62 protein-coding genes (1 of these 62 running past the window's edge) are annotated in these 57,671 nt (G+C 28.3%); 55 read left to right on the top strand and 7 right to left on the bottom strand.

All coding sequences use genetic code 11. From position 1 onward, the window contains the following. The 4 genes from I4V51_RS04340 to I4V51_RS04325 form a co-directional block, all read left to right on the top strand. Positions 1-154, top strand: the 3' portion of a protein-coding gene (locus I4V51_RS04340) for a FeoB-associated Cys-rich membrane protein (protein ID WP_195987089.1). 20 nt of this gene lie to the left of the window's left edge; only the last 154 of its 174 coding nucleotides appear in the window; its start codon lies beyond the left edge, outside the window; its stop codon occupies positions 152-154. A 325-nt stretch (positions 155-479) separates the two neighbouring features. Continuing rightward, complete coding sequence (locus tag I4V51_RS04335; RefSeq protein ID WP_195987088.1) at positions 480-896, top strand: flavodoxin; 417 nt, start codon at positions 480-482, stop codon at positions 894-896. Between the two features lie 7 nt (positions 897-903). After that, on the top strand, positions 904-1,542 hold the full coding sequence (locus I4V51_RS04330) for a DUF3793 family protein (RefSeq protein WP_195987087.1): 639 nt from the start codon (positions 904-906) through the stop codon (positions 1,540-1,542). Between the two features lie 52 nt (positions 1,543-1,594). Next, entirely contained in the window at positions 1,595-1,879 is a 285-nt protein-coding gene (locus I4V51_RS04325; protein ID WP_195987086.1) for a DUF2325 domain-containing protein, read from the top strand. 78 nt (positions 1,880-1,957) lie between these two features. Here I4V51_RS04325 and I4V51_RS04320 read toward each other — a convergent pair whose 3' ends face one another. After that, positions 1,958-2,767 carry an EcsC family protein gene (locus I4V51_RS04320; RefSeq protein ID WP_195987085.1) on the bottom strand — a complete coding sequence of 270 codons (810 nt, stop codon included), beginning with the start codon at positions 2,765-2,767 and terminating at the stop codon, positions 1,958-1,960. Positions 2,768-2,940: 173 nt separating this feature from the next. Between I4V51_RS04320 and I4V51_RS04315 the strand changes: the two genes are divergently transcribed. From I4V51_RS04315 to holA, 8 genes are all read left to right on the top strand, one after another. After that, positions 2,941-4,740: an ABC transporter ATP-binding protein/permease gene (locus I4V51_RS04315; protein ID WP_195987084.1), complete on the top strand. Its 1,800-nt coding sequence runs from the start codon at positions 2,941-2,943 to the stop codon at positions 4,738-4,740. Position 4,741: 1 nt separating this feature from the next. Then, positions 4,742-6,412 (top strand): ABC transporter ATP-binding protein, encoded by a 1,671-nt coding sequence (locus I4V51_RS04310; RefSeq protein WP_195987083.1) that lies wholly within the window; start codon positions 4,742-4,744, stop codon positions 6,410-6,412. A 101-nt stretch (positions 6,413-6,513) separates the two neighbouring features. After that, positions 6,514-6,813, top strand: a complete 300-nt coding sequence (locus tag I4V51_RS04305; protein ID WP_195987082.1) for a nitrous oxide-stimulated promoter family protein — start codon at positions 6,514-6,516, stop codon at positions 6,811-6,813. A 53-nt stretch (positions 6,814-6,866) separates the two neighbouring features. Further along, on the top strand, positions 6,867-7,295 hold the full coding sequence (locus tag I4V51_RS04300; protein ID WP_195987081.1) for a YbaN family protein: 429 nt from the start codon (positions 6,867-6,869) through the stop codon (positions 7,293-7,295). A 40-nt stretch (positions 7,296-7,335) separates the two neighbouring features. Further along, positions 7,336-7,656, top strand: a complete 321-nt coding sequence (locus I4V51_RS04295; protein ID WP_195987080.1) for a hypothetical protein — start codon at positions 7,336-7,338, stop codon at positions 7,654-7,656. Between the two features lie 31 nt (positions 7,657-7,687). Further along, the gene (locus I4V51_RS04290) at positions 7,688-9,757 is read left to right on the top strand and encodes an NEAT domain-containing protein (protein ID WP_195987079.1); all 2,070 of its coding nucleotides are present in this window, start codon (positions 7,688-7,690) and stop codon (positions 9,755-9,757) included. Positions 9,758-10,099: 342 nt separating this feature from the next. Continuing rightward, positions 10,100-11,527 carry a ComEC/Rec2 family competence protein gene (locus I4V51_RS04285; RefSeq protein ID WP_195987078.1) on the top strand — a complete coding sequence of 476 codons (1,428 nt, stop codon included), beginning with the start codon at positions 10,100-10,102 and terminating at the stop codon, positions 11,525-11,527. Positions 11,528-11,545: 18 nt separating this feature from the next. Further along, positions 11,546-12,577, top strand: coding sequence for a DNA polymerase III subunit delta (gene holA, locus I4V51_RS04280; RefSeq protein ID WP_195987077.1), 1,032 nt, complete (start codon positions 11,546-11,548; stop codon positions 12,575-12,577). A gap of 112 nt (positions 12,578-12,689) precedes the next feature. Here holA and rpsT read toward each other — a convergent pair whose 3' ends face one another. Then, entirely contained in the window at positions 12,690-12,953 is a 264-nt protein-coding gene (gene rpsT, locus I4V51_RS04275) for a 30S ribosomal protein S20 (protein WP_195987076.1), read from the bottom strand. Positions 12,954-13,128: 175 nt separating this feature from the next. Here rpsT and gpr point away from each other — a divergent pair, with 175 nt between their 5' ends. From gpr to dnaJ, 9 genes are all read left to right on the top strand, one after another. After that, the gene (gene gpr / locus I4V51_RS04270; protein WP_195987075.1) at positions 13,129-14,103 is read left to right on the top strand and encodes a GPR endopeptidase; all 975 of its coding nucleotides are present in this window, start codon (positions 13,129-13,131) and stop codon (positions 14,101-14,103) included. A gap of 71 nt (positions 14,104-14,174) precedes the next feature. Beyond that, positions 14,175-15,287: a stage II sporulation protein P gene (locus tag I4V51_RS04265; RefSeq protein WP_195987074.1), complete on the top strand. Its 1,113-nt coding sequence runs from the start codon at positions 14,175-14,177 to the stop codon at positions 15,285-15,287. A 102-nt stretch (positions 15,288-15,389) separates the two neighbouring features. Beyond that, entirely contained in the window at positions 15,390-15,851 is a 462-nt protein-coding gene (locus I4V51_RS04260) for a hypothetical protein (RefSeq protein WP_195987073.1), read from the top strand. A gap of 131 nt (positions 15,852-15,982) precedes the next feature. Beyond that, the gene (gene lepA / locus I4V51_RS04255; RefSeq protein WP_195987072.1) at positions 15,983-17,788 is read left to right on the top strand and encodes a translation elongation factor 4; all 1,806 of its coding nucleotides are present in this window, start codon (positions 15,983-15,985) and stop codon (positions 17,786-17,788) included. Positions 17,789-17,875: 87 nt separating this feature from the next. After that, the gene (hemW, locus tag I4V51_RS04250; protein ID WP_195987071.1) at positions 17,876-19,006 is read left to right on the top strand and encodes a radical SAM family heme chaperone HemW; all 1,131 of its coding nucleotides are present in this window, start codon (positions 17,876-17,878) and stop codon (positions 19,004-19,006) included. 194 nt (positions 19,007-19,200) lie between these two features. Then, positions 19,201-20,229, top strand: a complete 1,029-nt coding sequence (hrcA, locus tag I4V51_RS04245) for a heat-inducible transcriptional repressor HrcA (protein WP_195987070.1) — start codon at positions 19,201-19,203, stop codon at positions 20,227-20,229. 23 nt (positions 20,230-20,252) lie between these two features. Further along, positions 20,253-20,840 carry a nucleotide exchange factor GrpE gene (gene grpE, locus I4V51_RS04240; protein ID WP_195987069.1) on the top strand — a complete coding sequence of 196 codons (588 nt, stop codon included), beginning with the start codon at positions 20,253-20,255 and terminating at the stop codon, positions 20,838-20,840. A 52-nt stretch (positions 20,841-20,892) separates the two neighbouring features. After that, complete coding sequence (dnaK, locus tag I4V51_RS04235; protein ID WP_195987068.1) at positions 20,893-22,752, top strand: molecular chaperone DnaK; 1,860 nt, start codon at positions 20,893-20,895, stop codon at positions 22,750-22,752. Between the two features lie 132 nt (positions 22,753-22,884). Further along, positions 22,885-24,021 (top strand): molecular chaperone DnaJ, encoded by a 1,137-nt coding sequence (gene dnaJ, locus I4V51_RS04230; protein ID WP_195987067.1) that lies wholly within the window; start codon positions 22,885-22,887, stop codon positions 24,019-24,021. Positions 24,022-24,050: 29 nt separating this feature from the next. Here dnaJ and I4V51_RS04225 read toward each other — a convergent pair whose 3' ends face one another. Then, entirely contained in the window at positions 24,051-24,728 is a 678-nt protein-coding gene (locus I4V51_RS04225; protein ID WP_195987066.1) for a hypothetical protein, read from the bottom strand. A gap of 237 nt (positions 24,729-24,965) precedes the next feature. Here I4V51_RS04225 and I4V51_RS04220 point away from each other — a divergent pair, with 237 nt between their 5' ends. From I4V51_RS04220 to ppdK, 20 genes are all read left to right on the top strand, one after another. After that, positions 24,966-26,516: a nitrite/sulfite reductase gene (locus tag I4V51_RS04220; RefSeq protein ID WP_195987065.1), complete on the top strand. Its 1,551-nt coding sequence runs from the start codon at positions 24,966-24,968 to the stop codon at positions 26,514-26,516. Between the two features lie 180 nt (positions 26,517-26,696). Next, positions 26,697-27,353: a tRNA (guanosine(46)-N7)-methyltransferase TrmB gene (gene trmB, locus I4V51_RS04215; RefSeq protein ID WP_195987064.1), complete on the top strand. Its 657-nt coding sequence runs from the start codon at positions 26,697-26,699 to the stop codon at positions 27,351-27,353. Positions 27,354-27,679: 326 nt separating this feature from the next. Continuing rightward, the gene (locus I4V51_RS04210) at positions 27,680-28,867 is read left to right on the top strand and encodes an O-antigen ligase family protein (RefSeq protein WP_195987063.1); all 1,188 of its coding nucleotides are present in this window, start codon (positions 27,680-27,682) and stop codon (positions 28,865-28,867) included. Between the two features lie 136 nt (positions 28,868-29,003). Then, on the top strand, positions 29,004-29,945 hold the full coding sequence (prmA, locus tag I4V51_RS04205) for a 50S ribosomal protein L11 methyltransferase (RefSeq protein WP_195987062.1): 942 nt from the start codon (positions 29,004-29,006) through the stop codon (positions 29,943-29,945). Positions 29,946-29,966: 21 nt separating this feature from the next. Next, the gene (locus tag I4V51_RS04200) at positions 29,967-30,728 is read left to right on the top strand and encodes an RsmE family RNA methyltransferase (RefSeq protein WP_195987061.1); all 762 of its coding nucleotides are present in this window, start codon (positions 29,967-29,969) and stop codon (positions 30,726-30,728) included. Then, positions 30,728-32,032, top strand: coding sequence for a tRNA (N(6)-L-threonylcarbamoyladenosine(37)-C(2))-methylthiotransferase MtaB (mtaB, locus tag I4V51_RS04195; protein ID WP_195987060.1), 1,305 nt, complete (start codon positions 30,728-30,730; stop codon positions 32,030-32,032). The genes I4V51_RS04200 and mtaB overlap by 1 nt, the downstream gene beginning before the upstream one ends. 69 nt (positions 32,033-32,101) lie before the next feature. Beyond that, a complete protein-coding gene (locus tag I4V51_RS04190) occupies positions 32,102-32,446 on the top strand; it encodes a histidine triad nucleotide-binding protein (RefSeq protein WP_195987059.1) in 345 nt (114 codons plus the stop codon). 123 nt (positions 32,447-32,569) lie between these two features. Next, positions 32,570-32,746: a 30S ribosomal protein S21 gene (rpsU, locus tag I4V51_RS04185; RefSeq protein ID WP_003441547.1), complete on the top strand. Its 177-nt coding sequence runs from the start codon at positions 32,570-32,572 to the stop codon at positions 32,744-32,746. A gap of 30 nt (positions 32,747-32,776) precedes the next feature. Next, positions 32,777-33,229 (top strand): GatB/YqeY domain-containing protein, encoded by a 453-nt coding sequence (locus tag I4V51_RS04180; RefSeq protein WP_195987058.1) that lies wholly within the window; start codon positions 32,777-32,779, stop codon positions 33,227-33,229. A 105-nt stretch (positions 33,230-33,334) separates the two neighbouring features. Further along, complete coding sequence (gene yqfC, locus I4V51_RS04175) at positions 33,335-33,613, top strand: sporulation protein YqfC (RefSeq protein ID WP_195987057.1); 279 nt, start codon at positions 33,335-33,337, stop codon at positions 33,611-33,613. Positions 33,614-33,620: 7 nt separating this feature from the next. Then, positions 33,621-34,760 carry a sporulation protein YqfD gene (yqfD, locus tag I4V51_RS04170; RefSeq protein ID WP_195987056.1) on the top strand — a complete coding sequence of 380 codons (1,140 nt, stop codon included), beginning with the start codon at positions 33,621-33,623 and terminating at the stop codon, positions 34,758-34,760. Positions 34,761-34,790: 30 nt separating this feature from the next. After that, positions 34,791-36,854 carry an HDIG domain-containing metalloprotein gene (locus tag I4V51_RS04165; RefSeq protein WP_195987055.1) on the top strand — a complete coding sequence of 688 codons (2,064 nt, stop codon included), beginning with the start codon at positions 34,791-34,793 and terminating at the stop codon, positions 36,852-36,854. A gap of 198 nt (positions 36,855-37,052) precedes the next feature. Continuing rightward, entirely contained in the window at positions 37,053-37,553 is a 501-nt protein-coding gene (gene ybeY / locus I4V51_RS04160) for an rRNA maturation RNase YbeY (RefSeq protein WP_195987054.1), read from the top strand. A gap of 23 nt (positions 37,554-37,576) precedes the next feature. Beyond that, a complete protein-coding gene (locus I4V51_RS04155; protein WP_195987053.1) occupies positions 37,577-38,278 on the top strand; it encodes a diacylglycerol kinase in 702 nt (233 codons plus the stop codon). A gap of 74 nt (positions 38,279-38,352) precedes the next feature. Further along, positions 38,353-38,754: a cytidine deaminase gene (locus I4V51_RS04150; protein ID WP_195987052.1), complete on the top strand. Its 402-nt coding sequence runs from the start codon at positions 38,353-38,355 to the stop codon at positions 38,752-38,754. Positions 38,755-38,763: 9 nt separating this feature from the next. Then, positions 38,764-39,654, top strand: a complete 891-nt coding sequence (gene era / locus I4V51_RS04145; protein WP_195987051.1) for a GTPase Era — start codon at positions 38,764-38,766, stop codon at positions 39,652-39,654. Positions 39,655-39,661: 7 nt separating this feature from the next. Next, a complete protein-coding gene (gene recO / locus I4V51_RS04140) occupies positions 39,662-40,411 on the top strand; it encodes a DNA repair protein RecO (protein ID WP_195987050.1) in 750 nt (249 codons plus the stop codon). Positions 40,412-40,418: 7 nt separating this feature from the next. Next, positions 40,419-41,036 (top strand): DUF4342 domain-containing protein, encoded by a 618-nt coding sequence (locus I4V51_RS04135; RefSeq protein ID WP_195987049.1) that lies wholly within the window; start codon positions 40,419-40,421, stop codon positions 41,034-41,036. Positions 41,037-41,223: 187 nt separating this feature from the next. Beyond that, positions 41,224-41,862 carry a helix-turn-helix transcriptional regulator gene (locus I4V51_RS04130; RefSeq protein ID WP_195987048.1) on the top strand — a complete coding sequence of 213 codons (639 nt, stop codon included), beginning with the start codon at positions 41,224-41,226 and terminating at the stop codon, positions 41,860-41,862. 83 nt (positions 41,863-41,945) lie between these two features. Beyond that, positions 41,946-44,576, top strand: a complete 2,631-nt coding sequence (ppdK, locus tag I4V51_RS04125; RefSeq protein WP_195987047.1) for a pyruvate, phosphate dikinase — start codon at positions 41,946-41,948, stop codon at positions 44,574-44,576. 43 nt (positions 44,577-44,619) lie between these two features. Here the strand turns inward: ppdK and I4V51_RS04120 are convergent, their stop codons facing one another. Continuing rightward, complete coding sequence (locus I4V51_RS04120) at positions 44,620-45,666, bottom strand: CotS family spore coat protein (protein WP_195987046.1); 1,047 nt, start codon at positions 45,664-45,666, stop codon at positions 44,620-44,622. 161 nt (positions 45,667-45,827) lie between these two features. Here I4V51_RS04120 and I4V51_RS04115 point away from each other — a divergent pair, with 161 nt between their 5' ends. The 6 genes from I4V51_RS04115 to I4V51_RS04090 all read left to right on the top strand — a co-directional run bounded on the left by I4V51_RS04115 (position 45,828) and on the right by I4V51_RS04090 (position 52,489). Further along, a complete protein-coding gene (locus I4V51_RS04115; RefSeq protein WP_195987045.1) occupies positions 45,828-46,856 on the top strand; it encodes a deoxyguanosinetriphosphate triphosphohydrolase in 1,029 nt (342 codons plus the stop codon). A 226-nt stretch (positions 46,857-47,082) separates the two neighbouring features. Next, complete coding sequence (gene dnaG, locus I4V51_RS04110; RefSeq protein WP_195987044.1) at positions 47,083-48,867, top strand: DNA primase; 1,785 nt, start codon at positions 47,083-47,085, stop codon at positions 48,865-48,867. Between the two features lie 8 nt (positions 48,868-48,875). Further along, positions 48,876-50,006 carry an RNA polymerase sigma factor RpoD gene (rpoD, locus tag I4V51_RS04105; protein WP_195987231.1) on the top strand — a complete coding sequence of 377 codons (1,131 nt, stop codon included), beginning with the start codon at positions 48,876-48,878 and terminating at the stop codon, positions 50,004-50,006. 182 nt (positions 50,007-50,188) lie between these two features. After that, complete coding sequence (locus I4V51_RS04100) at positions 50,189-50,881, top strand: class I SAM-dependent methyltransferase (RefSeq protein WP_195987043.1); 693 nt, start codon at positions 50,189-50,191, stop codon at positions 50,879-50,881. 12 nt (positions 50,882-50,893) lie between these two features. Next, positions 50,894-51,676 (top strand): Nif3-like dinuclear metal center hexameric protein, encoded by a 783-nt coding sequence (locus tag I4V51_RS04095; RefSeq protein ID WP_195987230.1) that lies wholly within the window; start codon positions 50,894-50,896, stop codon positions 51,674-51,676. 144 nt (positions 51,677-51,820) lie between these two features. Further along, positions 51,821-52,489, top strand: coding sequence for a 2'-5' RNA ligase family protein (locus I4V51_RS04090; RefSeq protein ID WP_195987042.1), 669 nt, complete (start codon positions 51,821-51,823; stop codon positions 52,487-52,489). 328 nt (positions 52,490-52,817) lie between these two features. Here the strand turns inward: I4V51_RS04090 and I4V51_RS04085 are convergent, their stop codons facing one another. The 3 genes from I4V51_RS04085 to I4V51_RS04075 all read right to left on the bottom strand — a co-directional run bounded on the left by I4V51_RS04085 (position 52,818) and on the right by I4V51_RS04075 (position 54,656). Next, on the bottom strand, positions 52,818-53,984 hold the full coding sequence (locus I4V51_RS04085) for a tyrosine-type recombinase/integrase (protein ID WP_195987041.1): 1,167 nt from the start codon (positions 53,982-53,984) through the stop codon (positions 52,818-52,820). Then, entirely contained in the window at positions 53,969-54,127 is a 159-nt protein-coding gene (locus I4V51_RS04080) for a hypothetical protein (protein WP_195987040.1), read from the bottom strand. Before I4V51_RS04080 ends, I4V51_RS04085 begins: the two co-directional genes overlap by 16 nt. A 190-nt stretch (positions 54,128-54,317) precedes the next feature. Next, positions 54,318-54,656 (bottom strand): helix-turn-helix transcriptional regulator, encoded by a 339-nt coding sequence (locus I4V51_RS04075; RefSeq protein WP_195987039.1) that lies wholly within the window; start codon positions 54,654-54,656, stop codon positions 54,318-54,320. A gap of 189 nt (positions 54,657-54,845) precedes the next feature. On the opposite strand from I4V51_RS04075, the gene I4V51_RS04070 reads away from it, so the two are divergent. From I4V51_RS04070 to I4V51_RS04040, 8 genes are all read left to right on the top strand, one after another. Next, positions 54,846-55,070 (top strand): helix-turn-helix transcriptional regulator, encoded by a 225-nt coding sequence (locus I4V51_RS04070; protein ID WP_195987038.1) that lies wholly within the window; start codon positions 54,846-54,848, stop codon positions 55,068-55,070. Positions 55,071-55,112: 42 nt separating this feature from the next. After that, positions 55,113-55,319: a helix-turn-helix transcriptional regulator gene (locus I4V51_RS04065; protein WP_195987037.1), complete on the top strand. Its 207-nt coding sequence runs from the start codon at positions 55,113-55,115 to the stop codon at positions 55,317-55,319. Positions 55,320-55,338: 19 nt separating this feature from the next. Continuing rightward, positions 55,339-55,542, top strand: coding sequence for a helix-turn-helix domain-containing protein (locus tag I4V51_RS04060; RefSeq protein WP_195987036.1), 204 nt, complete (start codon positions 55,339-55,341; stop codon positions 55,540-55,542). 86 nt (positions 55,543-55,628) lie between these two features. Beyond that, complete coding sequence (locus I4V51_RS04055; RefSeq protein ID WP_195987035.1) at positions 55,629-55,784, top strand: hypothetical protein; 156 nt, start codon at positions 55,629-55,631, stop codon at positions 55,782-55,784. Then, positions 55,769-55,903 (top strand): hypothetical protein, encoded by a 135-nt coding sequence (locus I4V51_RS21345; protein WP_279325440.1) that lies wholly within the window; start codon positions 55,769-55,771, stop codon positions 55,901-55,903. The genes I4V51_RS04055 and I4V51_RS21345 overlap by 16 nt, the downstream gene beginning before the upstream one ends. Positions 55,904-56,117: 214 nt before the next feature. Further along, positions 56,118-56,867: a hypothetical protein gene (locus I4V51_RS04050; RefSeq protein WP_195987034.1), complete on the top strand. Its 750-nt coding sequence runs from the start codon at positions 56,118-56,120 to the stop codon at positions 56,865-56,867. Positions 56,868-56,882: 15 nt separating this feature from the next. Then, positions 56,883-57,272, top strand: a complete 390-nt coding sequence (locus I4V51_RS04045; protein WP_195987033.1) for a VRR-NUC domain-containing protein — start codon at positions 56,883-56,885, stop codon at positions 57,270-57,272. Positions 57,273-57,285: 13 nt separating this feature from the next. Further along, positions 57,286-57,513 (top strand): hypothetical protein, encoded by a 228-nt coding sequence (locus tag I4V51_RS04040; RefSeq protein WP_195987032.1) that lies wholly within the window; start codon positions 57,286-57,288, stop codon positions 57,511-57,513. Positions 57,514-57,671 lie beyond the last annotated feature (158 nt).

Below are 57,671 nucleotides of genomic sequence, written 5' to 3'. Positions count from 1 at the left end.
AGCAATAGTATTTACTTTATTATTTTTAGCTATAAGAAGTATGGTGAAAAAAAGTAAAAGTAATGGCGGTGGATGTGGATGCAATTGTCCAGGTTGCTCAAGTAAAGAATCATGCAACAGTGGAATAAAATTTAAGAATAAATTGAATTCTTAGCTATAGATAGAGTTTTAACTCAATCTATAGCTAGGAAATAGTTAATCTAGGAATGTGCATGTTTTTGAATTGCAAAATAAAAATAGGTGGAAGTATTACAACATATACCTATAGGATAAATAATTACTCTATGTTTAAAAGATACTAAAGAAATATTTTTAGTATCTTTTATTGTTGTGTCTGTATTTTTTTATAATGTGTGAAATCATCTATGTCATAAAATGATTTCAAATTTTTTGAAATTATATATTGACACTATATAGATAATGCTATATTATAATAAGTAATTGAGAATGAATATCAATATTGTTTAGGAGGAGAGAATATGAAGATAGTTTATTATTCAGCATCAGGTAATACTGAAAAAATGGCTAATTTAATTGCAGAGGGAATATCTAAAGAAGGTAAAAAGGTAGAGTTAGTAAATGTATCAAATGCTAATTCTAATATCTTTGATGATGAGGATATAGTTATACTAGGATGCCCAGCTATGGGAGATGAAGTTTTAGAAGAAAATGAGTTTGAACCATTCTTAGAGGAAATATCATCTAAGGTTTCAGGGAAAAAGGTTGCTTTATTTGGATCATACGGATGGGGAGATGGTCAATGGATGAGAGATTGGCAAGAAAGAATGGAATCATTAGGTTGCACTTTAATTGATGATGGATTAATAATTCAATATGAACCAGAAGATAATTCTTTAGAGTGTATTGAGTTAGGAAAAACTATAGCAAGGATATAAATAAAAATTGAAACAAATTGAATTTTATAAAAGTCTTTCTAAAATGGAAGAAAGAGAGTGCATTGAGAAATTCTTAATTTACAATGCCTCTCTGGTTATTTCAGGAGTAAAACCATCAGCAACCATAACAATAAAAAAAGGCAATGAAAATCTATATGATAAATGGATAAAATACGGAATTAATTTTTTAAGAGCAATTGATATTCAATATATAAATTTAAGAGAATGTAGTAATGCATTAATTATATTAATATACAATGAAGAAAAATTATCAAATTATATATTTAATGAAGAAAATAAAAGATTTTTAAGACAATTAGGATATTCAGAAGAAAATGACATAAAAAAGTATTTAGATACATTGAAAAGAAGATATAAGGAGTTTAATTGTCCACATGAACTAGGAATATTTTTAGGGTTTCCTTTAAATGATGTTAAAGATTTTATGAATTGTAAAAATAAAAAATGTTTAAGTTGTGGATATTGGCTTGTATATAATAATTTACAGGAAGCTCAAGAAATCTTTAACAAATATGATAAGGTTAAAGCACATACGGTAAATTATATTTTAAGTGGTGATTCATCACAGGAGGTAGCATATTCTATAAAAAGTTTATTTGAAAATTATAAAAGTGTTACTGCATAATAAGTAAATTATTTATAAATATATTAGTAATTAATTAAAGGAGAGAGAGAAAATGAGTGTAGTTATAGTAGGTGGACATGATAAAATGAGTAAGGATTATATTAAAGTATGTAAGAAGTATAATTGTAAGGCAAAGGTGTTTACCCAAATGGAAACTGGATTAAAGGATAAAATAGGAATGCCAGATGCAGTTATATTATTAACAGATATAGTATCTCACAAACTTGTGTTAACAGCTAAGAGAGAAGCTGATAAGAAAAATATTAGAGTTATAAGAAATCATAAAAGTACATTAAATGCAGTTGAATCACTTATTAGGGAAATTGTATTAAATTAAAAGAGTGGGTATATGAAGAAATTATATTTTAAAAAGCGGTTAGTTATAAATTGAGTTTATATCTAGCCGCTTTTGTTATTAAAGTAAAATGTTTTTTAAATATCGTTTCTTATATTTAAGTTTAGCTATAGTACTTATATCTTGTAATGTTTTAAAGTTAGTAATACCACCAATTACACCCACAATAGGAAGACCTTGTATAAATTTTGAAGTTAACATATAAGTAGAAATTTTATCACAAGTTTCTTTTAAGGTGGTATCAATATCGTAATTAGTATATTTGTTATTATCTATTTCATTAGCAATAATATCTAATTTATTAAAATAAATTTTTTTTTCATTGCCAGAAGTAACTGAAGCACAAATTATATTTAAGATATATATCCTTTCTTCAGGCAAACTATAATCAAATCCATAACTTAAGCTTATTTCATAGATAGATTTTAAAACTACACCAATATAAATAGGGATATCTGGAAGTCCTATTCCTAATAAACCTAAAGTGCTTCCTTCAATAATACTAACAGATTTATTGAATAAAATTTTTCTCGAAGCGGATTTATCAATTTTTTTAAGATTATTTTTGTTAGGATATTTATTAATAGCATAGGTATTTATATCAAACTCCATATTTATATCTTCTTTGTTATAAGTTTTTTCAATTATACCTATACCTTTATCAAAGATTGTTTTAAACCCTTTTTCAAAAGCTATATTTAAGGTAGATTTAAGCTTTTCGGGAATTTTATCTTCAAGTTTTGTTTTCAAAGGATCTAATTTAGTTTTTATAGTCCCTGGTTTCTTTTCTAGTGTTAATTTTTCTTCTTTTTTAGAAAGTTGTTTTAACTGTTTTTCAATTAACGTATTTTTATTTGAAACTTTACTCATTTTATTGCTCCTAAAATATGTACTATAAGTTAATTATAATACAAAAAATGAAAAAATATTAATTAAAGTATTGAAAATAATTATCAACTAGGTTATATTATATTAAGTAATAATTAATATCATTTGAAAGTGCATTTCAAATGATTGAATTAATCAAAGGAGGGTTTTATATTATGATGATAAATAAAAGGTTAATAAACCTATGTAAAGATTCAAAAAAATATATAGCATTAACTATATTGGTTAATTGGATTGCAGTTTTATGTAATATAGTTACTATAATACTAATTGGCCAATTTATTAATAGAATTTATATTGGTGAAAGATTAAACCTTGATGGAAATAATGTAATAGAAGCTATGATGAATTTTAAGGTTTGGGGTAGTGTTTCATTATTATCAGGAATTATAATTATAGCAATTTTATTAGCTATGAGATATTCATGTAATATTTTATATGCTAAATTTTCAAATTCAGCATCAGCAAATGCAAGAGTAACATTAAGGGAACTTATTTATAAGAAATTATTAAAATTAGGAACAGGCTATACTAATGTTGAAAGCACATCTGCAGTAGTTCAGGTATCAGTAGAAGGAATAGAACAGTTAGAAATTTATTTTGGTAAATACTTATCTCAATTTTTCTATGCACTTTTAGTTCCAGTAACATTATTTATATTTATGAGCTTTATATCATTTAAAGCAGCTTTAGTATTTATACTATGTGTGCCGCTTATACCGATATCAATAATTGCAATAATGAAAATTGCAAAAAGAATATTAAAGGATTATTGGAGTTCTTATGCAGATTTAGGTGGAACATTCTTAGAAAATCTTCAAGGGTTAACTACTTTAAAAGTGTTTAATATCGATGAAGAAAGACATGAGAAAATGAATGTTGAAGCTGAAAAGTTTAGAAAAATAACAATGAAGGTTTTAAGCATGCAGCTTAACTCTATAACAATAATGGATTTAGTAGCTTTTGGTGGAGCAGCAGCAGGAACAATAGTTGCATTAATTCAATTTAAAAATGGACAGATTCCAGTAGGAAGCTTACTTATAATAATATTACTTTCATCTGAATTCTTTATACCACTAAGACTTTTAGGATCTTACTTCCATATTGCTATGAATGGTATGGCTGCAAGTGATAGAATGTTTAGTATTTTAGATGCAGAAGAAAAGAAAAAGGATGTTATAACTAAGGAAGAAGTTAAATTTGATGATGTAAGAGTTAGATTAAAAAATGTAGATTTTAGTTATGATGGAGAAAGACAAGTATTAAAGAATATAAATATGGATATTACTCCAGGTGGATTAGTTGCAATAGTAGGGGAAAGTGGTTCAGGTAAGAGTACAGTTGCATCACTTATATTAAACAACCATGAAGTGACTAATGGAGAAATAAAAGTTAATGATGTAAATATAGAAAATATATCATTGGAAAATATATATGGGAATATAGCTTTAGTTTCTACTAACAGTTATATATTTAATGGAACAATTTTAGATAATTTATTAATGGCTAAAAAGAATGCTAATGAAGAAGAAATAAATAGTGCTTTAAAGACAGCAAGATTATATGACTTTGTTAAAGGATTAAAAGATGGATTATTAACAGATGTTGGTCAAGCAGGTAGTGCATTATCAGGTGGACAAAAACAAAGGTTAGCCCTAGCTAGGGTTATTTTAGCTGATAGACCAATGATAATATTTGATGAAGCTACTTCTAATATAGATGTAGAAAGTGAAGAAAGCATTTGGGAAGCTATTTATGAGCTTTCAAAAGATAAGACTATATTAGTAATATCTCATAGATTAGCTAATGTAAAAGATGCTAAAAATATTTATGTTATGAATAAAGGGCTTTTAGTTGAAAGTGGAACTCATGAAGAGTTAATGAATAAAGAAAGTCATTATTATAATATGGTTAATAAACAAAATGAATTAGAAATGATTAGGGAGGTTTGCTAATATGAAAAGAAGATCAGGCTTCCAAATAATGAAGAGATTAATAGTTGAATTAAAACCTTTAGCACCAATTATGGCAATAACTATAAGTATGGGGGTTATAGGATTTTTAGCAGCTATAGCAATAGCGAGTTTTGGTGCGATAGCAATAGGTGCAGCAATAGGAGATATCACATTTATTAGTTTTACTGGTGCTATGATAGTTATGGCAATTAGTGCACTTTTAAGAGGGTTTTTAAGATATGGAGAACAATTATCAGGTCATTATATTGCATTTAAAATTCTTTATATATTAAGAGATAAGATATTTGGTAAATTAAGAAAGTTAGCACCGGCTAAATTAGAAGGACAAGAAAAAGGAAATCTTATTTCTTTAATAACTTCTGATATTGAGCTTTTAGAAGTATTTTATGCTCATACAATAGCTCCAATATCAATTGCAATAATAACAAATACTATAATTTCAATAATCTTATTTATAATAAATCCATGGTTTGGAATCTTATCAGTAATATTTTTCTTAATAGTTGGATTTGTAATACCTTATGCTTCCTCAGGTTTAGGAAAAGCAGCTGGTGTTGAGTATAGAAATATGTTTGGTGAATGTAACAACTATATACTTGATTCTTTAAGAGGGCTAAAGGAAGTATTATTATTTAAGGCAGGTAATGAAAGAGTATATGAAATTAACTCTAAATCTCATAGAATAAATAAAAGCCTTGATAAGATTAAAGAACATGAGGGTATAATAAGAGCTATTACAGATTTAACAATTATGATTGCTATATTAACTTTTGTAGGAGTAGGATTCTATCAATATTCAATGGGTGATATTTCATTTACTTGGATGCTTGTTGGAATAGTAGTAATTGCATCATCATTTGGTCCAGTTGTTGCATTAAGCAATCTTTCAAATACATTATTACAAACTTTTGCTTGTGCAGAAAGATTATTTGATTTAATTGATGAAGAACCACATGTTGAAGAAGTATTAGAAGGACATGAGGTAAATGGAGAATCAATAGCATATGATAATGTAACATTCTCCTATCCAAATAGAAAAGAGAAAATTTTTGATAATACATCAGTTCACATAAAAAGAGGGGATAAGGTTGCTCTTATTGGTGAAAGTGGAATTGGTAAAAGTACATTTGTTAAGCTAATGATGAGATTTTGGGATGTTAATGAAGGAAAAATCAATCTTGATAATAAAAATATTAAGGAAGTTAATACTGTTTCGCTTAGAGGTAGCCAAACTTTAGTTAGTCAGGAAACATACTTATTTAATGAAAGTATAATGGATAATATAAGAATAGGTAATTCTAAAGCAAGTACAAATGAAGTGGTAGAGGCTGCTAAAATGGCATCTATTCATGAATTTATAGAAACTTTACCTAAAGGATATGAAACTAAGGTTGGAGAGCTTGGAGGGAATCTTTCTTCAGGTGAAAAACAAAGAATAGGACTTGCTAGAGCATTCCTAAGTAAAGGGGATATTTTAATATTAGATGAGCCAACAAGTAATTTAGATACTTTAAACGAAGGAGAAATATTAAAATCAATTAAGGAAAACTGTGAAGATAAAACAATAGTCTTAATATCTCACAGAAAATCAACTACAGCTGTTTGTAATAAAACTTACAAATTAGAAAGAAGTAAAATAGTAGAAGTATAAAATAAAAATAATTAAGAGGATTAATGTAGAAATCCTCTTAATTAATAACAATTATTGATAATGATTATCATTAATAAGTTTAAGGTGGGAGTTGCTTAGATATGGGAAGAATTGAAAGAGAAAAAAAGACTATTACATTAATGATAGATATTTATTGCCAAAAGAAACATGGAAATAAAAAAGGTGAATTATGTGAGGAATGTAAAGAATTATTAGAGTATGCACATAAAAGATTAAGTTTTTGTAAATTTGGTGAGAATAAATCTACCTGTTCAAGATGTCCAATACATTGTTATAAAAAGGATATGAAAGAAAAGGTTAAGGAGGTAATGAAGTTTTCAGGACCAAGATTAATTATTTATAATCCAATTGAATTAGTTAGACATGCATTAAATAAATAAAAGCTTTTTAAAACTTATTAGGGAAATATATTTTAATTAAGGGAGATGTAAGTATGAATAAAATAAAGAAGTGTATATATATAACTATTGGATTAATAGCATTTGCATTAGGAGCCATAGGAGTAGTATTGCCTATATTACCAACAACACCATTTTTATTATTAGCATCAGTCTGTTTTGCTAAAGGATCAGATAGATTTAATAATTGGTTTACAAATACAAAAATTTATAAAGAGCATTTGGAGAATTTTGTTAAGGAAAGAGCAATGACATTAAAACAAAAGGTATGTTTATTAGTATTTGCAGATATTATGTTAGCATTTCCGCTAATATTTGTAGATGTATTTGCTATGAGAATAACAATCATACTATTAATGGCATTTAAGTTCTATTATTTTATTTTTAGAATAAAAACAATTTCTGCAGAAGAAAAAGCTGAACTGAATGCAAAAAGGGCAAAGTCTAAAATGAATTTAGCATAAAAATATAAATAGAGTTTTACAAAGGAAAAGGGAAAGTATTATGGAAAGAATATCGTCAACACTTTTTATGGTAGCATTAATTTTATATTATGTTCCAAAAGCTTTTAAAATGAAAAAGAAAAAATATTTAAAGGCACATATTATAATTGGTGGAATATCAATAATAACTATGATTTTAGCTCTTATTGAAAGAACTGGACAAGCAGATTTTATTAAATATGTAGGATTCACTATTATAATGATTTTAATAGGATTAAGTGGATATTTGATTAATAAAAATCCAAAATTATATAGAAAGTTGCATGTAGTTTTTACTATATTATTTTTTGTATATTTATTTACTACTATAATGATTTTTTAAGATAACAAAGGAAGTAAGAGGGAAGAGATAGATGAAAAAAATTTTACTGTCAATAATTATAGTATCTACTATTATTATTGGATATACCCCATTAAATGTTGGAGCAGAAACTATAACAAATATTAATGTTTTAGAAATGAGAAGTGAAAACATTAAATATGAAAATGGAACTTATGAGGTGAAAAACAAAACTTTAAAGGTAGATTCTGATAGAACTTCAGCAGCAAGAAGTTATGTGAGTGAAGATAGTGTAATTGAAATATCAGATGATACTATTACAGCCACTATAGAATTTACTAATAAAAATTTAATGAGTAATACACGTATTAAAGTTAATGGAAAAGAGGTTGAATATATAGGAAATGATGTTAGTGATGCTAACTTAAATTTAAAGTTTAAGTTGGAGTCGTTATCAGATACAGTAGAAGTTTCAACAACTATAAATTTAGGGTTTGTTAAAATGAATGTCTCTTTTAGAGTACAGTTTGATACTATAGAAATACCAATTATATCGGGAGGAAGTTCTGATAATGATCAAACTCAACCAGAAGAAGTTCCACCAACAACAACTCCGGGAGGAGATAATAATACAGGTAATGAAGAAATAGTTAATGAGGGTAAATATACTATAGAAAATGATGCTTTACATATAAGTAAAGATGAAGAATCATTAGCTAGAAAATACTTAGAATATATTAGTGATGTAGAATATAAAGAAGGAAAGATTTATTTAACATTAAAATTTACAGGAAAATCTATGATGACAAATCATGTTATTCAGGTTAATGGAAGTGCAACTAACTTTGATATAGTTGATGAAAGTGGAGAAAATTTTTATGTTAGATTTGAGATAGGAGCTTTAAGTGATAGCATAATAGTAAGTACTAAGGTTTTAGGAACTATGGATGTTGGGTTTAGAGTTAAACTTAAGGATGATACTCTAAAACTATACACTGAAGGTGAAGAAGCTCAAAAACCAAATAACAATAATGCTGCTAATGGAGGACAACAAGGGCCAATAGAATCTACTGATAAGGAAGAAACACAAAAACCAAGTACTCCCAAAAATGAAAATTCAACTGTATATAAAGTGAAAAATGAAATTATAACTGATAGTATTATAGGGTATACAGCCGCTAGGGCTGCAGTTAATAATACATCATATATTGAAGATATAGATGGTGTAAAGTATATTACAGTAGGATTATCACAGCTTGATGTAATGAGTAATATTAGAGTATCTGTAAATGGCTCTAATATTAATTATGAAGTTGTTCGTAAGAGTAGTAGTAGCAATACTATGGATATTAGATTTAAAGTTCCTAGTGTAAATTCAAGTATTAAAATTACTGCTTTTATTAATGCAACTAGAATGGATATTTCATTTGGTTTAGATTTATTAGAAGATACAATGGAAGTTATAAGGAAGAGTGAAGCTAGTATTCCACTTGCTACTGAAAGTATATCAACAATGTTTAATACAGTTAATACTGAAGAAGTATCCCAAAAAAATTCAAAAGTGGTAGCTAAAGATATAGAAGTAGGAGAATACTTTAAAAAATATACAATTGAAAATGATATTATAAGTGATAGTGCTATGGGAAGAGCAATGACAAGAAAATACTTAGATAAGTTAAGTATTTTAGAGGATATAGATGGTAAGTTATATTTAACTTTAAAGTTTTCAGGAACTAGCGCTATGGAGAATATTAAGATTACAGTTAATGGACAAGAAGTAGAGTTTGCTATTGTAGCAACTGATGAAGAAAATGAAATGAAGGCATTTAGATTTACTATAAATGATATAAGTGATGAAATAAGAGTTTATATGAATATTAAAGCTGTAAATATGGATGTTGATTTTGGTGTAGATTTATTAGAAGAAACTCAAATATTAATTGAAGAAGGAACTATTTCAGATTCCATGGGTAAAGAGGATGCTGTACTTGCTACATTAATGAGTAATAAAAAGGAACAAAGCAATTTAAAGGTTATACTTATAACTGCTTTAGCAACAACTATAATTATACTTAGTCTGCAAGGAATAATTTATTCAATAATTAAAAAGAGAGAAAATAAAAGTAATTTAAAAGAAAAATAACAAATCATATTTAAATTATAATTTGATTTATATAATATAAAATTGGCAAAACTTATTTAATGAGGTGTTGCCTAGGTGAATGTTAGAAGTGATAAAAGTTTTAATAATCCATTAATATATATTTTTATTATATTTATATTATCTTCTTTTATATATGAACTATATAGTAAAAATAAACTACTGGCAATTTTTTACGCCTGTAGTTTTTTTGCTTTTTTATTATATTTTAAGGGGAAATATATAACCTTAATATTAATGTTATTTTTTATTGTAGCTTTAAGTAATAATATATTTTTTTATAGATATATTCCTAATGAAATTGAAGAATTAAGAGTAATTGAAGTGAGCAATTATTATGGAAAAGGTGAAGTTAAAGGCAGAATAGTTAATTTATCTAATGTAGACTCAAACTTAGAAGTTGGAAAGAAGTTAATAGTTAAAGGTGAGTTTAGTGAAAATCATAATAAAGCTAAAGGAATAATTGGAGATTATAAAATACAGGAATATAGAGTTTTAAAATCAGACTTTATTGATAAACTTTATAAAAGAAGAAGATACATATATGAAAATATAGAAAATAAGCTAGGGAAAAGAAAAGCAGCATTAATTACATCAGTATCATTTGGCTATAAAAATGATTTAGATAAGGATCATAGAAAGTTGATGAATAGTCTAGGGATATCTCACGCTATTTCTATTTCTGGATTACATTTAGTTTTAATATATAGTATATTAAAATTACTATTAGGAAGTAAATTGAGCTTAATTATAGCATTTATATATGTTATGTTCTCAGGAGCATCAGCACCTGCTGTAAGGGCTTATATAATGATAGTTATATTAAACCTAGGCAATGTAGTAAAACGTAATTACAATCCATTATCGGCCTTATCATTAGCAGGAATAGTATTATTAATAATAAAACCTTATTATATTTACAATTTAGGATTTGTGTTATCTTTTTTAGCTACATTAGGAATAATTTTATTTAATAAAAATTTAAATAAAAAGTTATATAAATTACCGAATTTTATAAGAAGTACTATAGCAATTTCAATAAGTGCCCAAGTACTTACTTTACCTATTATAATTTTATATTTTAATGAAATATCCTTAAATTTTATAATTGGAAATATTGTAATAATTCCGTTTATAAATATTTTGGTGGTTTTAGGAAACATATTAATATTTATAGTAGATGTCACATGGTTATTTAATTACTCTATGTATTTATGTCATTATATTATTAAATATATAGATATTATTATGTATAAGATAGAGTATATGGCATTTGAGTTAATATATTTTCATTATACTGTGGCATATTTTTATATAGCTTTATTAACGACATACTATTTTTATAAAAAGGGATTTAAACAATTTATATATTATCCATTGATTATGGGACTATATATAATAATTTTAGTTTATTCACCATTTCCTAAGATAAGATATTATAATGAGGGGGCTCTACTTATAAGTTATAGAGGAGAGAAAAGTATTATTCAAACTAAGGAGGTAATTGATAAAGAAAAGATTATGAATATTACATTATCAAATTCCTTAATAGGTGAGGTTGATGAAATTAATATTGGGGCAGAAGTAAAATTAAAAAAAGAAGGACAAAACTATATTTTACAAACAACTAATAATGAGTATTTACTGTTTGTAAATTATGAAAAAATTGATGGTGAGTATGATATAATAGATTTCAGAAAAGGCGATATAAAAGAAGTTATCGTATTTGATGATAATATAATAAACTATTAGTTAGGAGTGCAATATAGATTGATTAACATAGATGTGCTAGAAACAGAAATTAAAAAAAATGATATATCCAATGGATATATATTTTGTGGATTAGATGAGGAGCTTATAAAAATAAGTGTTGAAGCTATTATAAATAAGGTTGTTGATAAGGATTTTTTAGATTTAAATCTTATAAAGTTAGATGGATTAACAACTACATTTGAAGAAATTGAAAATGCGTGTGAAACAATGCCCTTCTTTGGAGAGAAAAAAGTTGTTTTAGTATATAGAGCTAATTTTTTAAAAGAGAAGCCTGATAAAGATGGAGTTAAAACTTATAGCGAGATTTCAAAATATATAAAGGATTTGCCATCACATACAGTTCTTATTATGTATTATTTGTTTAATGATAAGAGAGATACACCTAAGAAAAATAAAAAGCTAACTACACTTGATAAGTATGTGAAAGTAGTTCATTGTGATAAGCTTAGAAAAGATAGATATTATAAAAAGGTAGATGATTTATTTAAAGAAAAAGGAAGAACAATAGGGAAGATACAACTTAGATATTTTGCAGATAAGGTTCAAAATAATTTTGATATTATAAAAAGAGAAGTTGATAAATTGGATTGTTATGCACTTGGAAGAGAAATAACTAAGGAAGATATTGATAAATTGATTCAAAATAAGAGTGAAGATGATATATTTGATCTTGTAGAATATATTTCTGTAAGAAAAGTTGAAAAAGCATTAGATTTATTAGATGAATTATTATTTAAAGCAGATCAGCATATGCTAATAGTATCATCTATAGAGAATCACTTTAAAAGGTTATATGAAATTAAGGTATATTTATTAAAGGGAAAAAAGATAGACTTTTTTATGTCTAAATATAGATTACCTCAATTTGTTTGTGAAAAATTAGCGAATCAAGCAGCTAAATTTAATGTAAAACAATTAAGTGAACTTATTAGAATCTGTGTAGATACTGAATTGAAGTTAAAATCCTCAGCTTCAGAAAAGCAAATGGAAATGGAACTTATGTTATTTAAAACATTTATGGTTAAGTAATTAGTTTTTAAATAAATTTTAATTTAATAAAAAGATAAATAAAATATATTACAGTTCATAATTTAAAAAATGTTAAATAATAGCCGGTGAAAAATCACCGGCTTCTTATTTATTACGCCATAGCGTTTAATTTTGCAGCTAATCTTGATTTCTTTCTAGCAGCCATGTTTTGGTGAACTACACCTTTTTGAGCAGCCATGTCTAAAGACTTAGTAGCTTTAACGAATAAAGCTTTAGCTTCTTCAGCGTTGTTAGCAGCTACAGCAGCTTCAAACTTCTTTATAGCAGTTTTTAAAGCTGATTTAACCATTTTGTTTTGTAAAGTTTTCTTTTCAGTAACTTTAATTCTCTTTTTTGCTGATTTAATATTTGCCATTCAATTCACCCCCTTGATATTTTATAGGGCCTCTGCAGTTTTTTGGGGAAATCTGCGTACGAGTTCATTTTCAACAAATCATATTATAACACCTAAAGTTTTTAAGTTCAAGTATGAAATTAAAACTTATTTGGGAAAATAAATTTGATTAGTAATAAAACTTAGGAGGAATATCATGATAAGCGTTAGAACAGACCTTGCAATAGAAGCAAAACAGGCATATACAGAGGAGAATAAAAGAGAACTTGATGGAGTAAAAGTTGATGAAGAAATGGAAGGAGAGGTTAAAATTACTACTGTAACCATTGAAAGTGATGAGGCTGGAAAGGAATTGGGTAAACCAAAAGGGCATTATATTACTATAGATTTTCCAGAATTCACACCATATGATGGTGAATCAATGAATGATTTATCATTAGTTGTAGGAAAAGTTTTGAAAAAACTTGTAGATATTGATGAAAATAAACTTGTTTTAGTTGTTGGTCTTGGAAATTGGAATGTTACTCCAGATGCACTTGGACCAAAGGTAACAGAAAAAATTATGATAACAAGGCATTTAAAACAAGTAATGCCTGATGTAATAGATGATTCAGTAAGACCAGTATGTGCAATAGCCCCAGGAGTTTTAGGTATTACAGGAATAGAAACAGGAGAAGTTATAAAATCATTAGTAGATAAAATCAAACCAGATTTAGTTATATGTGTTGATGCATTAGGGTCTAGAAGATTAGAAAGAGTAAATAGAACTATTCAAATTGGTGATACAGGAATTTCACCAGGGGCTGGAGTTGGAAATCATAGAATGCAAATAAATGAAAAAAGCTTAGGGGTAAAAGTTTTAGCAGTAGGTGTTCCAACTGTTGTTGATGCAGCAACTATAGCAAATGATACTATGGATTTATTATTAGATGATTTATGTAGCAAGGCACAAAAAGGAAAAGAGTTTTATAACATGTTGAAAAGTGTTGATAGAAATGAAAAGAATATGCTTATTAGAGAAATATTAAATCCAGCATTTGGAGATTTAATGGTTACTCCAAAAGATGTAGATACAATTATAGAATCATTATCAAAAATAATTGCAAATGGAATAAATATTGCAGTTCAACCTAATATGGACATGGAAGAGATTAATAAGTTTATGAATTAAATTTTAAAAATTATTTATTAATAATTATGTAAAACCTCCCATATATATAGAAAGAGTAGGGAGGGATAAAAATGCAGTGGGTTAATGGAAGTAATAATGTTAAGAAAAAAAGAAATGGTATTAGTATTGGATATATAGTTCTATTAGTTATTATGATTATTTTTTTTATAAGAGCTGGTAGTGTTATTAATAGTTATAGAGAACGTGGTGGATTAGCATATGTGCAATTGCTTAATTATTCGATGCCAGTAGTAGAGACACAAATATATGATAGTACAGCATATAGAGAAAATAAAGTAAGTATTAAAAGAGTAATAGTTGAGGCTTTAGGACTTAATAAAATAACTACTTATGGAATAGTAGGCAACGAAGTATCTTTTTTTGGTGGTATAAATAAATTTAATAATAAAGATAAAATAGATAATTCTGCTAAAGCAACATTTGGACTTTTTGAACCATATGTTGTTAAAGAAGAAAGTATAGCTAGAGTTACAGAGGAGGATTTAGCAGAACTTAATAAGACTAGTGCAGCTTATAATCCTTCACTTAAGAAAACATTAGATGATTCTAATGTAGAAATATTAATTTATCATACACATACTCATGAGGGATATGCAGAATCTGGATCAGATACAGAGCAAGAGGAATTTAGTGTTGTTGGTGTAGGAGATGTATTAGCTCAAGAGTTAGAAGAAGGATATGGAATATCAGTAGTGCACGATAAAACCATTCATGATACTAGTCCTTATAATCAATCTTATTATAGATCAGAATCTACGGTACAAAGTTATTTAAATCAGTTTCCTAATTTGAAATTAGTAATAGACTTGCATAGAAATAGTGGGCCTACTAAAGAGCAAACAACAACAGTAATAAATGATCAAAGCTTAGCAAGAATATTATTTGTTACTTCAAAAAACTCACCTAATTATCCGCAAATGATGGAAGCTGTTAATGGAATGATTTCTATTTCAGAAGAACTTTTTCCAGGACTAATGGGAGACGGAAGAGATGGAACAGGACTTTATGAATATAATTCTGGATCAAATACATTTAATCAAAAGTTAAGTCCGGCATGTGTGTTAACAGAATTCGGAACAGAACTTAATAGTGCACAAGAGTCTAAATTGAGTGCAAAATATTTAGCAAGAATAATTGCAGAATATTTTAATAGTAAACAATAAATTGAATAAAAGTTTGAAAAGTGAGCATCCTTATAGCTAATAAGCAAGGAGCTCATTTTTATTTTATTGATATATAGATTAAGTTAAAGAGGAGATGTTATTTTGAAGATTATTAAGAATTTTCTTATACCAGGATTTGCAATAATTTTACTTCTTATAGGATGTATAAAAATAAATATAATAAATACTGAATCTTTATCACCATTAGGAAATACTGATGATAATTTTAAAGTAGTAAGTGAGGAGTTTGGTGAGGATTTTCAAGAGTTCATTAAAGACAATAGTATAGTTAAAATTTATGTTGGTGAAAAAAATGATGGTTTAGCTACAGTAAAGATATACAATAAGGAAATTAAATTAACCAATGATAATTTGTTTATGAATTCTATAAAAAAAGTAGGCGGATATTTTAATAGGCTTTTTATAAATGTAAAGGATAAAATAAATAAAACAACAAAAACTAATAGTGAATATAATGAAAAAAATAAAGTTATAAATGAAGATAGTAAGAGTGAATTTGATGAAAATGTAGATGATTTTATAGAAAATATTAATAATAAATAAAATACTATTAAGGTTAATATTATTTCGACGTTAATATTCTTGACACTTACTCTATACTCTATGTTATAATTTAGCTTGATTTAACAATATGGGGGTGAAGAAGCTACTAATATAATTAGTAGTTAAGATATATGCAAAGTAATAGACAATCAAAGATTAGAAACTTTTCAATAGTAGCACATATAGACCACGGTAAGTCAACCCTAGCGGATAGATTATTAGAAATTACAGGGACTCTTACTAAAAGAGAAATGGAAGAGCAAGTTCTTGATAATATGGAAATAGAAAGAGAAAGAGGGATTACAATAAAATCTCAAGCTGCAAGACTTGTTTACAGACGTGATGATGGTGAAGAATATATATTAAACTTAATTGATACACCAGGACATGTAGACTTTACATATGAAGTTTCAAGAAGTTTAGCCGCTTGTGAAGGAGCGCTATTAGTAGTAGATGCAACTCAAGGTATTGAAGCCCAAACTTTAGCTAACTGTTATCTTGCTTTAGACAATGACTTAGAAATAGCACCAGTTATTAATAAGATTGATTTACCATCTTCAAGAGCTGATGAAGTTAAGGAAGAAATTGAAGATGTTATAGGAATTGAAGCAGAAGATGCTCCAATGATATCAGCAAAAACAGGACTAAATGTTGAGGATGTGCTTGAAACTATAATAGAAAAGATACCAGCACCAAATGGAGATGAGGAAGCGCCGCTTAAAGCTTTAATATTTGATTCATACTATGACAGTTATAAAGGTGTTGTATGTTATGTAAGAATACTTGATGGTAAAGTTAAAGCTGGAACTAAGATAAAGCTTATGAATACAAATAAGGTTTATGATGTTGTAGAAGTAGGGGTATTTACACCAAAGCTATTACCAATAGGTGAGCTTATGGCTGGTGATGTTGGATATATAACAGCATCTATAAAAAATGTTGCGGATGCTAGAGTTGGTGATACTATTACAGAAGCTGATAGACCAACAGCAGAAGCTCTTCCAGGATATAAAAAGGCAGTGCCTATGGTTTATTCAGGTATTTATCCAGTTGATGGAGCTAAGTATGATGAATTAAGAGAAGCGTTAGAAAAATTACAAATAAATGATGCTGCATTAGATTTTGAACCAGAAACATCTATAGCGTTAGGATTTGGATTTAGATGTGGATTCCTTGGGTTACTTCATATGGAAATAATTCAAGAAAGAATAGAAAGAGAATTCAATTTAGATATTATAACAACTGCGCCTTCTGTTATATATAAGGTTACAAAGACTAATGGTGAAACTTTAGATTTAACAAACCCAACTAATTTACCAGAGCCGACAGAAATAGAATCTATGGAAGAACCTATAGTTAAAGCATCTGTAATTGCACCAACTGAGTACGTTGGAGCTATAATGGATTTATGTCAAGAAAGAAGAGGAGTATATATAGATATGCAATACTTAGAAGAAACAAGAGTATGCATAAATTATGATATTCCATTAAATGAAATTGTTTATGACTTCTTTGATACTTTAAAATCAAGAACAAGAGGTTATGCTTCGTTTGACTATGAATTTAAAGGATATACTAAAACAGAGCTTGTTAAGCTTGATATATTATTAAATGGAGATATAGTTGATGCTTTATCAATGATAGTTCCAAAAGAAAGAGCTTACCATAAAGGAAGAGGAATTGCAGAAAAACTTAAGGAGATTATTCCAAGACAAATGTTTGAAGTTCCAATTCAAGCAGCAGTAGGTTCTAAGGTTATAGCAAGAGAAACAGTTAAGGCTATGAGAAAAGACGTACTTGCTAAATGTTATGGCGGAGATATTTCAAGAAAGAAGAAGCTTCTTGAAAAGCAAAAAGAAGGTAAGAAGAGAATGAGACAAGTGGGATCAGTAGAAGTGCCACAAGAAGCATTCATGGCTGTTCTTAAAGTAGACTAATAATCTTAATGAAAAGACATTGCAGTAGCAATGTCTTTTTTCATAATTAAGTTAAATCATAAATATGAAGTTTAGAGGAGAAAAAATATGAAAGAAATAAGTTTATATATACATATACCATTTTGTAAGCAAAGATGTTTTTATTGTGATTTCCCTACTTTTTCAGGAAAAGAACAATTTAGAGAAGCATATGTCGATGCTTTAATTAAAGAGTTAAAGGAAAAATGCACTAATTATTTGGTTAAGACAATATTTATTGGTGGCGGAACACCATCACATCTTGAGGAAAAGGAGCTTGAAAAACTTTTAAAAGCAGTATCTAAATTAAATTTATCAGAAGATATAGAGTATTCTATGGAGTGTAATCCTGGAACTGTAAATGAAGAAAAATTAAAGATAATGAAAAAATATGGAATAAATAGAATAAGTTTTGGTCTTCAATCATGTAATGACGAATTATTGAAAAAGATTGGGCGTATACATACATTTAAAGAGTTTTTAGAAAATTATAATTTGGCGAGAAAAGTAGGATTTAATAATATAAATATTGATTTAATGTATGGACTTCCTAACTTAACTGTAGAATTATGGAAGGTTACATTAGAAAAGATATGTGAGTTAAAGCCAGAGCATATTTCTGCATATAGTTTAATCATTGAAGAAGGAACTGCTTTTTATAACTTATATGAAAAAGATAAACTTGAACTTCCAAACGAAGATGATGAACGAGTAATGGATAAGTTAACTAAGGATATTTTAAAGGAAAATGGATATCATCAGTATGAGATTTCTAATTTTGCTCTAAATGGGAAAGAATGTAGACATAATAAGGTTTATTGGTCTTTAGGTGAATATATAGGAGTTGGTAGTGCGAGCAGTTCTTATATTGATGGATATAGGTTTACAAATACAAGTAATATAAATGAATATATAAAAAATATAAATAATAAAGAAGAAGCAATAGTAGATAAATATAAGAATTCTATTGAAGATGAAATGGAAGAGTTTATCTTTATGGGATTAAGAATGATTTATGGTATAGATTTGTTAAAATTTAAGAGAAAATTTGGCGTAGATATAAATAGTATATATAAGAAAGTCATTGAGAAAAATATAAAAGATGGTTTGCTTGTTATAGATGATACAAGAATGTTTTTAACTTATAAAGGAATGGAATTATCAAATAGTGTAATGTCAGAATTTATACTAGATAAATAATAAAAATGAAAAACGAAGGAAAAAGGAGTAATTAAGAGATGGAAAGAGAAAATGGAGAAAAAGTTAAATTATATAAAAAAAATAGTTGAAAATTTAAAGAAATATGAAATTGACAAAAAAAACAAATAAGAATATATTGATAATGTAGTCATTAGCACTCGACTTTAATGAGTGCTAACAATAGGGGTGATGAAATGGCTATTGATGCAAGAAAAATAAGAATACTTCAAGCCATTATTAATGACTATATAGTAACAGGTGAGCCTGTTGGTTCAAGAACAATAGCTAAGAAGTATGATTTAGGTGTGGGATCTGCAACTATAAGAAATGAAATGGCGGATCTAGAGGAAATGGGATACTTAGAACAGCCTCACACATCAGCAGGCAGAATACCATCTAGTAAGGGATATAGATTATATGTTGATAAGTTAATGGAAACACCAAAGCTAAGTAGAGATGAAGAGCTAAGAATTAAAGAATATTTAATTAATTCAGCTATGCATGAAGTTGATACTATATTAAAAGAAGCTTGTGTTTTATTATCAGAATTAACAAATTTAACTTGTATAGTTCAAACACCTTCTATGAAAAGAAGTTATATAAGATCACTACAATTAATAAAAATAGATGAAACAAATTTAATAGCTGTTATAGTAACAGATAGTGGTGTTATAAAAAATCATAGAATTAAAATTAATACTGTACCAAGTAGTGAAGAACTTATTAGAATCAATGAGGTATTAAATTCTAAATTAAAGAATTTAACAATTGAAGCTATTAATTTAGAAGTTATTAATGAGCTTAAGAATGACTTAGTAGGGTTTGATGATTTATTTAATGCAATGCTTCCAGCTTTATATGAAAGTTTAAATAATAGTTCAAAATCAGACTTGGTTGTTGAAGGAACAACAAATCTTTTCAATTATCCAGAGTATAACGATATTGAAAAGGCTAAAGAAGTACTTCAATTAATAAGTAATAAGGATTGTGTAATAGAACTGCTTGAAAATAGTGGGGATATATCAATTAAAATTGGTGATGAAAATTATATTCCAGAAGCTAAGGATTGTTCAGTAATAACGGCAGAGTATTCCTTAGGAGGAAGACCAATTGGAAGTATTGGGCTTATTGGTCCACAAAGAATTAATTATTCAAAAGTTATTTCTATAATGGCGCAAGTCATGAAAGAATTAAATAAAAGTCTTAAGGATCAAGAGTATTGATTAAAGAGAGATGAGGTGTAAAGATGGAAGAAAACAAAGATTTAAGAGATGAAGAAATATTAGAGGGAAATGATACAGTTGAAGAAAATGCTGAAGCTACAGAAAATGAAGAAGTAGAAGAAATAATAGAAGAATATTCTGAAACTGATGATTTATCTATGATAAGAAAGCTAAAAGATGAAAATAAAAAACTTTCTAATGAATTAGATGCATTAAAGGAAAGATTACTTAGACTTACTGCTGAGTATGATAATTACAGAAAAAGAACTGCAAAGGAAAAAGAAGGTATTTATACAGATGCTTGTACAGATGTATTAAAAGAAGTACTTCCTGTTGCAGATAACTTAGAAAGAGCTTTAGCTGTAGATGGAAATGTAGAAGATCTAAAAAAAGGTGTTGAGATGACAATAAAAGGATTCTTAAACGCTTTAGAAAAACTAGGAGTTGAAGAAATTGATACAGCTAATGGTTTTGATCCAAATTTACATCAAGCAATTTCAGTTGTTGAAGATAAGAATTTAAATAGCAATGATGTTGCTCAAGTATACCAAAAGGGATACAAAAAAGGAGAAAAAGTAATCAGATATTCAATGGTTACAGTAGCAAAATAGTAAATAAGGAAAATTTTTAAATAGATATGTAAATTTCGAGGAGGAAAAAATTATGGGAAAAATTATAGGTATTGATTTAGGTACAACAAATTCATGTGTAGCAGTTATGGAAGGTGGAGAACCAGTAGTTATCACTAACTCTGAAGGTGCAAGAACTACTCCATCAGTAGTTTCATTCCAAGCTAACGGTGAAAGATTAGTAGGACAAATTGCTAAAAGACAAGCAATTACAAATCCAGAACACACAATAATTTCAATAAAAAGAGAAATGGGAACAGACCATAAAACTCATATAGATGAAAAGACTTATTCACCACAAGAAATATCTGCAATGATACTTCAAAAAATAAAAGCTGATGCAGAAGCTTACTTAGGTGAAACTGTAACTCAAGCTGTTATCACAGTTCCAGCATACTTTAATGATGCTGAAAGACAAGCAACTAAAGATGCTGGTAGAATAGCAGGATTAGAAGTATTAAGAATAATAAACGAACCAACAGCTGCTTCATTAGCTTACGGATTAGATAAGACTGATCACAGTGAAAAGATTTTTGTTTATGACTTAGGTGGAGGTACATTTGACGTATCTATTCTTGAATTAGGTGATGGAGTATTTGAAGTATTATCAACAAATGGAGATACTCATTTAGGTGGAGATGACTTTGACCAAAAAATTATTGATTATATAGCAAATGACTTCAAATCTCAATATGGAATTGATTTAAGAAATGATAAGAGTGCAGTTCAAAGATTAAAAGAAGCTGCAGAAAAAGCTAAGATTGAATTATCATCATCAATGCAAACAAATATCAACTTACCATTCATCACTGCGGATAGCACTGGTCCAAAGCACATTGATATGAACTTAACTAGAGCAAAATTCAATGAATTAACTCATGACTTAGTTCAAAGATCAATTGAACCAATGAAGAAAGCATTAAGTGATGCTGGATTATCAATTAGTCAAATTGATAAAGTTATATTAGTTGGTGGATCAACAAGAATACCTGCAGTTCAAGAAGCTGTTAAAAACTTTACAGGAAAAGAGCCTTCAAAGGGAGTTAATCCAGATGAATGTGTAGCTATGGGTGCTGCAATTCAAGCAGGTGTTTTAACTGGAGAAGTTAAAGACGTATTATTACTAGATGTTACTCCATTAACATTAGGTATTGAAACTTTAGGAGGAGTTGCTACTCCATTAATCGAAAGAAATACAACTATACCAGCTAAGAAGAGCCAAGTGTTCTCAACTGCAGCAGATGGTCAAACATCAGTTGAAATACACGTAGTACAAGGTGAAAGACAAATGGCAGCTGACAACAAGACTTTAGGTAGATTTACTTTATCAGGTATTGCTCCAGCTCCAAGAGGAATTCCACAAATCGAAGTTACTTTTGATATAGATGCTAACGGTATTGTTAAGGTATCTGCTATGGATAAAGGAACTGGTAAAGAAGCAAACATCACAATTACTGCTTCAACTAACTTAAGTGATGACGAAGTAGATAGAGCAGTAAAAGAAGCAGAAAGATTTGCTGAAGAAGATAAGAAGAGAAAAGAATCTATAGAAGTTAAGAACAATGCAGATCAATTAGCATATCAAACAGAAAAGCAATTAGAAGAGCTTGGAGATAAGATATCTGCTGATGATAAAGCTAAAATAACAGCTAAATTAGATGCATTAAAGGCAGTTAAGGATGGAGAAGATTTAGAAGCAATTAAAAAAGCTACTGAAGAATTAACTCAAGAATTCTATGCTATATCATCAAAAATGTATGCTGATGCTCAAGGTGCAGCAGGAGCTGAAGGTGCAGGATTTGATCCAAACAATATGGGTGGAAATACAAATCAAGGACCAGCTCATGATGATAATGTAGTAGATGCTGATTTCGAAGTAAAAGACGAAAAATAATATAAATAATATAAATAATATAAATAGGGAAGACAAAAGTCGTCTTCCCTTTTTGAAAGTTTAGGTATTTACGAATATTTTTATAAGTGTTAATATAAATTAGGCGAATATAAATAGGTGGTGAGTATATAGATGGCAAATAAAGACTATTATGCTGTGCTTGGACTTGAAAAAGGTGCAAGTGATGATGAAATAAAAAAAGCCTTTAGAAAGCTAGCTATTAAATACCATCCTGATAAGAATCAAGGTAATAAGGAAGCAGAAGAAAAGTTTAAAGATATAAATGAAGCATATCAAGTACTTTCTGACCCAGAGAAGAAAGCTAGATATGATCAATTTGGTACTGCTGACTTTGATGGAAGTGGATTTGGAGCAGGTGGATTTGGTGGCTTTGACTTCTCAGATATGGGAGGATTTGGAGATATATTTGAAAGTTTCTTTGGTGGGGGAAGCGGTTCTTCAAGAAGAAGAAATGGCCCAGTTAAAGGTGCTGATATAGAATATACTTTAAATTTAACTTTTGAAGAAGCTATATTTGGTGTAGAAAAAGAAATTACTATAAACAGAAATGAGAATTGTGAGTCTTGTAGAGGTACTGGTGCAGAAGCAGGAACATCTCCAAAGACTTGTCCAACATGTAATGGAAGTGGGCAAGTTAGAGTTCAAAGACAAACACCTCTTGGAAGTTTTGTAAGCACTTCTACATGTGATAGATGTGGAGGTAAGGGAACAATAGTTGAAACTCCATGTTCAAGCTGTAGTGGTAGAGGTAAGGTAAGAAAAACTAGAAAAATTAAGATAAATGTACCTGCAGGTGTTGATACAGGAAATGTAATGCCGCTAAGAGGGCAAGGTGAACATGGATCTAATGATGGACCTCCAGGAGATTTATATATTAGAATAAATGTGGCTAAGTCTAAACAGTTTGATAGAAGAGGAACTGATATCTATATAGAAACTCATATATCAATGGGAAGAGCAACTTTAGGGGTTGAAATAACAGTTCCAACAGTAGATGGAGATGTTAAGTATAATATTCCGGCAGGAACTCAATCTGGAACTATGTTTAGATTAAAAGGCAAGGGTGTACCTAAGGTTCACTCAAATGCAAGAGGAGATCAATATGTAAAAGTAATAGTTGATATTCCTAAGAGTTTAAATTCTAAACAAAGAGAAGCCTTAGAAGCATTTATGGAAGCTTGTGGAGAAAGTGTTGACGGAGAAGTTACCCATAAAAAAGGTTTAAAGGATTTGTTTAATAAGAAATAAAAAGATGTTGCAATTGCAACATCTTTTTTTTAATTTATAAATTGACTTAATACTTTAATAGTTTCTTCATTTCTAGTTGAACTTATAGCTATACATAGGACAGTATTTTCGTTGTTAAACCCAGCATCCTTTAATAAGTTTAAGTTGTCTACTTTAATTCCGTAGATTTTATCATTTCCCGATTCATCTTTTGCTGTTACTAAATTATCATTAGATATATTTAATGCATCAAATCCTTCTAATGAATTTAAATCAAGTAACATATTGTTATTGGCAAAATATTCAAAGTTGTTTTTTTCTGTCAAAAGGATATCGATTTCACTAGCAGCTAATTTAACTGCGAATGCTTGAGTTGTTGTAGGATCATCTCCGTGCTTAGAATTTAAATTTAATAATAATGTATCTGTAAAAATAGCAGATTTTTTATTATCTCCTAAAATGGTTTCGTTTAATTTATCTTTAATTCCATTAAAACTATCTAAATTAACGGTTGAACCATAATATGTAATATTACAATAAGTATCTTGCTTAGTTACAATTGAGTATGATATATATCCTATAATTATTATAGCTAGTAGAGTTGTTATTATGGGAAGTTTGTAATAATCATATATGAATTCAAATTTCTTTTTAGCTGATAAAGATTTAAATTTTTCTTTAACAGATATTTCAGAGTCTAAAGGTGGTTTGTTTTTTACTGGAACCATATAATCACTCCTTTATTTATTTGTATATTTATGTCTATTTTATAGAAAAAAATGATAAAAATCAATTGATATAAATTTAAAAAATTGGTAAACATTTAAAAAGTTGATGGTTATAATTAAATATTTAAATAACTAGATAATAGAAAAGAAATGAGATTATATATATAATAGAGAGGTGAATATTTGTTATCCTAAGTAGGAATATTAAAAATAGTAGCAATAATATGAGGTGATAAGATGAAAAATTTAAAAGAAGTACTTTTACCAGAGATAGAAGAGTTTAGAAAAGTTGGACATAAGTTTGTTAATGGAGAAATGTCTGTTATGAACTTTAAACATGCATCAGGAGGAATGGGGGCATATGCTCATCGTGGAGGTAAAGAGTTTATGTTAAGACTTAGAATGCCTTCAGGGATAATAACTATGCCACAATTAAAGTTAATATATGATTGGGCAGAAAAATATAAGTTAGGTGGCTTACATTTTACTACACGTCAAGCAATACAATATCATGGATTATCAATAGATGAAGTATGTGATTTAATGAAAGAAGCTTTAGATAAGGATATATATACAAGAGGAGCTGGTGGAAATTTCCCAAGAAATGTTGCTTTATCTCCATTATCAGGTGTGGACAAAGAAGAGGCTTTTGATGCAACACCATATGCACTAGCTACTGGTGAGTATTTCATGGAAAGAATAACTACTTATAAGCTACCAAGAAAGTTAAAAGTATCTTTCTCTAATGCTTCAAGTGATACAGCACATTGTACAATTCAAGATTTAGGGTTTTTAGCTGTTAATAAAGATGGAAAAGACTATTTTAGAGTGTATTTAGGTGGTGGTTTAGGAAGAAATCCTAAATTAGCATTAATATATCCAGAACTTATAGAACCTAGTGAAGTATTAAATTATGTTGAAGCTATGGTTAGATTATTTAAGGCTGAGGGAAATTATGAAAATAAGGCGAAAGCTCGTGTAAGATACATGGTAGATAAGTTAGGTGAAGAAGGCTTTATAGCTGAATACAAGAAGTATGTTGATGAAGTTAAAAAAGAGGAAAACTATAAATTATCAGTAGAAGCTAAAAAATATGATAAAACAGGTATAGAAACAAGTATAACTAATTCTAGACTAGTAGAACAAAAACAAGCAGGGTTATATAGTGTTTATTTACATCCAGTAGGAGGACAAATAAAGCTAAGTGATTTAAAAGCTATAATAGATACATTAGAAAAATTTGATGATCCAGAAATAAGATTATCAATGACTGAAGGGGTGTATTTTAGAAACTTAAATGGAAAAGAGGCAGAAGAACTTTTAGAAGTTACAAATAATATGGGAGGATCAACTTCATTTGATTATAGTGTATCTTGTATAGGTGTACCAACATGTCAAATGGGTATATGTGAAAGTCAAGAAGTTTTAAGAGAAACTTTAAATCATGTTAAGAAAAATATTTCAAATATTGATTTATTACCTAGATTATATTTCTCAGGATGTGGGAATTCTTGTGGAGTTCATGAAATTGCTGAAATAGGATTTACAGGAAAGAAAAAGAGAATCAATGATGTAATACAAGAAGCATATGAAGTTCATGTTGATGGAAGCTTTGTAGAAGGAGAAGCGAGATTAGGAAAATGCTTTGGGGATATTGCAAGAAAAGATATTCCTATGTTCATTTGTGAATTAGCTAAAAATTTAAATGATGCTAATAAGCCATTTATAGAATATATAAAGACTAATGAAAATGAGTTTAAAGCATTAGTAGAAAAATATAATTGTTAGTAAATAATAATATTAATTAAAATTATCCACAATATACTATCTTTAGAATTAAAGAAGATATATTGTGGATTTATTATTATATAAAGTTATTACAAAGAGTCATATATAGTTGAAATAAAAGAAATAATCTGTATAATTAATCTATGAACTTAAAGAAATGATTTGGAGTGAACGAAAGTTATGAGAATGAGAAGAAAGCCTTGGGCAAGACCTGAGTTAGAAAGTTGCAAGTTTTTTGTGCAAAAACCAAGTGAATACAAAGGTAAATGGAAAGAGTTTTTTTGTAATGATAAACCTATATATATGGAATTAGGATGTGGAAAAGGAACATTTATGGCTGTTCATGGCTCAGAGAATCCTGGAATAAACTATATAACTGTAGATATAAAAGATGAGGTTTTAGTCTTAGCTAAAAGAAATATTGAAGAAGCTTATAAAAAAGTAAATCATGAAATAGATAATGTTGCTCTTATGTCTCAAGAAATATTATTAATAGATGATATGTTAGATGAGAATGATGTTATAAAAAGAATATATATAAATTTCTGTAATCCATGGCCTAAAGAACGTCATAAGAAAAGAAGACTAACTCATACAAGACAGCTTGAAAAATATAAGAAGTTCTTAGATAAAGGTGCAGAGATATGGTTTAAAACAGATGATGATGAATTATTTGAAGAATCTTTAGAGTATTTTAAGGAAAGTAATTTAGAGATAAAGTATATTACATATGACTTACATAATAGCGGATTTGAAGGTAATGTTACAACTGAACATGAAGATATGTTTACTGCACAAGGAATAAAAACTAAGTTTTTAATCGCTACATATAATTAAAAGTAAGAAAGGTTGCAAATTGCAATCTTTTTGCTTTATATATTGATAAAAATCCCTTTAAATATAAAAATAACCAAACTAATATGAAGTAAAAAGAAAAGCTAGAAATATATATAATTTATAACAATATTATTATTAAATATAAAAATGTAAACGTGCTGTTATTAGAAAAATAAAAATATTTATTGGGGATACTAAGTATATATTAAAATATTTATGTCAAATTTAATAAAAAGATAGTTAAATTTTTTGAATAAAGTTTTTGTTGTGTGTATACTAAGGCAGTTACATCTTAAGGTGTAAATACTAAATGTTGGTGGTAAATTATGATATATTTTATTATTATGATTATTTTTTCGCCTTTTACAGCTATTATTCCAGCTGTATATGCAGTTGGCATGTTGTTTAGAAAAAAAATAAAAGTAGAAAAAAATTATTGGAATATAAGTTTATTTTTATTGTTTGCATATTCTGTATTTAGCGGTATTGTAAATAAAAATATATTATCTTTATTAGCTTCCTTAGGGTTGTTTTTATATTTTGCTTTAAGTATATTTTGTCAAAATTATTTTGTGAAGATAAGTAGAATAAACATAGTTATTAAATATATAGTATATTTGAGTGTGATTGCAGCTATTGGAGGAGTAATAGAAAAAATAATATTTATTTTAGTGGGAATGCCTGAGCATAGGGTTTTTAGTTCTTTTGGGAATCCTAATATGGCAGGAGCATGGTTTGGAAATATAATATTAATGATTTTTTATTTAAAGTGTACAGAGAAAGGGAAAAAGGATGATATAATATATAATCTTTCAATTGTATTAATAATTGTAGCGCTGTTATTAACTGAATCAACAGGAGCATTTATTGCTTTAGTAGGAGCTATATTTATATATTATATATTAAAAGAAAAAAAGGATATAAAAGGGCTAATAGCTATTTCTATAACGGTAGCAGCAATAACTTTATTATTTATTACTGTTCAAAATAAGATAGCTAACACAACTCCTATAGGTGAATTTGTAACATCATTTAATTCACGATATTGTATCTGGATAGGGGCTATGAATATGATATTTAAGAAACCTATAACTGGATGGGGAATGTTAGGGATGATGCAAAGTGGATCTAATTTTGTTTATAGTAATGATCCAAGTTTACATAATAAGATAATTACTTTTCTAATTCATCCTCACAATTTATGGTTAACTTTCTTAGTGAGTTTAGGAATTGTAGGGTTTTTAATATACTTATATCTTAAATTTAATCTTTATAAAGATATGATAAGACTATACAAGTGTCATAATAAAATGTTGCCTTTAATTGCAGCAATAAATGCTATGGTAATTATTCAAGGAATTGTGGATTGTACTTTATATGCACCACAGTTAGGTATAATATTTATTTTTACAGGAGCCATTACTTATAATATGGCTAATGATAAAATGATTAAAAAAGCTAAATTAAAAGAAGAAAATAAAAAAGATAGAGATAATAAGGATATGGCAATTTAAAATACTATTTAAGGATAATTATATGTAAAAATATAGTTATCCTTTTTGTATATAAATTATTCTAGACTTTATGTAAACATACGTGTAAAATATAGTATTAGTCAAAGAGAAAAAGAAGTGAAAGGATGATTCAGTAATGGATGGAACATGGATAGAGGTAAGAGTAATAACTAAGAGCGAGGCTTTAGAACCAATATCAGGAATTTTTTATAGCTTAGATTGCAAAGGTGTTGCAATAGAGGATCCTGAGGATATTTTAGGAAGAGAACAAGGTCCATTAACATGGGATTTTGCAGATATAAATGTTTTAGAACATAAAGGTGAAGTTGCAGTTGTAAAGGCTTATTTTGCAGAAGAAGAGAATATTGAGGATGTATTAGCCTATGTTGATGAAAGATTAGTAGAGCTTAAAGAAATGGGAATTGATTTAGGAGAAGCTAAAGTTGAACATGAAAAAATGCATGAAGAGGATTGGGCTAATACATGGAAACAATATTATAAACCATCAAAGGTTGGAGAGAAGATTGTTGTTAAGCCAATATGGGAAGAATATGAAGCTGAAAATGGAGAATTAGTTGTTGATTTAGATCCAGGGATGGCATTTGGTACAGGTACACATGAAACTACAAGGATGTGTATTCAAGCTTTAGAAAGGTATGTTAAAGAAGATAGTACAGTGTTTGATGTTGGATGTGGTTCAGGTATATTAGCTATAGCTGCAGCAAAGTTAGGAGCAAAATTAGCTGTAGGTGTAGATTTAGATCCAGTTGCTGTTGAATCTTCAATTGAGAATGTAGGATATAATAATCTAGATAATATAGAAATATTGCATGGTAACTTAGTTGAAGTTATAAATGGAAAAGCTGATATAGTTGTTGCTAATATACTAGCAGAAATTATTTGTATACTTACAGATGACGTTAAGAGAGTTTTAAAAGAGGGTGGAACTTTCATAACATCAGGAATAATACATGATAGAGTTGATATGGTTTGTGAAAAACTTGAAGCTACTGGTTTTGAAGTTGTTGAGAAAAATAGAGATGGTGAATGGAACTGTATAGTTGCAAAATTAAAATAATTTTTAGGAGAGAATGAAAGAATGCATAAGTTTTTTACTCCAAAAGAATTGATTAATGGAGATGTAGCTAAGATAATTGGTGATGATGTAAAGCACATATATAAAGTGCTTAGAATTTCAGAAGGTGAAAAAGTTACATTAAATAATTGTGAAGGTATTGAATATTTAGGGAAAGTTATATCAGTTTCAAAACAAGAAGTTTTAATTGAAATATTAGAAACTCTTGAGAATAATAATGAAAGTGATATAAAAATATATTTATTTCAAGGATTGCCAAAATCGCAAAAAATGGATTTAATAGTTCAAAAAGGAACAGAACTTGGGATAACAGAGTTTATTCCAACAATAACTCATAGAGTTGATGTTAAATTAAAGGGTGAATTTAAAAAGCTAGATAGATTAAATAGAATAGCTTTGGAAGCAGCAAAGCAAAGTAAGAGAAGTATAATTCCAAAGGTCTCAGAACCAATAGAGTTTAATGAAGTTTTAGAAAGAATAAATTCTTTAGATTTATTAATAGTTCCATATGAAAATGCAAATAATTTTGGTATAAAAACATTAATGAATGAATTAAGAAAAGATAATACTACTAATGCTATTAAAAGTGTTGGTATATTTGTAGGGCCTGAAGGTGGAATTGAAGAAGAGGAAATTGAAAGACTTAAAGATAAAGGGGCTCGTATAGTGACTCTTGGAAAAAGAATATTAAGGACTGAAACAGCAGGATTTGTTGCTACATCTTTAATACAATATGAGCTTAGTGATTTAGGAGGAAATGATTAATGAAAGTTGCATTTGCTACATTAGGGTGTAGAGTTAATGTGTATGAATCAGAAGCGATGGCTGAAAAATTCATTAGAGAAGGATATGAAGTTGTTGATTTTAATGAGTTTTCTGATGTATATGTAATAAATACTTGCACAGTAACAAATATGGGAGATAAAAAATCTAGACAAATAATAAGTAGAGCAAGAAGAACTAATCCAGATGCTATAATTGCAGCAGTTGGATGTTATTCACAAATGGCGCCTAAGGAAGTTTCTGAAATACCAGGAGTAGATGTAGTTTTAGGTACAAGAAATAAAGGTGATGTAGTTTACTATGTTAATAAAGCTAAGGATGAAGGACAGCCGCAAGTTCATGTTCAACCAGTTCTTCAAAATAAAAAGTTTGAAGATTTAAAAATAGAAGATTATCAAGATAAAACTAGAGCGTTTTTAAAAATTCAAGATGGATGTAATAGATTTTGTACATATTGCACAATACCTTATGCTAGAGGATCAGTTTGTTCAAAAGATCCCAATAAGGTTTTAGAAGAAGTCAAAGAATTAGCAGCTCATGGATTTAAGGAAGTTATACTTTCAGGTATACATACTGCTTCATATGGATTAGATTTAGAGGGTAATATAAATTTAATCAATATAATAGAAGAGATAGAAAAGATAGATGGAATAGAAAGAATTAGAATAGGATCTATTGAACCTGCATTCTTTACTGAAGAAGTTGTTGAAAAGATTAAGGGCTTTAAAAAGCTATGTCCACATTTCCATTTATCACTTCAAAGTGGATGTGATGCAACATTAAAGAGAATGAATAGAAGATATACAGCTGAAGAGTATGAAGCATCTGTTAATATGTTAAGAGAAACATTACCAGATGTATCAATTTCTACAGATGTAATTGTTGGATTCCCAGGTGAAACAGAAGAAGAGTTTAATGAAACGTATGAATACTTAAAAAGAATTCATTTAACAAAGACTCACGTGTTTAAGTACAGTCCTAGAAAGGGAACTAAGGCTGCAGATATGCCAAATCAACTTGATGGAACTGTAAAAGATATAAGAAGTAAGGCTTTAATAGAATTAAATGATAAAAATGAGCATGCATTTACTGAAAAGTTTATTGGAAGAGTAATGGATGTTTTAATAGAAAAGGAAATTAAAGATAAGCCTGATTTTTATGAGGGATATACAAGAAATTATATAAAGGTAATAGTACATTGCATGTCAGCGGATATTACTGGTAAAATAGTAGATGTAAAGATTGAAGAGGCAGTAGAAGATTATGCTATAGCAAGCATGGTTTAGGAAAGTTAGTAGTTAATGAGTTTAAACATTAATTACTAAATTTATAACTAATAAAAAGGAGGTGAGTTTATGGAAGATTGTATTTTTTGTAAAATAGTAGCTGGGGAAATTCCATCTAAAAAAATATATGAAGATGATAAAGTACTTGCTTTTTATGATATAAGTCCAGAAGCGCCAGTTCATTTTTTAGTGGTACCTAAGGAACATATTGGAAGCGCTAATGAATTAACTGAAGAAAAATGTGAAATAGTTTCACATATATTCATGGTAATAAATAAAATAGTAAGGGAACTTGGTATTGCTGATTCTGGTTACAGAATAGTAAATAACTGCGGTGCTGACGGTGGTCAGACAGTAAATCATATACATTTTCATATATTAGGTGCAAGAGAATTAAAGTGGCCACCAGGTTAATAGAAAAATAGTATAAATAATATTGACATTTTTGTGACCCATATTGTATAATACAATATGTGTTATTAAGCCCGTAGCTGATTTAAAGATACTAATTTGAGCTAGCGGAGGGAGGGATAATAGATGTCAGAAATCAAAGTTGGAGAAAACGAAACACTAGAAAGTGCATTAAGAAGATTTAAGAGAAAATGCGCAAGAGCTGGGGTTCTTTCAGAAGTTAGAAAGAGAGAACATTACGAAAAGCCAAGCGTAAAGAGAAAGAAAAAATCAGAAGCTGCAAGAAAGAGAAAATTCAAGTAGTTTTTAATTTTTGAAAGAAGGTATTTAAGTATGCCAACAATAAAAGAAAGACTACAAGAGGACTGGAAGAGTGCATTAAAATCTAAAGATAAATTTAGAGCTAATGTATTAAGCAGTGCTAAGTCTGCTGTATTGCTAGTAGAAAAAACCGACGGTGTTACGCTTGAGGACGATAAGGTTATAGAAATATTAGCAAAAGAAGTCAAGCAACGTAAAGAAGCGATGCTTGAATTTGAAAAGGGAAATAGACAGGATTTAGTTGATCAGAATAAATCTGAGATTGAAATCTTGCTAGGTTACCTTCCTCAGCAATTAAGTGAAAAAGAAATTTTACAAATTGTAAAAGAAACAGCTACACAAATAGGTGCTGATAACATGAAAGACATGGGTAAGCTTATGTCAGCAGTTAGACCAAAGGTTGTAGGTAAAGCAGACGGAAAACTTGTTAGTCAGATTGTTAAAGAGTATTTAAATAGTAAATAATTAAAAGAACTCAATTTAGATTGAGTTCTTTTTTTATTTTTGTGATTTTCTTTAAATTAAAATCATAAAGTACATTGAGAGAGTATTATTTAAAGGAGAGAAACTATGGAAAATAAAATTAATAGAGGTAAAGAAATTTTGGTTGAAAAGCTTGATCTCCCTAAAGATGTATTATTAGATGTACCAAAGATTATTGTTACGGGAAGAAATGAGGTAACTATAGAAAATCATAAAGGAATAATGATATTTGAAAGAGATAAAATAAAAATAAATACCAATATGTCACCAGTAGAAATCAAAGGACATGATTTTGAAATATTATATATAGCTGCATCAACTATAACTATTAAAGGTTATTTTGATTCAATCGAATATGTGAGGTGAATAAAGAATGGCTTTTGATAAGATTAAAAAAGGAAAAATATTAGTTGAAATAAAAATATTAAATACTGAAAGATTATTAAATTTATTTTGGGCGAAAAATATAAGAGTATATAAAGTAAAGAAAAAGGATGTAGCAACATTACTATTAGAAATTGATTATTTAGATTATGCAGTAGTAAGAGAACATGTGGAAAAACTAGGTGGCAGAATAAAAATTATAAAAAGTAATGGGTTGGTATTCTTTTTAGGAAATATGAAGAAGAAATTATCTTTAGTTCTTGGTGGAGTCATGTTTCTATGTATTATATATTACTTATCTACTTACATATGGGCAGTAGAAGTAGATGTTCAACAAAATATACCACCATTTGAAATAAGAAAGCAATTAAATAGTATAGGAATTAGACCTGGAATTTCAAAACGATCTATTGATGTAAAAGAGGTAGAAAAACAGTTGGAAAATATAAGTTCTGAAATATTATGGTTAAGGGTAAGGATTGAAGGCTCTACGTTAAAAGTTGTAGTGGAGGAAAAAATAAATCCACCACAAGAACAAGAGTATGAGTATGGGAATTTGGTTGCCACTATGGAAGGGGAAATAAAGAGAGTTTATACATTTGCAGGAAGGTCTAAAGTTAAGAGTGGTCAGCTTGTTAAAGCAGGAGATGTTGTAATAGAAGGTATAGATGGAATTGAGGGGGGAGAGTATATTTTACCACCTAGAGGAATAGTTATAGCAAATACTTTCTATGAAAAATCTATGAATGTAAAAGTTAAAGGTACTACACTTGAAAGAAGTGGAGAAAAGGACAGTGATATTTATATAAGTATCTTTGGTAAAAAATTTTATCTGAAAAAAGCTATAAAAGATTTTGAACATTATGATAAAATAGAATTGAGTGGTAAATTATTTAATAAAGTGTTATATTATGAAAGAGTAGAAAAAGATATAAATTTATCAGAAGAAGATGCAATAGAAAATGCTATTGATGGTTTAGAAAAATCTTTAGTAAATGACCTAAGCAGAGATGCAAAGGTAGTAGATAAATTGGTAGATAAAGAAATGAAAGATGAAGAAAACTTATTAGTAAAAGTTGTTTTTGTTGTAGAGCAAAATATAGTAAGTGAGGATACAGTAAGCTATTAGATATTAGGGTAAGATGAGAAGGTGAACAAGATGAAAGATAAAAATGGTATAGGTAAAAGGATACATAAAGATAAGTGGAAAAGGATATTTTTATTTACTGTTACAGCAATATTAATATATTTTATAATAATGACAGTTGTGACACCTAAGAGATATGACTTCATTGAAGGAGATATTGCTAGTGTTGATATAAAAGCACCTAGAGATATTATTGATGAAGAAGCTACTAATGCAAAAGAGCAAGAAGTATCAGCTAAAGTAGAAAAAAAATTTACTCTCAAAAATGAGGTTAAGATTGAAGCGAGTCAGAATATAAAAACATTTTTTGATAAGTTAATTAATCTGAAAAGTAGTGAAATAGAGGAAAAAGAAAAAATTAATGAATTGAAAAAGATAGATAAATTCAAACTTGCCGATGCTCAATACAAGGCATTATTAGATTTAACTGTTGATAAGGATACAGAATTACAATGGATAGCATTAGCTGCAATTGATAAGGCGTATGAGAATCAAATAGAAGAGGGTAATAGTGAGGATATAGATTCAGCTAAGGCAACTGTAGAAGATTATTTGAATAGTCAGAATTTGGATTCTAATTTAGAAGAGATTTTAAAGGGAATGTGTAATAGTCAAGTAAAGCCAAATTACTTTTTTGATCAGACAAAGACAGATGAAGCTGTTAAAGAGGCATTAAAGAGTGTTTCTAAGGTTATGATAAAGAAAAATCAAACTATAGTAAAAGAAGGAGAGCCAATTACACAAAGACAAATAACAATACTTACAGAGTTAGGATTAGTGGGAGAGAATATAAGCAAGGATTATATATATACTTATATAATAATAGCATTTTATGTTTTATTTGTATTAGTTCTACAATACCTATATTTAAAAAAAGAGGAAAAAGAAGTAATTATTAATACTAAGCTTGTGTTTTTAATATTACTATTAAATCTATTATCCTTAGTAACAACTAGAGTTTTTGCTTTTGTATCATTATTTTTAGTTCCAATAGCTTGTTCTCCAATACTTATGACTGTGTTTTTAGATTATAAGGTTTCAGTTATAATTAATTCTTTAAATATGATGCTTATAGCAGTTATAGCAGGTTTTGATCCTCAAATTATTTTGGTAGGATTAGTTGGAACTATTGTAGCATCTACATCTTTAAAAAAAGTAAGTCAAAGAAATGACATATTATATTCAACTGCTTATGTGGCAATTTCTGTTTCTGTAGTTGTTTTATCAAGTGGAATACTTTTATCAAATAATATAAAAAAGATATTATTCGATATGTCATTAGCTGCATTAGGAGCGTTTATTTCAGGTATATTAGCTATGGGGTTATTGCCATTTTTAGAATCAAGTTTTAGTTTGGTTACTAATATGAAATTACTGGAGCTTTCAAATCCAAATAGTCCACTATTAAAAAGATTATTAATGGAGGCGCCTGGAACATATCATCATAGTGTCATGGTTGCAAATTTAGCAGAAGTTGCTGCTGAAGAAGTGGGAGCTAATCCGATGTTAGTTAGGGTTGGAGCTTATTATCATGATGCAGGGAAAATAAAGAGACCTTTTTTCTTTGGAGAAAATCAGTTAGGAGGAGTTAATCCTCATGATAAAATTTCACCAAGTCTAAGTGCATCTATAATAATTTCTCACGTTAAAGATGGCTTAGAATTGGCTAAAGAGTATGATGTTCCAAGTGTAGTAAGTGATATGATGATACAACACCATGGAACAACATTAGTAAAGTATTTTTACTATACTTTAAAGAATAGTAGTGATGACCCGGATAGTATAAAAGAAGAAGACTTTAGATATCCAGGACCTAAACCTCAAAGTAAGGAAGCCGCTATAATTATGATGGCAGATAGCGTTGAAGCAGCTGTAAGATCAATTCAAGAACCTACATTAGAAAAAATTGAAAATATGGTTAATAATATTGTAAAGGATAAGCTTAATTCAGATCAATTAAACGAATGTGATTTAACCTTTAGAGATTTAGAGATAATAAAAGGTTGCTTCTTAAAGGTATTAAAAGGTATTTATCATCATAGAATAGAGTATCCAAAAGAAAAGGGGAAAGAATAAAAGGGAGGGTTACCTCCCTTTTTAACTAAATTACGAATTAATTTCAACAGTAACTCCTTATAACTGCTTGTTAACCCTTTAACTTTTATTTTATTCGTAATATATTTGGATTGTTAAATAGTTAAAAAGGTATTATAATTATAAAACGATATTTTAAAATATACATAATTTAAATTAGGAAAAATGAAAGGAGAACTTATGTTATATACTGATAATAGGCAAAATAAACTAGAAGTAACTGATGAGCTTATTAATATTATAAATGAAGTTTGTGAACAATCTCTAAAAGAAGAAGAAATGAATGTTCCTTATCAGATTTCACTTTTATTTGTGGATAATGAAGAAATAAGAGAGATAAATAGAGATACAAGAGGAATAGATAAAGCAACTGATGTGCTATCATTTCCAATGTTAGATTATCCTCAAAATAAAGTATTTAAAGAGGTTTATAAGAATACTAAGTTTAATGAAATATATTTAGATGGTGATGAATTAGTATTAGGAGATATGGTTTTATCTTTAGAAAGAGCAAAAGAACAGAGTATAGAGTATAATCATTCTTTTAATAGAGAAGTATGTTACTTAGTTGTACATTCGATTCTTCACTTGTTAGGTTATGATCATATAGAAGATGAAGAAAAGAAAATAATGAGAAAAAGAGAAGAAGAAATATTGGGGAAGTTAAATATAACTAGATAAGTTGGGAATGGGGTGAGTAATTTATGGAGATGAAAAAATTATTAGAGAGTTTTAACCATGCAATTAATGGTGTGGTTGATGCTGCTAGAACTCAGAGAAATATGAAGATTCATATAATAGCATCTATTGGGGTTTTGATAGCTTGTTTTTTCTTTGATGTGTCAAAAGCAGAATTTTTAGCGTTAGCAATTACAATTACAATGGTTATTAGTGCTGAACTAGTTAATACAGCGGTAGAAGCCGCAGTAGATTTAAATACAAATTATTATCATCCTTTAGCAAAGGTGGCAAAAAATACGGCAGCTGGAGCTGTACTTGTGACAGCGATAAATGCAATATTAGTAGGATATATTGTATTTTGGGATAAACTTTCTAACTTTTCTTTTGAAGTAGTTTATAAGATTAAGCATTCAGAGCCATATATGATATTAATAGCATTAGTTATAGTTGTTTTATCTGTTGTTATAATAAAGGCTGTTTTTGGTGAAGGAACACCGTTAAAAGGAGGAATGCCTAGTGGACATAGTGCATTAGCGTTCTCTATTTCAACAGCTATAGCATTAATAACTGAAAAACCTATTTGCATAATATTAGCTTATTTAATGGCTTTTATTACCGCTCAAAGTAGGGTTGATTCAGAAGTGCATACTGTATTTGAAGTTATAGTTGGTGGAATATTAGGAATATTATTAACTTTATTAATTTTTACTATATTTAAATTATAGATTAAGGTTAACAATTAACTTAGATTTGGAATTTTATTTATATGTGATATACTATTTAGATGGAGGAATTAAGAATGAAATATAATGAATTAATAGATAGCGCTTTAGAAGCGAGAGAAAGAGCATATTGTCCATATTCAAACTTTAAGGTGGGAGCAGCTGTATTATTTGAGGATGGAAAAATATATACTGGATCTAATATAGAAAACGCATCTTTCGGAGGAACTAATTGTGCCGAAAGAACAGCAATTTTTAAAGGTGTACATGAAGGAAATAGAGAAATAAAAGCCGTAGCTGTAGTAGGAGATACTAATGCATATACTTATCCATGTGGAATATGCAGACAAGTAATTGCAGAATTTGTAATTGATGAAAAGATTCCAGTAATAATAATAAAAAATAAAAATGACTATATAGTAAAAACTTTTGAAGAAATATTACCAGGTGTTTTTTCAAAGAAGGACTTAAAAGGCTAGGAGGCTAATATGTATAAATCAGGATTTGTAACAATAGTAGGAAGACCAAATGTAGGGAAGTCAACATTAACTAATCAAATAATGGGTGAAAAATTATCAATAGTTTCAAATAAACCACAAACTACAAGAAATAATATACAAACAATATTAACTGGAGATGATTATCAATTAGTATTTGTTGATACACCAGGAATACATAAACCTAAAAATAAACTAGGAGATTATATGGTTAATGCTGCAACTAGCTCTATAAAAGAAGTAGATTTAGTTATATTTATTATTAACCCTTGTGATGAAATTGGAAGAGGCGATAAGTTTATATTAGAAGCCTTAAAGCAACAAAAAGCACCTGTATTCTTAGTTGTTAACAAGGTAGATGAAAATAGTCATGAAAAGGTAGCTAAAACATTAGACATGTATTCAAAGGAATATGACTTTGCTGAAATAGTACCAATATCAGCATTAAAGGGGAAAAATGTAGATACTCTTGTGAAATTAATGGTAGAAAAAATGCCAGAAGGACCACAGTACTATCCAGAAGACATGATTACAGATGTTAATGAAAGGTTTATTGTTGCGGAAATAGTAAGAGAAAAAACATTAAAGAACTTAAGAGATGAGATTCCTCATGGAATAGCAGTTGATATTATACAAATGAAGCAAAAAGAGAATGGAACATATCATATTGAAGTAGATTTAATATGTGAAAAGGATTCTCATAAAGGAATAATAATTGGGAAAAATGGAGTATCATTAAAGAAAATTGGTGAAACTGCAAGATACGAAATTGAAAGATTTTTAAAAGCAAAAGTTAATCTTAAAATATGGGTAAAAGTAAGAAAAGAGTGGAGAGATAACGGACTTCTACTTAAAGAATTAGGATATAAAAAGACTAAGTAGATAGGAGTTGAGTATTCTGTCTATCGAGAAAACTAAAGCCATAATAATTAAGGCTATAGATTATAAGGAAAATGATAAACTGATATGGGCATACTGTGAAGAATTGGGTAAGATAACATTTATAGCTAGAGGGGCGAAGAAAAGCAAAAGTAAAAATTTGAGCTTAACTTTACCCCTATGCTTTGGGGATTATATATTTTTTAAGGGAAGAAATTTATATAATCTTCAAGAAGGAAGAATTATAAACTCATTTCAGGGATTATTAAATAATCTAGATAAGCTTACTTATTCATCATATATTTGTGAATTAATAGATATATGTGTACAAGATGGGGAAGTAAACAAAGAATTATTTAGAGACTTTATAACTTGTTTATATTTATTAAATACTGATGCAATGGATTATGAATTGTTAATAAGGGCATTTGAATTAAGATTATTAAATGCAACAGGATATGGAATACAGTTTGATAAATGTTGTATTTGTAAAAAATCAATAGGAACAAGCGATTATATTTCGTTGTCACATTTTGGGGGTGTGTGTGTAGAGTGTAATAAAGAACATGGGCTTTATATATCTAGAGCAGGATATAATGCTTTAAGATTTTTAAATAATACAGCTATGGATAAAATTTATAGATTAAATATAAATAAAGATGTGAAAAAGCAAATAGAAAAAGTAACAACATTTATAATAAATTCAAATTATTCAAGAAAGCCAAAAAGTTTAGAAATGTTAAATTATATAAAGGAGTAGAGAGAAAATGGATATTACATTGGAAAAGGTTGATCAAGTAAGAGAAAGAACTGGAGCATCTTACAAAGATGCAAAAAAAGCATTAGAAGAATGCAATGGTGATGTATTAGAAGCGATAATTTATTTAGAAGATAAAAATGTTGAGGCAGATTATGCATCAGGTGAAGAGTTTAATGATACTGCTCAGAAAACAGAAACTATAGAAGAGTTGAAGGTTTGGTTAAAGGACTTAATTAAGAAAGGAAATATAACTAGAATTAAGGTTAGTAAAGATGGTAAAAAACTAGTTGATGTTCCGGTTAATGCTGGAATAGCAGCAGGTGTTATAGCAATTGTAATACCACCAATATTAGCATTTGTAGTAGTAGCAGCAGTAGTTACTCAAGTTACAATTGAAATAACTAAAGCTGATGGAACTGTAGAGATTGTTAATAAGTATATCTCTGAGGCTGTTAGCGAAGCAAAAGATAAGGCAAGTGACTTCGCAGATAAAGTTAAAGAAAAGGTTCAAGATGTAAATTTAGATGGAATAAAAGTACCGAATAAATTTAAGGAAAAAGAAGAAGATGAAAGCAATACTTTTACTTATACTGTGAATTTTGATGATGAAGATGGTAAAAATTAGGAAAACGAAGAAAAACAAGGATATAGTCTAGAAAATTTAAAAATATTTGGAATATTCAGCTAAAATGAGTGATTTTTCAGAAAATTAAGCATAGTCAAAAAATGAGAAAATGTTATAATTATACTGTAAATAAAAAACATTCTTAATTGTCTGAATATTCCTTAAATAGTCGAAAAGAGGGGTAGCATTGAAGTTTACAAAAAGACAAGAGGCAATAATTGAGATAGTTAAAGAGGGGCAGCCTGTTACAAGTGAAGCCATAGCTGAAAAGCTAGGAGTTACAAGAGCTGCTTTACGAGCAGACTTAGCAATACTTACAATGACTGGTACTTTAGATGCTAGACCTAAAGTAGGTTATGTGTATTTAGGGAAAAAGATTGACGGTGAGATATTAGAGAATTTATCTAAAATAAAGGTTGGGGATATAATGTCAAAGCCTGTAACCGTTAACGATGCTACTACTGTATATGATGCAATCGTTCATTTATTCTTACATGATGTAGGAACACTTTTTGTTGAAAATAATGGGAATTTGGTTGGAGCAGCCTCAAGAAAGGATTTTCTTAAGATAGCAATTGGTGGAACAGATATACATAAGGTTCCAGTAGGGATTATCATGACAAGAATGCCTAATATAATTTATGGATATCCTGAAGAGAGTGCTTATTCATTAGCTAAAAAAATAATTGAACATGAAATTGATAGTATACCAATAGTAGAGAAATCCTGCGAATCAGACAATGGAAAAGTTAATTTAAAAATAGTTGGTAAAATTTCTAAGACTAACATAACAAAATTATTTGTTAATCTTGGGGAAGCAAATTAAGGGTAATTTTAAGGGTAACTAGGGTAACTACAAGGTAAGGCCTTGTTAGTATATATTTATTGTATGAACGGAGGAGTATTGAGATGGAGAAGAAAAAGTATGTTTACCTTTTTAGTGAAGGTGATGGTTCAATGAGAAACCTTCTTGGAGGTAAAGGGGCAAATTTAGCAGAAATGACTAGAATAGGGATCCCAGTTCCGCAAGGATTTATTGTTACAACTGAAGCTTGTAATAAATATTATGAGGACGGAAGAAAAATAACTAACGAAGTTGTAGAAGAAATCCATGCGAATATCAAAGAATTAGAAAGAATAACAGGAAAAGAATTTGGAAGCAACACAAATCCATTATTAGTTTCAGTAAGATCTGGTGCAAGGGTATCAATGCCAGGTATGATGGATACAATATTAAATCTTGGTTTAAATGATGTTGCAGTAGAAGCTGTTGCATCAGCAACAGGTAATCCAAGATTTGCTTATGATTCATATAGAAGATTTATTCAAATGTTCTCTGATGTTGTTATGGGAATTGAAAAGAGATTATTTGAAAATTTAATAGATGAAGCAAAAGAAGCAAAAGGGGTTAAATTTGACACAGACTTAGATGAAAATGACTTAAAAAATCTAGTTGTAAAGTATAAGGAATTATACAAGAAAGAAAAAGGTGAAGAATTCCCACAAAATCCAACAGTACAATTAACTGAATCTATTACAGCGGTATTTAGATCATGGGATAATCCAAGAGCTATAGTTTATAGAAGATTAAATGATATTCCAGGTGAATGGGGAACTGCTGTTAATGTTCAACAAATGGTATTTGGTAATAAGGGAGAAACTTCAGGAACAGGTGTTGCATTCTCAAGAAATGCTGCAACTGGAGAAAAGGAAATTTACGGAGAATACTTAATGAATGCTCAAGGGGAAGATGTTGTTGCGGGTATTAGAACACCACTTCCAATATCTAAGTTAGAAGAACAAAATCCAGCTATATACAAGCAATTTATGGACATTGTTCATACACTTGAAAATCATTATAGAGATATGCAAGATATGGAGTTTACTATTGAAGAAGGTAAGTTATATTTCTTACAAACTAGAAATGGTAAGAGAACAGCTCAAGCAGCATTAAAAATAGCTGTTGATTTAGTTGCAGAAGGTATGTTAAGTAAGGAAGAAGCAATTCTTAAAGTTGAACCTAAGCAATTAGATTCTCTATTACATCCAACATTTGATGTTAGTGAAATGAAGAATGCAAATGTTATTGCAAAGGGACTTCCAGCATCTCCAGGAGCTGCATGTGGTAAAGTAGCATTTACTGCAGAGGAAGCTAAGGAAAGAGCAGAAAAAGGAGAAAAAGTTGTATTAGTTAGACTTGAAACTTCACCAGAAGATATTGAAGGTATGATAGCTGCTGAAGGTATCCTAACAGTTAGAGGTGGTATGACTTCACATGCTGCAGTTGTAGCAAGAGGTATGGGTACTTGTTGTGTAGCTGGATGTGGAGATTTAAAAGTTAATGAAGAGGCTAAGACTTTAGAAGCTAATGGAAAAGTTTATACTGCTGAAGATTATATTTCAATAGATGGTTCTACAGGTAATATATATGGAGAAGCTATAAAGACAGTTACTCCAGAAATTTCTGGACATTTTGCAACATTTATGGGATGGGCAGATGAAATTAGAAAGCTTAATGTTAGAACTAATGCTGATAATCCAAGAGATACAAAGCAAGCGGTTGAGTTTGGAGCAGAAGGTATAGGGCTTTGTAGAACAGAGCATATGTTCTTTGAAGAAGATAGAATAATGGCTGTTAGAGAAATGATAGTAGCTAAAAATGAAGAGGAAAGAAGAGCTGCACTTGAAAAATTACTTCCAATGCAAAAGAAAGATTTTATTGGAATTTATGAAGCACTTCAAGGAATGCCAGCTACAATAAGATTCTTAGACCCACCACTACATGAGTTCTTACCTCATACTGATGATGAGATAGCAGAACTTGCTAATACAATGGGATTAACTTTTGATGAGCTTAAATCTACAGTTGAAAGCTTACATGAGTTTAATCCAATGATGGGACATAGAGGATGTAGATTAGCTGTTTCTTATCCAGAAATTGCTGAAATGCAAACTAGAGCAGTAATTGAAGCTGCAATAGAAGTTAAAACTACTAAGGGATATGATATTGTTCCAGAAATTATGATTCCATTAGTTGGTGAAGTTAAGGAATTAAAATTTGTTAAAGATATAGTTGTTAGAACAGCTGAAGAAGTTATGGATGAAAAAGGAGTTAAATTAAACTACCATGTTGGTACAATGATCGAAATTCCTAGAGCTGCAATAACAGCGGATGAAATAGCTAAAGAAGCAGAATTCTTCTCATTTGGAACTAATGACTTAACTCAAATGACATTTGGATTCTCAAGAGATGATGCTGCTAAATTCTTATCAGATTATTATGAAAGAAAGATATATGAACAAGATCCATTTGCTAAATTAGACCAAAAAGGAGTAGGTCAATTAGTTAAGATTGCAGCAGAAAAAGGTAAAGCTACAAGACCAAATATTAAATTAGGTATATGTGGAGAACATGGTGGAGATCCATCATCAGTTGAATTCTGCCATAATGTTGGATTAAATTATGTATCTTGTTCACCATTTAGAGTACCAGTTGCAAGACTTGCAGCAGCTCAAGCACAAGTGAAAAATCCAAGATAGTATAAATAAATAAAAAAAGGAACGCGAAAGCGTTCTTTTTTATTTAAAACTTAACATTATAGTAATGTTCAAAGATTTCAATCATATTATTAATATAATCAAGTTGATCCGCAGATCTATCAAGGCCTTTAGTAAATAAGGAAATAAATGCATTTTTATTGCATTTATTTATATTTTTATAGTAATCTCTAGATATTTTCCAGAATTTTTGAGGGAATGCTAAATAGGCTAAAATATATTTTAAATCAGATTTTGTTAAATTGTTAAACTTGTTATAAGTATTAATTATATCAATAGTTAGTGCAGCATTCCAATTAGTGGTTGATCTTTTTAATAATCTTCTTAAAAAATAAGCTAAGTCATGAGCACAATAGTCTGTTTTACATTTATCGAAATCAATTATCCAAACATCGTTATTGTTTATTAATATATTTTTATTTACGTAGTCACCATGACATAAGGATACGTTTAAATTGGCAGTGTCTATTGAAGAAGCTATTTCTAGAGAAAGTTTAGCTAGAGATAAATTATTATCTAAATTATCTAAATATAGCTTTGAAAATTTATCTTTATAAGTTGAAGCTAAATTTGCAGTTTCAAGAATATCGTTAAAATGTTTATTTATAGACAAATAATAATCATCTAACCCAACTCTATTTGTACTTCCTAAGATTGGTTTAAAGTTTTTAGAACATTTATGTAATTTAGCTAGAGTTTTTATTGACAATCGTATGTCAATAAGAGAATCAAAATTGCATTTCTCACCTTTAACCCAAGGTGTTAATATAAATAGCATATCATCATAGTATATAAATCTATTGTTATCTATAGAAGGTAATAATTTAGGCAAAAGTATATTATTTCTATACAACCACTCCATTGCAGAGTAAACGAAAAGTAGATTTCCTTCATCATAATAAACTTTTTTTAAACAGTAATTTTTATTATCTGAAGTTACTTTAAAAACAGCCCTTTGCTTTTCGGTATCTTTAAATTTTACCATAGTAATATCAGCGTTTTGTAAAAAAAACTTAGGTAATATATTAGTTTTTATATTATCAATATCTATAACCTTATTATCGTTACTCATTGTAAAACTCCTTGTATAAATTTCTTATTATAATAATATTATGAAAAATATATAAATATACATATCATAGAAAGGAATTGGTATATAATAATTTATTTATAGTCTATAAAATAGAGGATTTTTGAGAAAAATATAGAATAAATTATTTGGAGGTGAGATAAGTGAATATAAGGGAGAGAATAGAAAAAAATGAAGACTTGACATTAATTCCACAAGCTATTCATAGTAATAAAAGTAGTGGAAGATTAATAAATGAGAAATATGATGATATTAGAACTTGTTTTATGGTTGATAGAGATAGAATAATTCATTGTAAATCTTTTAGAAGGCTTAAACATAAAACACAAGTATACATACGCACTTTCGGAGATCATTATAGAACTAGATTAACTCACACTCTAGAAGTAGCGCAAATAGCGAGGACTATTGGTGCAGGTATAGGATTAAATGAGATGCTGATAGAAGCAATAGCTTTAGGACATGATTTAGGACATGTAGCCTTTGCACACAATGGAGAGGAAGTACTTGATAATTTTTTAGATAGTGGATTTAGGCATAATGAACAAAGTGTGAGAATTGTTGAGAGGTTAGAGAAAAATGGGAAAGGTTTGAATTTAACTAAAGAAGTAATTGATGGAATATTGAATCATAGTGGACTAGGAAAAGAAAAAAATAAAGCGGAAACACTAGAAGGTAGAATAGTTAAATATAGTGATAAAATAGCATATTTAAATCATGATATTGATGATTCGATTAGAGCAGGACTTTTAAGGGAAGAATATTTACCTAAAGAGGCTATTAGAGTTTTGGGAAATACTCATTCTCAAAGAATTCAAGTTTTAGTTACAGATATGGTAAATGAAACACAAAAAAATTTAGCAAATGGTATTTATGATATAAAACAAAGTGATGAAGTTAAAGAAGCTATGATAGAGTTAAGAAAATATATGTTCTCTAATATATATTTAGGTAATGTACTAAAAGAGGAAAGAGATAAGGCTAAGTTTATTTTAACTCATGTAATAGAGTATTACTATAAGAATAGTGAACAGCTACCAGAGCTATATCAAAAAATAGTTAATGATGAGGGATTAAAAAGAGGAGTTGCAGATTATATAGCTGGAATGACAGATGACTATTGTATTTCAACATTTAATAAAATTTATGTGCCAAAGTTTGTAATTTATTAGTAAAAAAGTTGTATAATACAAAAAAAATGGGAACAATAAATTTTGTAGAATAAAAAGGATTTTAAGAATAGAAATAGAATAAGTAATATTAGGGTAGAATTAAAATAGAAATCCAATAAGAATGACATACTAAAATAAATTTAATTTAAAAATCAAGAAGGAATTTATAATAATATGTCGAATTGTATAGAATGAATAAATATTATTATAGTAAGGAGGGATCTCCTTGCAGATTTCTGAAGAAATTTTAGAAAAAATAAAATCGCAAAATGATATTGTTGATGTAATTTCAGAAAGGGTTAGGCTAAGGAAGGCAGGAAGAAACTTCACAGGACTATGCCCTTTTCATAATGAAAAGACACCATCTTTTTCAGTTTCACAGGAGAAGCAGATTTACAAATGCTTTGGTTGTGGAGAAGCTGGAAATGTTATTTCGTTTGTGATGAAGGAAAAAAATTTACCTTTTATTGAGGCTGTAAAGTATTTAGCAAATAGGGCAAATATTCCTTTAGAAATTGGAAATGGAGAAAAAAGTAAAGTAACAAAGCGAAAAGAGTTGTTGTATAGAGTTAATGTTGAGGCAGCAAAATTTTTCTTTTCAAATCTTATGAATAATCAAAATGCAAAAGAATATTTTTTGAATAGGGGCATTAAAGAAGAAACAATTAAAAAGTTTGGCTTAGGATTTGCTAATGATAGTTGGAATAGTTTAATGTTTTATTTAAGGAAAAAGGGTATTAATGATGTTTTATTAGAAGAAGCTGGACTTATTTCTGTAAATAAAGAAAAGGGTAGAAAATATGATAGGTTTAGAAATAGAGTTATGTTTCCAGTATTTGATTACCAAGGAAAGGTAATTGGGTTTGGTGGAAGAGTGCTAGATGATTCAAAACCTAAATATTTAAATTCACCTGAAACTTTAGTATTCCAAAAAGGAACTAATTTATATGGATTAAATTTTGCTTTAAAGCACAATATGAATGAAAGGTATTTTGTCATTGTTGAAGGATATATGGATTTAATATCTTTACATCAATATGGGATTACTAATGTAGTAGCATCATTAGGAACAGCACTTACTATCAACCAGGCGAGACTGCTAAAAAGGTATGCTGATAAAGTTATAATTTCATATGATGCAGATATGGCAGGGCAAATGGCTACATTAAGAGGACTGGAAATATTAAGAACAGCTGGGTTTGATGTTAGAGTGTTAAGTATTCCACAAGGAAAGGATCCAGACGAATATGTACGTAGTAATGGAAGAGACGCATTTTTAAAATTAGTTAATTCTGCAGAACCTTTAATTGATTATAGAATAAAAAAGGCAGAAGAGGGAATTGATTTTAAAAATACTCAATCTTTAATATTATATGCAAAAAGAATTATGGAAATAATTTCAGATTTAGATCCTGTGGAAAAAGATGTTTATATAAAAAAAGCATCGGAAAATACTGGTATAAAAGAACAAACTTTATATGATATTCTCAAAAGTAAGATGAAAGATAATAGAGAAAATAATTTTAGGAATAATAAGGAAGATGATGGGTCAAAATTATATGTAGAGCCTGGATTTTTAAAGGCAGAAAGAGCAATTTTGAAAATTATGCTAGAAAATAGTGAGTATCTACAGTATATAGAGGAAAGAATATCAGAAAACGACTTTATTTTGCTAGAACATAAAGAAATTTTCACTGTTATTATGTTAGCTAAAGGGGAAAATATAAATAATATAGATTCATTTATAGAGTCAAAGCTAAGTAGTGCAAAAACTATTGGAGAATTGGTTAAAATTAGAGATGAGAATATATTTTTTGCAGATGATGTGAAAGTACAAATTAATGATTTTATTAATGAAATACAATCATATAAATTAAAGCAAAGAATAGACCAACTAAGAAAAGAGCAAAAAGAGCTTGAAAACCAAGGTAAAATTGAAGAATCTATAAAATTAGCCATAGAGTTAGCGAGTGTTACTAAAAAGTTAAAAGAAAGTAAGAGAGTATTATAGTTGGTCAGATAACGAAAGGAGGTAGTCAGCTAGTGGAAGAAAAAACAAAAGTAAATAAGAATAAGCCTAAGGATAGCAATGATAGAAATAATAGAATGAATATTGTTAAGAACCTACTAGACAAAGGTAAAAAGAATGGGGTATTAACATATCAAGAAATATTAGATGAGGTAGAAAACATAGACTTAAGCCCAGAGCAAATAGAAAAGATTTATGAGGTTCTAGAGTCAATGGGTATTGAAGTTCAAGGTGCTGCTAATGACATTGATATAGTTGAAGAAGAGATAGATTTATCAGTACCAGAGGGGATTGCAATTGATGACCCTGTAAGAATGTACTTAAAGGAAATAGGTAAGGTTCCGCTATTATCTTCAGAAGAAGAAATGGAACTTGCAAAGCAAATTGAAGAAGGTAGTCAATATGCTAAGAAAAAGCTTGCTGAAGCAAATCTTAGACTTGTTGTAAGTATAGCTAAAAGGTATGTTGGTAGAGGAATGTTATTCTTAGACTTAATTCAAGAAGGAAATCTTGGATTAATAAAAGCCGTAGAAAAGTTTGATTTTAGAAAAGGATTTAAATTCTCGACTTATGCTACATGGTGGATAAGACAAGCGATTACAAGAGCCATAGCTGATCAGGCTAGAACTATTAGAATACCAGTTCATATGGTAGAAACAATAAATAAGTTAATAAGAGTACAAAGACAATTATTACAAGAGTTAGGAAGAGATCCATTCCCAGAAGAAATTTCTAAAGTTATGGATTTACCAGTAGAAAAGGTTAGAGAAATTCAAAAAATAGCTCAGGAGCCTGTTTCTTTAGAAACACCTATAGGGGAAGAAGAGGATTCACACTTAGGAGATTTCATTCCAGATGATGATGCACCTGCACCAGCAGAAGCAGCTGCATTTACAATGCTAAAGGAACAATTAATTAATGTGTTAGATACTCTAACTCCAAGAGAAGAAAAAGTACTAAGATTAAGATTTGGTTTAGATGATGGAAGAGCTAGAACTCTTGAAGAAGTTGGTAAAGAATTTAATGTAACAAGAGAAAGAATTAGACAAATTGAAGCTAAAGCATTAAGAAAGCTTAGACACCCATCTAGAAGTAAGAAACTAAAAGATTACTTAGATTAGTGAATTAGCACCAATATTGGTGCTAATTTTTGCATTAGATAGGATATATTAATTAAATAAATTTTATAAAATAACATAAGTTAATAAAGTAAGTATAAATAGAAAAATAATAATTGTTATAAAATATTATTATTAAAATTATAGCGAAAGATTAAATAATTATAATATTAGAGGTAGTTAAAATGGATGTTAGTAAAAGAATTGAGTTTATAATCGAAAATTTAGAAAAGGTTGAGACCCTTGCAGATATAGGTACTGATCATGGATATGTTCCTTTAATAGCATTAGAAAGAGAAATTTGTGAAAAAGCAATTGCATGTGATATTAATAAAGATCCATTAGATAAAGCAAGACTTAATGCTATTTTAGAAGGATTTGGAGATGAGCTTCAATTTAGATTAGGTGGAGGGTTTGAACCTCTTAATATAAGTGAAGCAAATGAGGTTGTTATAGCTGGAATGGGTGGAAATTTAATAAGAGATATTTTAGAAGCTGATAAGGAAAAAGTAAAATCAGTTGATTATTTAATTTTAGTGCCAGCTCAAAATCCAGAAGTTTTAAGAGAGTATTTATATACTAATAATTATGAGATTATAAAAGAAGATTTATGTTTTGATGAAGGAATATATTATGAATTATTTAAAGTAAGAAGTGCTGAAGGAAATGCAACTGAATTAGATAGTATATACTATGAAATAAGTCCTGTGTTATTAAGAAACAGAAATCCTTTAATGAAGGATTATCTGCAGTTTAAATTAGATGAATATAACAGAATATTAGGATTTATTACAGAGGCAACAGTAAGTGCTAATAAGAGAAGAGAAGAAGTAAAAGAAAAAATAAATGTTATTAGTTCTATGTTAAACTATGTGTAAGGTGATTTTATGATAATAGTAAATGATATAATTAATAAAATGGAATCTTTAGCACCAACTTATTTAAAGGAAGACTTTGATAATGTTGGGTTAATGGTAGGTGACAGAAATAAGGTTGTTAATAAAGTTTTATTAGCATTAGATTGCACGTTAAAAGTAATAGAAGAGGCTAAAAAAGAAGAGGTAGATTTAATAATAACACATCATCCTTTAATCTTTAGAAAACCAAGTAATATAACAACTGATACATTACAAGGGAAAAAGATTATAGAGCTTATAAAGAATGATATATCTTTATATTCAAGTCATACTAATTTAGATTCTGCAGAGAATGGATTAAATCACACTATAGTTTCAGTATTGGGATTTGGTGAATCAATTTTATTAGAAAAGAATAAAAATATAACTAGTGCAGGCCTTGGTAGAATTGTAAATTTACATAAAGAAATTAAATTAGAAGATTTAATAGAACAAGTTAAAAATAAACTAAATATAAATAACTTAAGAGTAGTTAGAGGAACTGATACAGTTTCTAAAATTGCTATAATAAATGGAAGTGGTCAAGATTTCATTGGTAAGGCTATGAGTTTAGGCGTAGATACTGTGATAACTGGAGACACTACATATCATTTTGCATCTGACTATAAGGAAATGGGAATAAATATACTGGATGTTGGTCATTTTGCATCAGAACAAATAATATTCTTTAATGTTATGAAACAAATAGAAAGTAAGTTTAATAATGTGATTTTTATAAGATCAAGTGTTGAAGAAGACCCATTTACATTTGAATAAAAATTAATTGGTATAAAACACTAAATTATTATTTAGTGTTTTATTTTTATTATAAAAACTTAGAAAATAGGTTGTATAAAAGGAAAGTGATGTAGTTATTAAATATTACATATATATTTACTACATTGAAAGAAAGGATTATTTATGAAGTTAGAAAATTTATATGAAAGCATTATGAATAAAGGCATAACTGCAATTGAAAATAATAAAGAATATGTTGATTCGTTAATAGAAGATAAAACTGACACTAGAATGGGGATAACATTAGCGATAAGACCATCTGAAAATTTAAAGAAGGAAATAATGAATATAGAAAGAAAAATAAGAGAAGTAGAAAATAATCAGTATTATTATCCAGAAAATGATTATCATATTACGCTTCTTGATATTATTACTGCTAGACAAGGGTTTATTTATACAACAGAACAAGTTGAGAACTGCAAAAAGATTACTATTAATGCGGTAAAGGATTTAAAACAATTTGAAATAAAACTAAAGGGCGTAATAGCAAGTGATGGAGCAATTATGGTTAAAGGATTTTATGAAGTAGAAATGGAATTATTAAGGCAACGATTAAGACAGTCTATTTTAGATAATAATATGAATTTAGATGAAAGATATCCTACTATTTCATCTCATATCACTATTGCTAGATTTAAGAACAAAATTCAAGAGCGTAAGGGTTTAATAGAAATACTTAAAGAATATGAAAACTATGATTTTGGAACATTAAAGGTTTCGGAAATAGAATTAATATATCATAATTGGTATGACTCGAAAAAAGAAGTGTTAGAAAAATATATAATTAAATAGAAATGTAAATATAGCTTATAAGAAAATATGATTTAAAGATTAAACACTTTATAAAAAACTAAATTTGAAAATATTATATAAAAAAGAAAAACACTAGGCGTTAACCTAGTGTTTTTCATAATGCGAGATGATCCGTAAGCGGAGTTCTGTATTCAATTTTAGTTTGTCCAAATTGTGTTTTGATGTATTTTTATGTTATTAAAACTTAGTAAAATCAAAGTATTTTAATTAAATAGTTTTAAATTGTTTTTTTATGTTTTTTATAGATAAGGGAAAAACAAGGGAAAAAATAAAGCCTCATTTTAAATGGGGCTTTAATATTTGAGAACTATAAGTTTAAAATATTAGTAATTTTATCAGTTGCTTCTCTATTCATTTTATCAGTCACGTGAGCATAAGTATCCATTGTAGTTTGAATAAGTGAATGTCTTAATCTTTCTTGAACTGTTTTTATACTTACTCCACCTTCTAGTAGAAGTGTTGCATTTGTATGCCTTAAATCATGCCATCTTATATTTTTTTCAATTTCACATTGTTTCATCAATCTTTTTAATCTTTGTAAAAAACGTGAAGGTGCTATGTATTCGCCATTTTCCCAGGTGAAAATCAATTCATAATTAATATTATTAAATATATTAGTATTTGTATATGTAAATCCATATTTTAATTTATTTAACTTTTGAATGTTTTTATGAGCTTTTAGTTTTTCGCATAGTGAATTAGAAATAGGAAGAGTATCATAAGACGAATCTGTTTTTAAATCTGAAATGACATATTCATTTTCAATTCTGATTAATGCCTTTTCTAGTGTTATAGTTTTATTTTCAAAATTAATATTATCCCATGTTAATCCACACATTTCTCCTCTACGTAAACCTAGTTCTAAGGTAAGATCAAGAGCTAAATTAAATATATAATCATTATATTTACTTATGTTTAAATGTTGTTTGACTAATTTTATTTCTTCAGGTGTTAAAATATTTGCCTTGAATTTACTCCGTTTAGGAGTATCTATAAATTTACAAGGGTTATCGTTTAACATTTGTAATTTAACGGCTTTATTTAATGCAGTTCTAAGAATTCCATAATAAGTTTGAACTGTAGTAGGACTTATAGTTTTTTGCTTATTGCCGTAATTGATTTTAGTTGTTTTTATTTTTTTTATAAATTTTTCAATATGAATAACTTTTAAATCATTTAATTGTATATCTCCTAAATATGGGTTTATATATTTATTTATAGAATTTTTATATTTATCATAAGTATTATGAGTTTTTTCATCTTTTATATAATCTTCAAGCCACATTTCAAGATATGCGGATAATAACATATTTGAGTTTATAGGTCCGCCATTTTCAAGAGTATATAATATTTCATTTAATTTTAATTGAGCTTCTTTCTTGGTTTTACCTCCAACTCTTTCAATTTGTTTGCCATTTTTATCATAATACCGAATGTAATAAGAACTCCCTTTTTTTCTTATACTTCCTTGCAAATTAAAGTCTCCTTTCCTGGTAATGATTGCTTAGTGTTTTCAGAATCTATTATTAACAAAATTTTTTTTATTAATTCATCATCAACAATAAAAGTTTTGTTTTTGTATCGTATTTCTTTAATATCTAGTAAAAATTTTTCCAATGTAATCCCTTCCTTCAATAAAACCCCGTATTTAAATAAGAACATATGTTCATTATACAACCTATATTAAATTTAATCAACATTATGTAATTAAAAACAATATTTAAAAATATTTTACAATAAATTGGCTAAAAAAGTAATTGGCTAAATATAGCCATATCTAAACAAATAAAAAAAGAATAGATTTAATCTATTCTTTGGACTGTTCGTCTATTAATTTATCTAAAGCTTTTTTTAATAATGAGATAGCTTCGTTATTATTATTATCGATAGCAACATTTTTATTATGTATAAATTCTATTTCATTACTTGATGTTATTTTATAATCTTTACAATTTGTTCTACCAACTAAATAATCGCAGGTTGTATTAAAAAAATCAGCATATCTAATTAGAATTTCAATTGATAAAGAAGATTTTCCAGTTTCATAACTGGCAATTGTTGTTCTTGCAACATTAAGTTTGTCAGCTAGTTCTTTTTGTGATAATCCAGCATCTTCTCTTAATTCTTTTAATCTTTCATTCAACAATATATCCACCTCCATCTAATTAAATTATATAAGAAATTTGAACAGATAATCAAAAAATACGGTATAATCCACAAAAAAGAAATTATTAAAACAAAAAGTTGTTGACAACGTCAAAAAGAAAGAGTATTCTTATAAATATAAAGACGTTAACAACGTCTTATGACTTAGGTAAAGTCAGGAGGTGGATATATGATAGCAATAAAGGTATTACGTATTATAGCTGGAGATACACAGGAGAAGGTGGCTAAATATATAGGATGTTCGGTTTATACGTATAATAAAAAGGAAAATGGGAAGTCAAAGTTTAATGTTGAAGAACTAAAAAAAATATCAATTTTATACAATGTATCAATAGAAAAAATTTTAGATGAAAAAAGGTTTACTGATTTACTTTTAAGAACTTTACAAAGTTAGTTTTAACAAAAAGTTATTTATAAAACTAGGAGATGAAAGTAAATGTTATCTAGAAGTGTACTAATATGTAGAAATTTACAAGGATTAAGTCAAGTTAAAGCGGCTACTTTATGTAGGTTACCAAGAACAACATACAGGGATATAGAATCTGGTAAGAATTCAAATCCAACTTTAATTCAGATATGTAAATTATGCAAGGGATTTAGTATATCACCAAATGATTTAATACCTAAACAATATTGGGATTGATTTATTATAAGGGGGAAACATGGAATTATTTACGGTTATGGAAGTTTCTAAAAAACTTAAGACAACAAAACAAAAAGTTTATCAGCTTATAAAAATGGGACATATGCAAGCACTTAAACTTGGAGATCTTAAGATAGCATCTTTTGAATTAGAAAGATTTATTAGAGAAGCTAATGGGAAAGATTATAGTGATTTAGAAAATGTTAAAGAGTTGATTATGTAATAAATAATTTTATTAAATAAGAAATAAAATCTAGGTTAAGAATTACTTAACATATTAAATATTAAGTTAAAAGGGGGATGAATTAAATGTCAGGCTTAAATTGGCCAGGGATAGTATTTTTTGTATTACCTATATTATTTGTTATATCAGGATGGACATTAGTTATTATAGCAGAAATAGTTGTACAAGCTATAGTTATTACTGACAAAATCTGGAGGGGAAGAGTTTGGGAAAGGAAATGAGAAGGCTACATGAAGTAGCAAGAATAGCAACTAGGATTATTGAAGAGGAAAATATAAGTTGGAATGCAGCTATAGAAAAAGCAAAAACAATAGTTGGAGAAGAAAATGATAAAAGATAATTGGACAAGCAAATATTATTACAAAGGAAAAACACATTACTCAAACCATCCGACCGGTAAGTAATGTGTTTTACTTAAAGCTTAAATAAAAAATATCTTTATTTAATTATATAATATTGGAAATTTTAAGTCAAATATATAAGTTTTTAAGTCCCTTGTAATAGGTATTAACTTAACAACCATATTAAGAATTTAAAAGAATAGAGTGATAGGTATGGCTATAAGGGAGAAGAAATATAAGTGTGGTGAATATTTAGAAGTTGAGTTATTTCATATTTCTAAAAAGGAACAAAAGAAGAGTAGAAAGAGAAAAAAGAAAGAGAGTAGAAAAGAGCAGAAAAATCTTAATGCTAAGAATGCAAGAAAAAAATTAAGAAGGATATTGAATGCAAATTTTACAAAGAAAGATTTGATTGTTCATTTGACATATGATAATGAGAATTTACCAGATAGTGAAGAAAGAGCAATAAGAGATAGAAATAACTATCTAAGAAGAATTAAAAATTATAGAAGAAAAAATAATTTAGAAGAATTAAAGTATGTTGCAGTTCTTGAATATCATGAAGCAAAAGAAAATGATAAGAGGACCAGAACAAGAATACATCATCATATTGTTCTATCTGGAATGGATAGAGATAAAGTTGAAGAGTTATGGGGAAAAGGTAGAGCAAATGCAGATAGACTTCAATTTAATGAGTTAGGATTAGAAGAATTAGCAAATTATATATCTAAAGATCCAAAAGGAAAGAAAAGATATTCTCCAAGTAGAAATTTAATAATTCCTGAAGCTGAAATTAATGATTATAAATATAGTTATAAAAAAACATGGAATTTATCAAGAAATGGAACTAGGGAAGATTTTGAGAAATTATATCCAGGATATATTTATACAACTCATGAAGTGCAAGTTAATGATATTAATGCAGGTACTTATATTTATATAAAGATGAGAAAGTTGGATTAAAGGAGGAAGAGGAAAATGACAGAGGCGCAAGAGCAAAGATTTTTATTTCAATGGGCAGGATATTCAGAGCAAAAGTATCCAGAACTTAAATTGTTACATCATATTCCAAATGGAGGGAAAAGAGATGCAAGAACTGCAGCAGGTTTAAAAAAGGAAGGAGTAAAGGCTGGTGTACCTGATATATGTTTACCAGTGGGAAGAGGTGGATATTTAGGGTTATATATAGAACTTAAGGTTGGAAAGAATAAGACAAGCTTAAAACAAAAAGAGTGGATTGAAAAATTAAGACAACAAGGTTATAGAGTTGAAGTTTGTTATGGATGGTTAGAAGCTAAGGAAGAAATTGAACAATATATGAAATGGGAAAACACTTTAAAAGCTATAGATTACACAAAAATTTTATAAGGGGAGATTATAAATGAGAAAAGTTAAGGAAGTTTTAACAGCAAAAGAGTTTAAAGAAAGATTTCGTATTGAAGGTGGGCAAGCTAAAGATACGAAAACTAATAAATTGCATTTTTGTCCAAGAGATTTAGGGTTTGATTTTACTTTAGAAGATTGTAAGACATCTTTATGCAGCCAATGTTGGGCTGAAGTAAAAGATTATTTAGATTTTAAGATTAAAAGTGAAGAGGTAGAGAAATGATTAATAAAGCAATAGAAAAAATAAAAAAGGAAATACAAGATAAAAAAGGAAATGCAAATATCCAAGCGATTGGAGATTATATATTAAAACAAGTAGAGATTAACAGAGAAGCAGCAGAAAAGATATGTAATGAGAATAAAAGTATAGAAAAATGTTTT

It is taken from the genome of Clostridium sp. D53t1_180928_C8 (genome assembly GCF_015667795.1).
In the GTDB taxonomy this organism is placed as follows: domain Bacteria; phylum Bacillota; class Clostridia; order Clostridiales; family Clostridiaceae; genus Clostridium.
The sequence above is the reverse complement of the archived record's forward strand: the minus strand, read 5'-3'. Positions and strand labels throughout refer to the sequence as shown.

Coding starts and splice junctions, on each gene's coding strand:
- I4V51_RS04335 (WP_195987088.1), top strand. CDS start 480: ATGAAGATAGTTTATTATTCAGCATCAGGTAATACTGAAAAAATGGCT.
- I4V51_RS04325 (WP_195987086.1), top strand. CDS start 1,595: ATGAGTGTAGTTATAGTAGGTGGACATGATAAAATGAGTAAGGATTAT.
- I4V51_RS04320 (WP_195987085.1), bottom strand. CDS start 2,767: ATGAGTAAAGTTTCAAATAAAAATACGTTAATTGAAAAACAGTTAAAA.
- I4V51_RS04315 (WP_195987084.1), top strand. CDS start 2,941: ATGATGATAAATAAAAGGTTAATAAACCTATGTAAAGATTCAAAAAAA.
- I4V51_RS04310 (WP_195987083.1), top strand. CDS start 4,742: ATGAAAAGAAGATCAGGCTTCCAAATAATGAAGAGATTAATAGTTGAA.
- I4V51_RS04305 (WP_195987082.1), top strand. CDS start 6,514: ATGGGAAGAATTGAAAGAGAAAAAAAGACTATTACATTAATGATAGAT.
- I4V51_RS04300 (WP_195987081.1), top strand. CDS start 6,867: ATGAATAAAATAAAGAAGTGTATATATATAACTATTGGATTAATAGCA.
- I4V51_RS04295 (WP_195987080.1), top strand. CDS start 7,336: ATGGAAAGAATATCGTCAACACTTTTTATGGTAGCATTAATTTTATAT.
- I4V51_RS04290 (WP_195987079.1), top strand. CDS start 7,688: ATGAAAAAAATTTTACTGTCAATAATTATAGTATCTACTATTATTATT.
- rpsT (WP_195987076.1), bottom strand. CDS start 12,953: ATGGCAAATATTAAATCAGCAAAAAAGAGAATTAAAGTTACTGAAAAG.
- gpr (WP_195987075.1), top strand. CDS start 13,129: ATGATAAGCGTTAGAACAGACCTTGCAATAGAAGCAAAACAGGCATAT.
- I4V51_RS04265 (WP_195987074.1), top strand. CDS start 14,175: ATGCAGTGGGTTAATGGAAGTAATAATGTTAAGAAAAAAAGAAATGGT.
- lepA (WP_195987072.1), top strand. CDS start 15,983: ATGCAAAGTAATAGACAATCAAAGATTAGAAACTTTTCAATAGTAGCA.
- hemW (WP_195987071.1), top strand. CDS start 17,876: ATGAAAGAAATAAGTTTATATATACATATACCATTTTGTAAGCAAAGA.
- hrcA (WP_195987070.1), top strand. CDS start 19,201: ATGGCTATTGATGCAAGAAAAATAAGAATACTTCAAGCCATTATTAAT.
- grpE (WP_195987069.1), top strand. CDS start 20,253: ATGGAAGAAAACAAAGATTTAAGAGATGAAGAAATATTAGAGGGAAAT.
- dnaK (WP_195987068.1), top strand. CDS start 20,893: ATGGGAAAAATTATAGGTATTGATTTAGGTACAACAAATTCATGTGTA.
- dnaJ (WP_195987067.1), top strand. CDS start 22,885: ATGGCAAATAAAGACTATTATGCTGTGCTTGGACTTGAAAAAGGTGCA.
- I4V51_RS04225 (WP_195987066.1), bottom strand. CDS start 24,728: ATGGTTCCAGTAAAAAACAAACCACCTTTAGACTCTGAAATATCTGTT.
- I4V51_RS04220 (WP_195987065.1), top strand. CDS start 24,966: ATGAAAAATTTAAAAGAAGTACTTTTACCAGAGATAGAAGAGTTTAGA.
- trmB (WP_195987064.1), top strand. CDS start 26,697: ATGAGAATGAGAAGAAAGCCTTGGGCAAGACCTGAGTTAGAAAGTTGC.
- I4V51_RS04210 (WP_195987063.1), top strand. CDS start 27,680: ATGATATATTTTATTATTATGATTATTTTTTCGCCTTTTACAGCTATT.
- prmA (WP_195987062.1), top strand. CDS start 29,004: ATGGATGGAACATGGATAGAGGTAAGAGTAATAACTAAGAGCGAGGCT.
- I4V51_RS04200 (WP_195987061.1), top strand. CDS start 29,967: ATGCATAAGTTTTTTACTCCAAAAGAATTGATTAATGGAGATGTAGCT.
- mtaB (WP_195987060.1), top strand. CDS start 30,728: ATGAAAGTTGCATTTGCTACATTAGGGTGTAGAGTTAATGTGTATGAA.
- I4V51_RS04190 (WP_195987059.1), top strand. CDS start 32,102: ATGGAAGATTGTATTTTTTGTAAAATAGTAGCTGGGGAAATTCCATCT.
- rpsU (WP_003441547.1), top strand. CDS start 32,570: ATGTCAGAAATCAAAGTTGGAGAAAACGAAACACTAGAAAGTGCATTA.
- I4V51_RS04180 (WP_195987058.1), top strand. CDS start 32,777: ATGCCAACAATAAAAGAAAGACTACAAGAGGACTGGAAGAGTGCATTA.
- yqfC (WP_195987057.1), top strand. CDS start 33,335: ATGGAAAATAAAATTAATAGAGGTAAAGAAATTTTGGTTGAAAAGCTT.
- yqfD (WP_195987056.1), top strand. CDS start 33,621: ATGGCTTTTGATAAGATTAAAAAAGGAAAAATATTAGTTGAAATAAAA.
- I4V51_RS04165 (WP_195987055.1), top strand. CDS start 34,791: ATGAAAGATAAAAATGGTATAGGTAAAAGGATACATAAAGATAAGTGG.
- ybeY (WP_195987054.1), top strand. CDS start 37,053: ATGTTATATACTGATAATAGGCAAAATAAACTAGAAGTAACTGATGAG.
- I4V51_RS04155 (WP_195987053.1), top strand. CDS start 37,577: ATGGAGATGAAAAAATTATTAGAGAGTTTTAACCATGCAATTAATGGT.
- I4V51_RS04150 (WP_195987052.1), top strand. CDS start 38,353: ATGAAATATAATGAATTAATAGATAGCGCTTTAGAAGCGAGAGAAAGA.
- era (WP_195987051.1), top strand. CDS start 38,764: ATGTATAAATCAGGATTTGTAACAATAGTAGGAAGACCAAATGTAGGG.
- I4V51_RS04135 (WP_195987049.1), top strand. CDS start 40,419: ATGGATATTACATTGGAAAAGGTTGATCAAGTAAGAGAAAGAACTGGA.
- ppdK (WP_195987047.1), top strand. CDS start 41,946: ATGGAGAAGAAAAAGTATGTTTACCTTTTTAGTGAAGGTGATGGTTCA.
- I4V51_RS04120 (WP_195987046.1), bottom strand. CDS start 45,666: ATGAGTAACGATAATAAGGTTATAGATATTGATAATATAAAAACTAAT.
- I4V51_RS04100 (WP_195987043.1), top strand. CDS start 50,189: ATGGATGTTAGTAAAAGAATTGAGTTTATAATCGAAAATTTAGAAAAG.
- I4V51_RS04090 (WP_195987042.1), top strand. CDS start 51,821: ATGAAGTTAGAAAATTTATATGAAAGCATTATGAATAAAGGCATAACT.
- I4V51_RS04070 (WP_195987038.1), top strand. CDS start 54,846: ATGATAGCAATAAAGGTATTACGTATTATAGCTGGAGATACACAGGAG.
- I4V51_RS04065 (WP_195987037.1), top strand. CDS start 55,113: ATGTTATCTAGAAGTGTACTAATATGTAGAAATTTACAAGGATTAAGT.
- I4V51_RS04060 (WP_195987036.1), top strand. CDS start 55,339: ATGGAATTATTTACGGTTATGGAAGTTTCTAAAAAACTTAAGACAACA.
- I4V51_RS04055 (WP_195987035.1), top strand. CDS start 55,629: ATGTCAGGCTTAAATTGGCCAGGGATAGTATTTTTTGTATTACCTATA.
- I4V51_RS04050 (WP_195987034.1), top strand. CDS start 56,118: ATGGCTATAAGGGAGAAGAAATATAAGTGTGGTGAATATTTAGAAGTT.
- I4V51_RS04045 (WP_195987033.1), top strand. CDS start 56,883: ATGACAGAGGCGCAAGAGCAAAGATTTTTATTTCAATGGGCAGGATAT.
- I4V51_RS04040 (WP_195987032.1), top strand. CDS start 57,286: ATGAGAAAAGTTAAGGAAGTTTTAACAGCAAAAGAGTTTAAAGAAAGA.